Consider the following 45,636-nt stretch of genomic DNA (forward strand, 5'->3'; position numbering starts at 1 on the left):
TCATCGTCGACCTGACCACCGGCGTGGTGTGGTTCTCGCCCAACCACTACACGGACTTCTACAAGATCTGAGTCCGCCGAGGCCGTGCTCCGGTGCCCGCGGTTCGGGCGCCGAGCACGGCCTGCTTTTGCTCAGGGCTGGTCGCTGGGCGAGCTCGACGAGGTGGTCGACGGGTTGTAATCCAGTTGGTGCCGACGGTTCACGCTGAACGGAGCAACGTGTGAAGTAACCGTTAGGACGATCGAGTGATCGAGTCGGCGCGGACACGCTCTTGGTGATCTCTCGTCATAGTGTCGCTGGGTCTGGTGGCATCCCGCCGCCGGGGTGGGGCCTGTCGGCTCCGAGGGGAGATTCGCCTTCTGATGCAACGGAAAACGTTGCGGCACTTCGTGCTGCGCACAATCACGTTGACGTCCGCTTTCGCGCTGGTCGCCGCGGTCCCGGCGACCGCGTCCGCGGCACCGGAGACCGGGCGCGGTGGGGTCCCGCTGCCGGTGTCGTGGACACCGCCGGCGCAAGTGAACCGGACACCGACCGGCCTTCCGGCCGCCCAGCTCCCGCCCAGATCCGCGCCGGCGGCGCCGAGATCGCCGTCGCCCCGGGTGGCGACCTGCGCGACGGGCGGTCCGGTCGGGACGCAGCCGTGGTTCCCGATGGACCGCTACCCGATCTCCGACCGCATGGAGCTGCTGGTCAACCGGGCGAGCGGCAACGCGATGATCACCGACCGGGAGCTGACCATCAAGGGCACCGGGCTGGACATGTCCTTCGATGCGACCTACAACAGCGAAGACATCTGGGGCAACGAGCTGGGCGGGCACTGGACGATCTCCGCCGGAGACGACATCCGCCTCGACGTGCTGACGTTCTCGGTCGTCGTCCGCGACGCGACCGGGTACTGCTCGGAATACACCAAGAACGACGACGGCAGCTACACCACACCGTCCGGTTCGCACGCGACGCTGACCAAACTCGCCGACGGCACCTACCACCTGACCCAGGACGACTCCGGCCAGGTGCAGTCGTTCACCAGCTCCGGGCAGCTGTCGTCCCAGGCCGACCGCAACGGCCGCACCATCACCTACCGCTACAACTCCGACTCCTCGCTGGCCTCGATCACCGACACCCAAGGTCGCGTCACCACCCTCACCCGCGATAGCGACGGCCTGCTCCGGACGGTGACCGACCCGACCGGCCAGGTCGCCGCGTCCTACAGCTGGGACCCCCAGCTCTACAAGGTCAACGGGATCACCAGCCGCGCCGGCGACAAGATGAGCTTCGGCCTGGACGCCGACGGCCGGATCACGACCCTGACCACCACGCTGGGGCGGGTGTACACGCTGTCCTACGACGGGCACGGCGCGGTCACGCAGGTGGCCGAGCCCAACTATGACGGCGTCGCCAGCGTCACCAAGTACACGTACAACCACGACTCGAACAGCAACACGCACACCACGACGGTGACCGATCCCAACGGCCACGGCACCGACTACACCTTCGATGGCAGCTTCCGCCAGACCAAGGCCGTCGATGCCCTCGGACACAAACGTGACCAGTCGTGGTCGGCCCACGGTGACGTCGCGTCGGTGACCGATGACCTGAAGAATTCGGTCACCTACGAATACGATTCGCTCAACGACCTCAAGGGCGGCAAGCTCCCGACCGGGGCGACGGTGAGCGTCGGCTACACCGACACCGCCCACCCGCACCTGCCGACCCAGGTCACGGACTTCTCCGGCAACAAGGTCACCAAGCGCTACGACACGTTCGGCAACGTCACCGGCGTGCACTCCGATGCGCTCAACGCCGACGTCGCCCGGTACACCTACGCGCGTGGCCTGGTCGCCTCGGTGATCGACGGCAACGGGCACACCACCGCCTACGGCTACGACACCGCCGGCAACCTCACCACGGTCACCCCGCCGCTGCCCCTGCAGCCGACCACCTACACCTACGACTCGCTCTCCCGGGTCACCAGCGTCACCGACGGAAACGGCGTCAAACTGGTCTACGGCTACGACAAGCTCGACCGGGTCGTCTCCGTCGCCAAGGCCGACGGCACCGGACTGGCCGCCTACACCTACGACAAAACCGGCAACCGCACCATCGCCCAAACCGCCGGCGCCACGCTCACCAACAGCTACGAACGACGTCTGCTGACCCGCGTCGTGCGCACGGCGGGCACGACCACCGGCACCGCGACCTACCACTACGACCGCGCCGGCAACGTCACCGCCGTCGACGATCCCACCGGCTGGATCTACTACGGCTACGACGCCGCCAACCGGCTGACCTCGGTCAAGGACCAGGCGAACAAGACCACCACCTACGGCTACGACAACGCCGACCACCGCACCTCGGCCACCCTGCCCGGCGGCACCACCGAAACCATCGCCCTCGACAAATCCGCCCGGCAAACCGGGATCACGGTCAAGAACCCGGCCGGCACAGCGGTGTTCTCGACGTCCTACCGCTACACCCGGCCCGACGGCTCCGACACCGGTCAGATCCAGTCGCGCACCGACTCCACCGGCACGGCCGACAACACCTACGACGGCTTCGGCCGCCTCACGAAGGCCGGCACCCGCACCTACAGCTACGACAACGCCGGCAACGTCACCGCCGGCGACGGCCGGACCTACACCGTCAACAACGCCAACCAGATGACCAAGATCGACAGCACCACGGTCGGCTACGACGGCGCCGGGAACCTGACGACCACCAACCCGGGCGGCCAGGCGAACTACAGCGCCACCAACCAGCTGACCTCGGTCACCTCCGGCTCCAGCACCCTGTTCACCGGCACCTACGACACCCTCGACCAGACCCAGCCCGCGACGATCACCGAACAAGCCGGGTCCGGCACCACGACGCACGTTTTCACCCACACTGCCTTGGGTATCTCCCGCACCGTGGACAACGGCGCCGGCACCACCTACGCCCACGACACCGGCAGCACCCTCACCGGCCTCGTCGACACCGCGGGCAAGCACCACAACGCCGTCACCGACTACCAGGGCACCGTCCTGGCCCTCGTCGACGACACCGGCGCGGTCACCGCCACCTACGGCTACACGCCCTACGGGTTCAACACGAGCATCACCGGCCCGGCGGGCTCGGCCAACCGGCTCCGCTGGCTCGGCAGCTACCAGCTCTCCAGCAGTGAATACCTCACCGGCTACCGTCACTACAGCCCGGTGTACGCCCGCTTCACCCAGCCCGATCCGACCGGGCAGGAGGCCAACGCGTACGCCTACGGCCAGGGCGACCCGGTCAACCGCACCGACCCCACGGGGACGGTGTCGGCGGGGTGCGTGAACGCCGGCGCGGGCGCCGCCTTCGCTCTGCTGGGCACGGCGGCGATCTGGGCCAGCACCGCGGCCACCAGCGGTATCACGGCTCCGCTCGTGGTGTCATCGTCCTTCGCCACGGTGGGCGCGATCGGTACCGCGGCGCTGGCTTGCCGCAATGGCTAGCCCGTTACGAGGCGGTGGTGTTCAGCTGCTCGGTGAGCACCATCAAGTGAACAGGAGGAAAGGGCCGCCATGAGCAAGAACATGAGCGTTGCCTTCAGCATCGTGTCGGGGGTCTTGCTCGTCGCGCTGATCGTTTTCGCGGTCATCGCACGTCAACCGCTGCTGATCGTCACCGCGGCGATCGTCCTGGGGTTGTTCGCATACTCCCTTCTGGCGATGCGTCGTCACTGGCGGAGCAGATGATGACGGTGTAGCACGCATGCTGACTGTTCGATACCGCTCCGGAACACCTGGAGCATTGTGGACACGAAGGGGCCAGGCTTCCGGCAAGGGACGCCTGGCCCCTTCGTCCCGCGAACGGGGGCGGCGACCGAAACGCCAATGCCGGGGGGAGCGAGTTGTGGTCGTTCGGAGAAAGAACCCATGGCGCGGCCTTGGAGTGCAGCTACTGGTAATGGCGATCTGGTTGGTCGCTTACCGGTACCTGATCCGGCCGCTGCTGCCCAGCGGCGATGTGCTGGGTATCGTGATCCTCGTGGTGCTGGCGTTGGGGATCTTGGCTGTTCCGATCGTTTCCGCGTGGTATCGCCGGAAGCGGTGAAGGGTTTCCGGCCGAGCGAGAACGTGGGGGAGACGCGTGGAGTCGTCGGAAGCACTGCTGTTGAGGCCGTCGGTCCGGGGCCAGTTGCCGGCACTCGGCGTGCTGGCCGGGTTCCTGGTGTTCGAAGTTTTCATTGCCGTGCGGGGTCTGCTGGCGCCGTGGCTGGCGATCGCTTGTCCCGCGGTGTTCGTCGTGGTGTTGGCGATCGCGGTCGTGTCGCTGGTTCGGTCCCTCGGGAAGCCGTGGCAGCTGCGTTGCGGGACGGATGGTGTCGAGGCGCGCGGATTCGAGGCGGTGCCGTGGTCGGCGCTGGCGGAGGTGCGGATCAGCCGGCTTCGGCCGAGCTGGCTGTATGCCGTGGTGCTGGGCCATTACCGGGTGGTGGCGTTCGTGCCTCGGCCGGGGGTGTCGGTGCCGGCGGTCGTGGTGTTCGATCCGCTGTCCCGGCGCGGGGCGTCTTCGAAGTGGGCAGCGCGGTGGCAGAGGAGACGCTACGGCAGTTCCTTCGTCGTGTTGACCCACACCGTGAACGCGACTGCTGAAGAGATCGCCGAGACGATCCGGACGTTGACCGACGTTCCGGTCGTCACGAGCTGACGATCAAGGTGTGCCGGACCGGATCGACATTATGACCACAGCAAAAGCGGGCCTCCGCAGCTGTGAGCTGCGAAAACCCGCTGTCCGTCGGGCTGACAGGATTTGAACCTGCGACCCCTTGACCCCCAGGACGGGGGAGTCGGGGTTTTCGCAGCTCAGGGTCCGTGCGCGTGATCAACTGGCGTGTCAGAAATGCCTGGTCGTTCACCGGCGTGCACGACGTGTGGTCCCCTGCTGGTCCCCAAGGTCGGGCTTCACCGACCAGATCGCGATGATCGGCTCCGGGGTTCTGCTCGACCTCGGCGTTCCTGTCTCTAGGTGCGCTGAGCAGCGGTTTTTCCGCAATCGGTTATCGCGGGTGCTTGCCTCTTCCTGACCTCTGATGGCCTGGAGACGGCCTGGCGGACCCAGCCACACCCTGCCCTGCATCCCGATACGAAGCCAGCACGCGGCCGGTGGTGCCGGGTCAAGACACGCTTCATCGTCTTGACGCGGTGCTACCGGCCGTTGTCACGATCAGGCTTCGGGATGGAGGTCCCTTACGACGGTCCGTAACAGAGATCGACTCTCAAGCGACCCGAATGTAACCATCGCTCGTAGCTTGTCGAGGAGGCCGGATGGCTGAGGGGACTCGTGTGCCGCCGCCGCGCGGCGCTGCGCCAGGTGACCCGCTGGCGGCCGCACCGCCCGGCCGGCGGGCGAAGCGGAGCGGCAGCCCGCCGTGTCGGAAGCGGATGCGGCCGCTAAGGCGAGGGGCTACGTAGGCGACAGGCGCGCCGCCAGTGGCGGCGCGCCCTTGATTTCGTAGAGTCAAATTCGGCAACTCGTGACGACACGCCCTAGGTCACGATCCTTTCTTAGGTCGAGGAATACGATGAGTTACAGTGCCACGCGGTTGACTTGCTTCGCGCTTATATCTGCACTCGAAGAGGATACTCGATTGCATGTCGAGGAAGCCGTGGGTGACCTAGATCCTCTGAATATTTTTACAAAAGACGAGTACGATAAAGTCGTCGACCGCTGCTCTCGTGAGCGAATTTCTATCACGCACTTTTCGGCGGCGACCCTAATTCAATTCATAGACTACGCTGATGGTGTGCAGCTGCTGAATCGGTTTTCGAATAACATTGACGCCGATTTAAAGGAGCAGCTTCCAAAACTAACGCAAGCAATCTCCAGGATCACCCCAGTCCGGAACCGTGTCGCTCATACGCGCCCAATGGAGATCGAAGATCTATCGACCGTCCTCGACTTCTGTCGATCTCTGCGCTCCAAAGGAAATAAGCAGCTTTGGCCGAGTGTTGGAACGGTCATAGAGAAGCTATCTGAGAACCCGTCCTATGTGCTAAGTCTCAATATAGACTTGAAGGGCGACCCTGATCCGGGGCCAATGCACAATCTTCCTATACCTGACTTCGATGAGACGGGGTTCTTTGGTAGAAAAAAGCAAGTAGAGCGCATCAAAAAAATTGTCAAGGGCGCCTATCCGGTAGTTTCAATTTTGGGCGACGGCGGCATTGGCAAAACTGCAATTGCTCTGAAGATAGCGTACGACTTGCTAGACGACCAAAATGCAACTTTTGATGCGATAGTGTGGGTTACTGCGAAATCGGAGCGGTTGACCGCCAGTGAAGTCGTGCGGATAAGCGGAGCAATCGAAGACTCGCTCGGATTGTTTGCAAATGCTGCAGAAAGCCTGGCTGGAAGCTTCGAGGGTGACCCAATTGAAGAAGTTCTCAGCTATCTAGAGAGCTTCAAGGTTCTCCTCATTCTTGACAACCTCGAGACTGTATTGGATTCTCGACTGAGGGAATTTCTGTTAGAGATTCCATTGGGTAGCAAGGTAATCATTACCAGTAGGATCGGCGTTGGAGTAGAGAATCCGGTTAGTCTTGGGCCGCTGACGGACGACGAAGCAGAGCGTTTGCTCTACTTTTTAGCGCGTACGCGAGAAGTCGACGCGCTGAAGGCCCTGAGTAAAGACGGAATGTCGCGTATTTCCAAGGTGATGCTTGGCCGTCCGGCGTATATAAAGTGGTTTGTTTCTGGCGTTCAAGCTGGCAAAAGGCCTGAGGAGCTTCTGCGGGACAATGGTTTGTTCTTGGACTACTGCATGTCCAACGTGCACAAGTTCCTACGCGTCAACGCGCAGACTGTACTTAAGTGCATGCAGGTACTTCCAGGTGTACGGACTCAGTCGGAGATTGCGTTCCTGTGCCAGTTCAATGCGGACCAGACTCAGGCTGCAATTCTTGAGCTGTTGACGACCAATTTCGTTCATATGAGAACCCAATCGGGATCACGTGAAGTAGAAACTACATACGAACTTACGGAATTCGGTCGTACATACTTGGAGAAGCGTCACCCGGTATCATCTGATGACCGCAAAAAGTTTCAATCAAACAATCACCGTCTTATTGCGCTGGGTAGATCACTTCGTGATGAGAACTCGGCATCACCTTATGATCCAGGAACGCTAGACGTCAGCGCTGGAGAATTCGGCGCTGCGCGTCTTCTTCGTTTGGCGGGTAGAAAGGCAGAGGTAAGGAATTTCGATCAGGCCCTCCAGGACTGCGCTGAAGCGCGTCGACTATCGCCCAACTACTTTGAAACGTGGCGTGTGGAAGCGCAAATATACGCGCAGTCTGGAGATTACTCGTCCGCCAGAAACGCATTTGATAGAGCGATCGAGCTGGCACCTGATAGTGCCTCTCTTAACTATTTTTTCGGTTCCTTCCTTGTTGACGAGAACATTGACCCGAATGATGGTCTGGTGTACTTGCGGAAGGCTGCTCGGAAAGATTCGGAAAGTCCGATTGTGCTACGGCAGATTTCGTGGGCAAACCTAGCCAATGGTTCGTTCAGGGAAGCTTTTGACTCGGCGATTCATGTGCTTACTATGCCGGGGGCGTCGGCTTATGGTGTAGAGATGGCAGTGACTGCACTTCGTGCTGCATCTTACAATCTCCAAAAGAACATTAACAACGGGTCTATCGAACAGGCGATGGAATTCATGGAGGAGGTACTGCAGCAAACAGAGTGCATATCTGTGGAGTACTTACTCGGCGAGCCTTGCGATCGACTTCTGCTGATCTCGGAGGTGTGTGATTCCCTGCGTGATCATCTTGATGACGATTTCCTTAAGAGGAAAGTTGCAACCTTCAGATCCAAGTCGATCGAGTTTGTTAGACGCGTAGATACGTCTTCACTCGACCGTCGGATCGGACGGGTGAAGACAATCGTTCCTGATAAAGCCTACGGATTCATTACGCTAGGTCTTAAGGATTACTTCTTCCATATTCGCGACCTCATGTCTCAGCAAGACTGGTATCACATGGAGTCAGGTGTAACTGTGTCATTTATGCCAGATAATGATAACCCCAAAGGCATACGTGCGGTAAGTGTTGCATGGCTGAACTAGGGTCGACTACGTGAAGTAGACTTGCCCACTTTCGTTGGTGGCGTGCGCAATTCGGAGCCTAATTGAGGGGTGAACATTCAAATCGGGTAATTGTTGGATGTTTATCCAGTCGACTTCACTGCTTTCGTCACTTGTTTGTAGAGTGCCCTCTGTGACGTTGGCGCGGAAGCAGATTGAGAATTCTTGGCGAACTTCGCCGTTATCGTAGGCGATGACGTGCTTAGGGTCTGAGTACAGGCCGATCACGCCTGTGACCTCGCACTCGATGCCGGTTTCCTCGCGGACCTCCCGGACTGCGGCCTCGGCTAGCGTCTCGCCGAGTTCCAGTTGGCCGCCGGGGATGGAGTACAGGTTGTTGTCCGTGCGCCTGATCATCAGGATTCGGCCTTCGTGATCCTGAATGAATGCCGACACCGCAACCGCGATGCTGTTGGCCTTGGGTGCATTCGGGTCGTTGTAGTAGTCGACTCGGGTCATGCTGCCTCCTAGAAGGTGGCCGGCTTGGCGAGGTTCCAGACTGACTCGAAGCTCTCCGAGTACGTCTCGAAGAGGTCACCTGCGGACAGCCTCCGCAGGTGGAGGGATGGGGCGTGGGCTCCCTGGAACCCGTACACGTGCGTGTTGATGATCATCTCGTCGTCGAACCGGAAGATCGAGTTGTAGAGCGTCGTGTTGTGGAACCGCATCTCTACACCGTCGACTCCGACCAGCGGCCGGTAGGACGCCAGCGCGTTGCGGATGCGCGCCGCGAGCGTCCCGTCGCCGAGCTGTTCCTCTTCGCCACGCAGTGCGACGCGGTTCCCTTCGGGGTCGCCGAACATGAGCCGGATTCGAACGTCGGCCTCTGCCTTGGCTGTCAGGTCTTTGATGAACCGCGGGCGTTCCACCAGGAACAACGCTGCGTGTACCAGGATCTCGACGGTCTCCGATGCTTCCTTGATCAGCCGGTCCCACAGCTCGACGGGCACGGCGTTGCGGTGCGGGAAGACCTGCACCAGCTCGGCGGCGGCAGTCTCGGCCTTGCGCTCCGGAGCGACCGAGTCCGGCCACAGGTAGGTCTCCGATTCGCGCGCCATCGCGGCGATCTTGTGCCGGTGCTTGGGGTAGGGCGTCCGGTTCTTGGTGATCCAGCGCTCGACGGTCTTCTGATCGACCCCGACGGCCTTGGCCACCTGCTCCAACGTCAGGCCGTTGCGCAGTAGCGCGTCACGCAAGCGTTCGTTCGGCATCGACACCCCTCGGGACGTGTAGGGACGTCTTCGACGGTACCAGGGACGTCCCGAGATGTCCTGCCACGTGGTGATCACGTCCCGCGTTTTGCCGGAGTCTGGGTGTCAGGTTGCCGGGGTAGGCCCGGTGCTAGGACACCGAGGAGGTAGGCGTGACCATTGCAACCGCCGTCCGGCCGGCCGGCTTGGACAATCGAGCGGTACCTCGCCGACGTGCGGCGTAGGCGCGGCGTGGCATGCGCGACACGGTTCAGATCCACGTCACGGCTGATCTGCCGATTCGTGTTCGGGCGCTGACGTACGCAAACCGCGCGGAAGTCCGGTTCGGCAAGGCGTTCCCGGTGGTCCTGCTCGTGGACTCCGACGCCATCGCCGTACTGCGGAGGGAACTGGACGAGGTGAGCGCGGCACTGGACGCCGCAGCGGCACGAGGCGGAGAACCGCCAGAAGCTACCGACTAACAGACGACCTAAGGGATTCAGCATGGCTATCGATAAGGGACACCGGTTCGGCATCGACTTCGACGACGCGTTTCCGCAGGGTTTGGTGATGGTGGGCGAGGTGTCGCCGGACAACGAGTATCAGTCGCGTGAGGATCGGGCTGCGAATCGCCCGGTGCGGCAGCGGGTTGACGAGGTGACGGGTAAGCGGCAGTGGAAGGCCACCGTCACCGACCCGGGTGAGACGCGGGCGAAGCGGGCTTCGTTCGAGATCACGTTGCTGGCCGACGTGCAGCCGGTTCCGGCTACCTCGGAGGCGCTGCCGGGGATGCGGCCGATCGAGCTGGAGGGGCTGACGGCTGAGCCGAAGGTGGCTGGTCAGGGTGAGTTCAAGTTCCAGTCGTACGTCTTCCGCGCGACCGGCTTCAAGGTGGCAGGGAGTGGTTCGAAGTCGGCGCGCTCCGCCACGGCTGGCGAAGCTGCGGCCAAGGCGGCGTGAGCGGCGTGAGGGCGTCTGGGCCGGTTCGTGATGCTGCGGCGTTCGGTGTTCTGGTCCAGACGTGGGAATTGGCTTACCGCGACTACATGGAGGCATGGGAACGCGGCCGGCGGGTCTTCTCGCCGACGTCGTCGCTCAACACCTCGAATGCGGCGCAACGGGTGGCGCAGGCGTGGCAGGAGTTGGCGCGGACGCGTGGTCTGCCGTGGTGGTGTGTTGCGGCTTTGGAGTCGGCGGCCGAGGGGTTCGCCGAGCTGGCGCGGGATTGGGCGAGTAAGGCAGACGGTGATGGTGCTTCGGGTCGACGGGTTCGGCGGGACGTGGACGGTGGAGCCACGGGACTCGGTGGCGGTGGAGGAGACCGGTCCGCATCCGGCCAGTCCGCCGAGGCTGGTCGTGACCGGCGAAACCGTGGTTTCCCTCGCGGTGCCGGAGGACCTGGACCAGTGGCCGGCGTGCGTGGCGTTCCTTCTCCGGCTCCGCGACGGAGTGGACGACCTGGCGGCGCTGCTGACGGCTCGTGCGGCGGTTCCGGGCGCGCGTGATGGGAATGGCAACGGTGAAGGCTAAGGCCGGTCCGCCTCGGACACTGAAGGAGGCGCACGACGATTCGTATGCGCGGATGCCAGGACGCGACGCGCCGGTGTCGGCGTGGGTGGCGTTTCGGCGGGCGAACGCGCGGATGTATCGGGCCGTCGCCGATCTTGACCGTGGACACCATCACGAAGCGCTCTACTGGTCTGACCGGGAGCGGCGCGAAGTGGAAACCCTGACCAAGAAGCCTGAGTGGAAATCGGATTACGGACGGGAGGGAGTAGATCCGGCAGGTACTCCAGCCGCTCCGGCGGCACGTCTGAGTGAAGAACAGCTCCCGCCGCTGCCGGATGTCGAATTCGGCGTGTACCTCCGAGCGGCGCGCGAACGGGAGTCGTTGAGCCTCACCACCGTCGCGGCGCGCGCGAAGATCGGCAAGTCCACCTTGCAAGCGATCGAGACGGGATCGCGTCACCCGGGGTCGCTACAGGTAATCGCCGCTCTGGCCGACGCGTTGGGCGAAGATCGCGTTGTGTTCGCCCTTTTGGCCTTGCGAGAGCACGTGGACGCCTCTGGGCAGTAGCGAGCTTCAGAAGAACTGGATATCGATGGTTTCGCACGTGGGGACGTGCGGCGGATAAACGCGTGCTCATGTGCTTCACATGACCGTTAAGAACGCAGAACCGGGTCCCTGGCTACCAACCTTTTCGCCGGTTCTGCGTCTGTCCACTGGAGAAGTGAACAATGCGAACGATAAAGGATGACAACCAACGCCAGTCAACCGGGGTCACCCGGATGCGCTGCGCGGAATGCAAGAAGTTCGCGCGCCTGCTGCCCGGGGAGACCAAGTGCGCTCCCTGTCGGGGGATGCTGCCGTTGGACCTGCGGATGACGCGGGGTGGCCGGTGATGTCTCCCGGTTTCGCGGTGGTGGCGCTGGCCGGGCTGGGCCTCGGCGTGTGGGTGCTGCACAAGGTCGGCCGTGCCCTGGCTTCGATCGTGGAAGCCTTGGCGGCGGCTGCGGTGGTGTTCGTGGCCCTGTGGTGGCTGTGCAAGGCCGTCGTGTGGATGCTCGCGCAGGTCGTGACCCGGTGGCGGACCAGCCTGACCGTGATCGCGGTCTGCGCCTGGTGCGAGCTGTTCGGCTGGTTCCCCCTGGCGGTCATCCTCGGTGGCGTCGCGGCGCTCCTGGCGGCGTGGTGGGCGATCGAGGCCGTCTCGTTCGATCAATGGTGCGGACGGTTTCTGCGCTCCTGGTGGGCACGGTGGGCCGTCTACGGGCGGAAGCTGCCGGACTGGTTGCACGCCTGTGGTCTGTCGGTGCGGGACGAGGCGTTGCCGGTAGTGGTGAACGTGAACCTCGTCGGGCGTCGGCGCGCCCTCTCTCGCTCGACCTCGACTCGCTCCGGCACCCGGCTGCCGAAGGTGCTCGGGGTCCGCTCCGGTGCCTCGTGGGACGAGGTGCGGGTGGAGCTGGTGGCCGGCCAGAAGCCGGAGGACTTCGACGACGCCGCGCGTGCCTTGGCCGTCGCACGGAAGGTTGCTCGCTGTCAGGTCCGTGAGCTGGCGCCGAACGTGGTTTCGATCGACTTCCAACGGCGTGACCTGCTCAGTGGCGGGGTGGCCGGCCCCCAGGTACCCGATGGCGTCGACTCGGTCGGCGTGGACCTGCGCAACGTCTGGGCGGGTCGGACCGAGTACGGGCGTGACTGGCGTGTCCCGCTGCTCGGCTCCGGCGCACACTGCCTGACCGCCGGTGCCTCCGGGTCGGGCAAGAACTCGGTCATGTGGTGCCCGCTCGTAGCTGCTGCTCCAGCGATCCGGGCTGGGGTGGTGCGCATGTCCGGGATCGACCCGAAGGGCATGGAACTGGCCTACGGGCGCGGGATCTTCTCCCGCTACGCGGTCGGCGGCAAGGACGCGGTCGAGCTGCTCGACGGTCTGGTGGAGGAGATGGAATCGCGCAAGCGGGCCTTTGCTGGTCGGTTGCGCACGATCCCGGTGTCGACGGAGTATCCGTTGGAGCTGCTGGAGTTCGACGAGATTGGCGCGTTGACGAAGTACACCGACCGCAAGACCCGTGAGGCCATTGTGGAGCGCGTCGCCCTGCTGACCACTCAAGGGCGGGCGTTGGGTATCTCGGTCCGTGGCTACGTCCAGGAGCCCACCAAGGACACCGTTCCCGTGCGTGAGTTGTTCACCCGGCGGGTGTGTCTGCGGGTCACGTCCAAGACGCACGTCGGCATGGTGCTGGGTGACGGGGCGTACGAGCGCGGGGCGTGGGCGAACCGCATCGGCGACACGGAGGCAGGCGTGGGCTACGTGTGGGGCGAAGGCATCCGCGAACCGCTACGCATCCGCGCCGGGTGGGTCTCCGACAGCACTGTGAAGGCGCTGGAGGCGTACGTGACCAACGGGGGTGTCGCGGATCTGCGACACGGCGGTGAGGGGGTAGCCGCGTGAACCGGCTGATGATCTTCCTCGACGCCATCCGCGACCACCTCGACTCCCACCAGCTCCCGCCGGCCGCCTCGGTCGACGTCAACGCCTGGTCCATCCCGATCACGGTCCAACTGGATGTCGACGGGCTGCCGGAGGTGGCGCGGGCGTTGCTCGTGTGGAGCCAGACGCTCGAGGACGTTTCGGCTCGGCTGTGGCGGCTGGTCGACGGGCGGTGGGTGCACATCTCGATCACCGGCCGGACACCCTGCGGCATGCCCGTCCTGGTCTACGGCGTGGTCCAGTTCGAGCCGAGCACGTTCCCCGACCTCCCGGCCGGAGCGAAGCAGGACATGCCCGTCTACCTGCTGCGTGGCTGGTCGTCGCCGGGGGAGGTGGCGGCCTGATGAGCGAGACACGCGCCGAACGGATGCGCACCCCACTGGCGGCGGACGTGATCCGGGCGACAGCGGAGAAGCACGGGGTCTGCGTGCGGCCCTTCACGATGGAGGTCGGCGACACCACGAGCGGCGAACTCCGGTACGTCCCGGTGCCGTGCGGCTCCACGGTCGAGTCGGTGTGCTTGCCGTGCGCTCGGAAGGCGAAGGCGCTGCGGCAGGCCCAGTGCCGCGAGGGCTGGCACCTGACCGAAGAGCCCACCCTCACCGCCGAGCCACCCTCGGAGGACCACAAGGAGCTGCTGACCTATCGCGCCGACCTGGTCGCCGCGTACCGGGAGGTTGTCGAGCACGACCCGGCCGAAGCCGAAGAGCTGCGGGAGGAGGTCGCCGGGGTTGACGCGGAACTTCGGCAACTCGGGATGCGGGGCCGGCTGCCCGCCCTCGACGTCCCGACCAAACGCCCAGTGAAGAGGTCGACCCGTCGTCGGCAGGACGCTCCGAACCTGCCTCGCCGGAAGGTCGCGAAGACCACGGTGGGGCGGGAGTTCGCGGGGAAGTTCCGGCCGTCGATGTTCGTCACGCTGACCTGCGACACCTACGGGCCGGTCCGTGGCGACGGCTCTCCGGTCGACCCGTCTCGGTATGACTACCGGCGGGCGGCCCGGGACGCGGTGCACTTCTCCGCGCTGGTGGACCGGTGGTGGCAGAACCTGCGCCGGGTCGTCGGCTGGGACGCGCAGTACTTCGCCACGGTCGAGCCGCAGCGTCGGGCCGCTCCGCACTTGCACGCGGCGATCCGGGGCTCCGTGCCGCACGACGTGATCCGCCAGGTCACCGAAGCCACCTACCACCAGGTCTGGTGGCCGGCACACGACGAGATCGTCTACACCGATCGCGTGCCGGTCTGGGACGGTCCGGAGGCCGGGTTCGTCGACCCGGAGACGCGTCAGCCGCTCACCCGGTGGGACGACGCGGTGGAGGCGGTCGAGCACCCGGCGCATGTCGTCCGGTTCGGTCGGCAGGTTCATTCGAAGGGCATCCTCGGTGGGACTGAGGAGGCCGGCCGTCACATCGGCTATCTGACGAAGTACCTGACCAAGTCCACGGGTGAGGTGGTCGAGGCGGACAGCGCGGCTCAAGCCGATCACCACGACCGGCTCCATGCCGAGCTGTCGGTCACGCCGTGTTCGCCGCGCTGCTCGGTGTGGCTGCTCTACGGCATCCAACCCAAGGGCGTCACTGGCAAGACCACCCCGGGGCACTGCAAGGGCCGGGCCCACCGCCGGACCACGCTCGGGCTGCCCGGCCGCCGGGTCCTCGTGTCACGAAAGTGGTCGGGCAAGACGCTCGTCGACCACAAGGCCGCCCGGCGGGCCTTCGTGCTCCAGGCGCTCGCGGCGGTCGGGATCGAGAAACCGGAGGCCGACCGGTCACAGCAGGTCTGGCGCAAGGTCGAGCCCGGAGACCCGCAGGTCCCGCCCCGGCCGCACCTGGTGATGCGCGCGATCGCGGAACGGATCACGTGGAAGGCCGAGTACGACCGGGCGCTACTGGCGGCGGGGAGACCTCCAGAAACTTCGGCAACCGAGCTCGCGGCCTAAGAGGGGAGTGGACATGGAACTGCGACTGGTGGATGGGCGGTGGCTCACGACTGAGGAGTTGGGCGCCCTGCTCGGCGTTGATCCGTCGACGGTGCGGAGGTGGCGAACGTCCCGGCCGCCGCAGGGACCGCCCTTCGTTCAGCTCTCCGAACGGGTGACCGTGTATAGCGCGTCGGACATCGAAACGTGGCTACGGAGCAGGCGCGTTGATCCAGGCCAGGCGGCTGCGTGATGGCAGGCGATGTGCGGCTTCCACTCGGCGTCTCGCTGTCGTCCGATGTCGAGTACCGGCCTGGCCGGGCCAGTCCGTACCGCGCTCGGGTGCGGTGGATCGACCCTGTGACGAAGAGGCGTCCGAGCAAGTCGGAGGCGTTCGCGTCCGAGGACGAGGCGCGCGACTGGATCACCCGGATGGAGCGTGCCGCAGCTCAAGGCGTCGATCCGAACACGGCGACGATGAAACTGCTCGACTACGGGACGACGAACATGACGTTCGCTCTCCGGGGGCTGGAGGCCAAGACCACCGATCCGTACTTGGCCGGCTGGCGGAAGCGGGTCGTCCCGACGCTGGGGCACCTGCCGGTCAGCATGATCACGAACGGGGCGGTCGACCGGGCGGTGCATGCGTGGATCGCGGACGAGTGCAGCCGGTCGACGGTGAAGAACAGCATTGCGGTGCTGGTCAGGGTCATGGAACAGGCTCTCCGGGACGGCATCATCGACCGGAACCCGGCACGAGTGACCGGCTGGCAGCAGGAGTACAAGCGCGCCGAGGACGAGTTGGACGATCCGCGGTCGCTGGCGCTGCCGGACTGGATCTCGCTCACGACGCTGGCGGACGCCTTGGTGGCGCGGTCGTCGGGGGAGTACCGGGGCTGGGGTGATGTGGTGCTGTTCGCCGCCTGCACAGCGGCTCGGATCGGGGAAGTCTCGGGCTGCCGGGTTGGGGACATCGACACCTCGTCGTGGACCTGGACGGTTCGCAGGCAGACGACGCCGTCACCTGGCGGCTGGTGGACAAGGGGACGAAGGGGAAACGCGCTCGGACAGTGCCATTGATCGAGGACATCCGGGTACTGGTCCAGAGGCGGATCGCGTTCGCCGACGGCGATCCGGACGGCTGGCTGTTCAAAGGGCCTCGTGGCGGCCGGATCACTACGGCAGTACTTCGCGACGCAACGGCTTGGGATGACGTGGTGGCGAAGCTCGGATACGACCACCTGCGGCGTCACGACCTGCGGCACACCGGGCTGACGTGGATGGCGGACGCCGGTGTGCCGGTGCATCACCTTCGAAAGATCGCCGGACATGGTTCCCTGGCTACCACTCAAAGGTATCTACATCCTGACCAGACCTCCGTCACCCGGGCGGGTGAGCTTTTGACTCACCATCTCAGATCGCCGGTGGTGAGCGCCTTGCGCGTCGTCTAGATAGGGCGCGTCGCTCGCAATCGCACAGGGCAGTCGGGCTTATCGTCGGTGGTGAGTCACGGAGAGAGTGGAGAACGTCGTGAGTGAGGCCAGTCGGCGAAGTGCATTTTTGATCATGCCGTTCAAGGATGAGTTGAACTGGCTGCATGAGACTATCGTGGAGTCGTGCCTGGCTGAGCGTGTCGACGTACTTCGAGCTGACAACATTTTCGAGCCTGGCTCGATACTCAACCAGATCTGGAACCAGATTGACTCCGCGGACCTGGTTATCGCAGTCTGCACTGGCCGGAATCCGAATGTATTTTTTGAGCTTGGCTATGCCTGGGTTAAGCATCAACCCATTCTGATAGCAGAATCGATGGCTGACATGCCCTCGGATGTGTCGGCATTTCGTACCGAATTGTACAGTGGGGAAACGCCAAGTACGGACCGAGCTTCGCTGGGGTTCCGTTTGCGTCGAGCGATTCGCTCTCTCTCAAATGATGACGAAATCCCTAGAGGGCGCCGCCTGGAGAAGGCGCCAGAGGGGCGTAAGGCGGCAAGGCTGCGCGCGACTTTGCACGATACTGGGCGCTCGCATCGTCTCGTGATCGCGAACAGTGGAAACGTGCCCTTGATTGTCAAGGAGGTCATCGTTCCAGACGAGGTGGAGTGGTTCATCCTTCGTGCCGACGGCGAGTTGCCCACGGAGGTGCGTCCCGGTGACAGTATCAAGCTTACTGTGGTGCAAGTCATGGGTGGAGGGCCATCGAACTTCGATCTCAAAGTCGTAGGTGAAGATCTTTCCGGTGAGCGCGTGGAGTTTCTCTCGAAGATGAGTCATTGAGGAGTTTGTTGTGGAGATGTCCGTTTCTATTCCTCTTGATCCGTCTGGTTTTCTTCGGCGCGAGTGTCCAACGTGTGAAAAGGAGTTCAAGTGGTTCAGTGGCGATTTGGATACTCGACCTGATGATTTTCTAGATCCAGAATCGTACTTTTGTCCCTACTGTGGCGTCCCGTCTGGAGTGGACAACTGGTGGACGCCTGCGCAGTTAGACTATGCGACTGCGTCCGCGATGGGGCCAATCTCTCGTTACATGGAGTCGGAGGTAAAGCGAACCTTCGGACGAGGGGCGAAGTATGTGCCGGGGGACAACCCGGTCCCTGATCTTCTTGTGGATCCGGACGACATGCTGATGGTGGAGCCCCCCTGTCATCCCTTTGAGCCGCTGAAAGTCGATGAGAGCTGGAGGGATCCGATCCACTGCCTCGTCTGCGGTGAGAGGTTCGTCGTTGACTAGGTCCCCAAGTGGTCCCCGTGGCATCGGTACAGGCGTTGACGTGGCACTGGGGGCGATGAAAGACAAAAGCCGCCTGACCTGGGCTTTCACCCAAGTCAAGCGGCTTCTGTGTCCGTCGGGCTGACAGGATTTGAACCTGCGACCCCTTGACCCCCAGTCAAGTGCGCTACCAAACTGCGCCACAGCCCGGACCCGCACTCGCTGAGTGCGTGAGAAGTACTCTAGCGCGCCCTCCGAACGGCCGTGCAAGCAGGGTCCCCGGTCCTCCTGACCTGCGGAAACCTGCCAGGAGGACCAGGACTCGCGATCAAGCCGGGTTGGCTGCGTGGGTCAAGGTCTGCCACGCCACGAACAGGTTGTTCGAGCCCGCCGGGCGCTGGCGGTCCGTCAACGTCTGTGTGTTCGCCATCGCGATGCCCATGCGCGTGTTGAGCGCGTTGAAGCCCACCTCCGTCACCGGGCCGAGGCCCAGGTTGAGGTGCCCCGCACACAGCCACGAGGGCACCGCCGCTCCCAGCTGGTACTTCGACTGGAAGCCCAGCGCCTGGCGCAGGCGGGTGCCGACGTCCGTCGGGTACACGTCCTGGCCCTGGATGCGGAGGGTCTCCGCCACGTCCGCTATGGCCGCTATGCCGTAGCCCGTGTGGGTGAAGTCGCGGCAGGTTTCCTGGGTGAGGCCGTCCACGAAGGTCGACTGGCCTTGCCAATAGCTCACGATCTGGTCGCGGGAGGAGAGGCCGCTGCCCGGGACCGTCTTGGGCACGGCGCCGTCCGAAGCGAGGTAGACGTACGCCGCCACGCGGTTGCGGTAACGGGTCACTGCCTTGTCGAAGCTTGTCTTGTCCTCGAGGAACACCGAGATGCCGACCGCGGCCTCCATCATGGACAGTTCCCAGTTTCCGTTGCTGTTGCTGCCGTTGATCACCTTGCTCAGGTAGACATTGCGCAGCATCGTCCCGAAACGGCCCGCGTTCGGCCAGCTCGAATACGTGTACTTGATGATCTCCGCCGCCCGCGGCCACGATGAGCCCGCCCAGCCCGTTTGCAGCGGCGCGTTGCTGTTCGTGTGGCTCGTGATCACCGCCGACCACGCGTCCATCAGGGCGATCGCCTTTTGCGCGTAACGCGCGTCGCCCGTGATGTACCAGATCAGTGCGTCCGTGTACGCCGCTATCGCGTCTTCGCGCTCGTCCGTGCAGCCGTAGTCGGGGTTCGAATACGGGCCGCATTCGACCACCGCGCGGGGTTTCGGCGTCCGCGACAGGGACGCGTACGCACTGCTCCGCACCTGGTCGTACGCGGCCTTCCACGGCTGGGTGCCGGCGGTCACCTTGGCCTTGACGAAGTCCAGTTGGGGACGGCTCACCAGTACGCCCGGGTGGGTGAACGTCGCCGGGGCCGCCGGGGCCGGGGTGGCCAGCGTCCCCAGCAGCAGGGGGACCAGCGCGAAGACCGTGCGGAAGCGGGACATGGCTCTCCTCGAGACGACGGTGTCTGGGGGCGCGCGCCGGCTCAGTGTCATGGTCCAGACCATCGCGGGTCAAGCTCCAAAAAAGTGTTCAGCCCGCTGAACAGGGGTGTTCAGCGGGCTGAACGAAACCTCAGCCGAGCCCGGCGGTCACCGCGTTCATCAACGCGCCGGTGTCGCCCGACATCTCCCACGCCATCACGCCGAGCAAGCCGCGCGACTTGAGCCACGTGGTCTTCAGCCCGATCGACCAGGCGTCGTCGAACGTCCACCACTGGCCGCCGTTGCCCGTGTAGCAGGAGGTCGCGACCGCCGCCGTGTCGTGGTGGACCGTGCAGCCCGGCACGCCCGCCACCAGGTTCGCGTACCCGCGGGTGCCCGCTTCCTCGGCGAACTGGCCCGGCGCCGCGCCGGTCGCCGACTGCCACTCGCCGCTCTTGCCGCCGTCGGCGACACCCTGCCAGCCGCGGCCGTAGAACGCCAAACCGAGCGTCAGCCGCCGCGGGTCGACGCCCGCGTTCGTGTACGCGTTGATCGCGCTTTCCGCACTGAAGTGGAAGTTGTACGGGTCGTCCGCGTCGGCGTACAGGTTGCCTTGGTGGCCGGTGCGGTTCGGCTCCCACGAATTGTCGCTGCCCGACCCGTGGAAGTCGTAACCCTGCACGTTCGCGACGTCCAAATAAGTGAAGATCTTGGACAGGTCCCAGCCCGAAGCGACCTTCGCCGGGTCCGCCGGGGTGAACGCGTGCAGCTGGTACCGCTTGCCGGTCGTCGCGCCGTAGGAGTCCAGCTGCGTGCGGAACTCCGCCATCAGCGCGGTCAAGTTGGCCTTGTCGTTCGGCTCCAGTGGTTGCCCGGGTGACCGTCAGCGCTGGCGGGCCACTCCCAGTCGAGGTCGATCCCGTCGAAGATGCCGGCCGCGGTGCCCGGCCCGCCCGCGCCGCCGTAGGCCGCGATGTTGCCCTTGAGCCACGTGTCCACACAGGACGAGACGAACTTCTTGCGCGAGGCGTCGGTGGCCGCGACGTCGGAGAAGTACTTCGAATACGTCCAGCCGCCGAGCGAAACCAGCACCTTGAGGTTCGGGTGCTTCGCCTTGAGCTTCTTGAGCTGGTTGAAGTTGCCGCGCAGCGACTCCCAGCCGGTGTCGGCCACGCCGTCGACCGACTGCGCCGCCGCGAACGGCCGCGAGTAGTCCGCCTCGGCGTCACCGGCGCCGTCGCCCTGGCTGGGGTCCTGCGGGTTGGCCGTGGTGCCCTTGGTGACCCCGGACAGGCAGGTCAGGTTCACCGGATCGATGTTCTCGAACGCGTACAGCAGGTGCGTCAGCTTCGCCGCCGCCCCCGAAGTCTCCAGGTTCTTCACGAAGAACTGGCGCCCGTAAATGCCCCACTGCACGAAATAGCCGACTTTCGCGTAGCCGGAAACGATGTCGCCGGTCTTCGCGGTGACGGCCGCACTCGGCGCCGAAACGTTGTCGTAGCCATCGCGGGCGCGCACCGTGAAGGTGTACGAAGTGGACGGTGCCAGCCCGGTCACCACCGCTGCCGTCGTGGTCACCGTCGTGGCCAAAGTGGACCCGCGATAGACGTCGTAGCCGACCACGACGGTGTTGTCGGTCGATGCGGTCCACGCGAGGGAGACGCTGCCCGCATCGGCGGCCGTCGAGCGCAGCCCGGCCGGCGCGGACGGTGGCTGCGTGTCATCGGACGGATTGTTGGTGGTCACCGCGAGCGCCGCGCTCGCCGGAGAGGTGGTCCCCTTGGCGTCCTTCGCTTTCACCGTGAACGAGTAGGCCGTGCCCGGAGCGAGCCCGGAAACCGTGGCGCTCGTCCCCGTCACCGACGCGGCCAGGGAAGCCCCCTGGTAGACGTCGTACCCGGTCACCGGAAGCGAACCGGCGGCCGATGCGTTCCAGGCCAGCGCGACCGTCTTGGTCGTCTTCGCGACCAGGCGCAGGTTCGCCGGCGCGCCCGGCGGGGTGTCCGGTGAACCGTCGCAATTGGCGTTGTCCACGCGGCACTGCGTCGGCGTCGCCGCGGCGCTGAGCCGGAAAGCCGGGCTGTACGGGTAGGTGGTCCGGCCCGGCGCCAGCGTCGCGATGTAGTAGGCGGGGGTCAGCGTGACCTGGGTGCCGTTCTGCGTCACCGTGCCGTTTTCGCCGGTCGAAGCGGTGACGCCGGCGGGGAGCGTGAAGGTGATCGCCCAGTTGGTCACCGACGTGGTTCCGGTGTTGGCGACGGTGTAGGTGCCGGTGGTGCCGTTCATCGCCAGGGTGGCGGTCAGCGAACCGGCTGCGGCGGCGGGTGGCGCGAGCGCCGCGGTGCCACCGAGCGCGATGAGCAAGGCGGCGAGTGCGGAGCGTAGTCGTGCAGGGGTGCGTCTCATGGCGGTTCTCCAAGCGGCACGAGGCGGGGACGATGTGGTCTAGACCACATCGAATGTAAGCCGGCGCGAGGAGAACCGCGCACGCCCGAACGGCGGCAACCGGTGTCCGAACGGACTGTTAACGCCCCGCGAAGGTCGCTTTTCCCGGTCCGTCGGCGAGGAACGACTTCACCGCGTTGCGGAGGTCCTCGGTCTCGAAGAGCTCGGCCGCGATCGTCGTGATGTGGGCGTTCGCCTCGGGGACGCCGCCGGCCGAGAAGTGGTCGAGGACGCGCTTGGTCGCCGCGTGGGCGCGGGTCGGTCCCTCGGCCAGCCGGCGCGCGAAGGCCCTCGCGGCTTCGTCGAAGCCCTCACCCGGCAGGACGCGGTTGACGACGTTCCAGCGCTCCAGCGTCGCGGCGTCGTAGGTGTCGCCGGTCATCACGAACTCCTTGGCGCGCCCGACGCCGGCCCGCGCGGCGAGCCGCTGGGTGCCGCCCATGGTCGGCGTCAGGCCCACGACCTTCTCGACCAGGCCGAACTTCGCGCGGTCGGCGGCGAGGATGAGGTCGCAGGCCACGGCCACCTCGAACGCCCAGGTCAGGCACAGGCCGTGCGCGGCGAACACCGTCGGGAACGGCAGCGCCGCGATCCGGTCCGGCACCGCGAGCATCTCGTCGAAGAGCACTTTCGCCTCGGCGGGCGAGCCCTGGGCGTCGAACAGCGAGACGTCGACGCCGCCGCTGACGATCTTGCCTTCGGCGCGGATCAGCAGCGCCCGCGCGGGTTCGGCCTCCAGCGCGCCGATCGCCGAGGCGAGCGAGGACTGCAGCGAAGCCGTGTAGAGGTTCAACGGCGGAGCGTCGACGGTCAGGACGGCGAGCCCGCCGTCACGATCGAGGCGGACCTGCTCAGTCATTGCTCACCCTGCTTCTTCGGCTTCGACGATGTCGTCCCAATACTGCTGGGCCTCTGGGCGCCAGTCGACGTGTTTGTGATGGAACAGTTCCGCCGCTTTCGTCCCGCTCCACTTCGCCGGCAGGAGCTCGGCGGGCAGCTGCGGGTCGAGGAACGGGAACCGCCGCCACTCGTGGACCAGCTCGGTCTGCGCGCGCAGCACCGCGCGGCCGCCGGTCGGGTGCAGGCCGGTGAAGCGATCGATGAAGTCCTCGTAGCGGTCTTTCAGCTCGGTCAGGTCCCACGACCGGGCGACCATGGACTCCTGCTCGCCGACCTCGCCGTACGCGGCGGTGAACGACATCGCCTGCGCCTCCAGGCCCAGGTCGTTGACGATCTGCTGGGCCTCGCGCTGGCGGGACAGGTCCGGGCTGACCCACACGCCGGCGACCGGCGAGCCGAAGCCCGCCCAGGTCAGCCGGGTGCGCAGCCGGTGCCGGAGGTCGCGCTTGGCCTCCGGCACGGAGACGATCAGCATCAGCCACTGCCCGTTCCAGCTGCGTTCCTCGCGGCCGAACGCGTAGATCCGGTCGGCGCCCTCGGTCAGCAGCCGGCGCCCCGGCGGGGTCAGCGACCAGCGCACGCGGCGCCCGACGCGTTCGGAGACCACCCAGCCCTCGGCGGCCGAGCGGGCCAGCGCCTGCCGCGCGGACTTCTCCTCGATGTCGAGGATGCCCAGCACCTCGACGAGCATCGACGTCCAGACCGGTTTGTCGCGCGGCAGCGCGTACTCGCCGAGGACGGTCATCAGCAGCGACCGCGCGCTGGCGTGACTGACCTCGCGGCGCCGGCTCACCGTGGGCCGTGGCGCGGACGATCGGCCTTCCCTCGGCTTCGGCCTGCGGCCGAGGGTGACCGGGGGAGCGGGCTCGCCCATGCTGTTCACCGACCTCACTGTGTTATGGCACTGACAGGCTGTGGGACTGACAACCGAACAGGGTACCCACAGTGAGTGATCAAAGCGCCACGGGACACACACAGCCGGTGGTTTGACCTTGATCTGACAGTTCGCGACGACGTCGTAGACTCGGCTACCTCATGAGCGCAACTCTCGTCGCGAAGGACCTGGCCGCCGGCCACGGTGACCGCACCCTCTTCTCCGGCCTCGATCTCGTCGTCGCGCCCGGGGACGTCGTCGGCCTGGTCGGAGTCAACGGCGCCGGCAAGTCGACCCTCCTGCGGACCCTCGCCGGGCTCGCGAAGCCGGACAGCGGCGAGGTGCGGCTGAACCCGCCCGCCGCGACCGTCGGGCACCTGCCGCAGGAGCCGGAACGCCGCGAAGGCGAGTCGGTGCGGGCCTTCCTGGCGCGGCGCACCGGCGTCTCGGCGGCGCAGGCCGACCTCGATTCGGCGACCGACGCGCTGACGGCGGGCTCCGCGGGCGCGGACGACCAGTACGCGACGGCGCTCGACCGGTGGCTCGCCCTCGGTGGCGCCGATCTCGACGACCGGGCCGCCGAAGTGGCCGCGGACCTCGGCCTGGCCGTGGACCTGGACCAGCCGATGACGTCGCTCTCGGGCGGCCAGGCGGCGCGCGCGGGGCTCGCTTCGCTGCTGCTGAGCCGCTACGACGTCTTCCTGCTCGACGAGCCGACGAACGACCTCGACCTGGACGGCCTGGCCCGGCTGGAGCGGTTCGTCTCGGGCCTGCGCGCGGCGACCGTGCTGGTCAGCCACGACCGCGAGTTCCTGGCCCGGACCGTCGACCGCGTCGTCGAGCTGGACCTGGCCCAGCAGCAGGTGAACGTCTACGGCGGCGGGTACGAGGCGTACCTCGAGGAGCGCGAAGTCGCCCGGCGGCACGCGCGCGAGGAGTACGAGGAGTTCGCCGACACGAAGGCGTCGCTCGAGGCGCGCGGGCGGATGCAGCGGGCGTGGATGGAGAAGGGCGTCAAGAACGCCCGCCGGAAACAACCCGACAACGACAAGGCAGCGCGCAAGTTCCGCTCGGAAGCCACGGAGAAGCAGGCGTCGAAGGCGCGGCAGACCGACCGGATGATCGAGCGCTTGGAGGTCGTCGAGGAGCCGCGCAAAGAGTGGGAGCTGCGGATGGAGATCGCCGCGGCCCCGCGGGCGGGCGCGGTGGTCGCGACTTCGCGTGGGGCGGTGGTCCGGCGGGGTGGGTTCACGCTCGGGCCGGTCGACCTGCAGATCGACTGGGCGGACAAGGTCGCGATCACCGGGGCGAACGGGTCGGGCAAGTCGACGCTCCTGGCGGCGCTGCTCGGCCGGGTGCCCCTGGACTCGGGCGCCACCGCGCTGGGGCCGGGTGTGGTGGTCGGCGAGGTCGACCAGGCTCGGCGGCTGTTCCTGGGTGATGTCCCGCTGTTTTCGGCGTTCGCTCGTGAGGTGCCGGAGCTGGCGGATGCGGAGGTGCGGACGCTGCTGGCGAAGTACGGCTTGAAGGCGGCACACGTCCTGCGCTCGGCGGCGACGCTCTCGCCGGGGGAGCGGACGCGGGCTGCGCTGGCTTTGCTGCAGGCGCGGGGGGTGAACTTGCTCGTGCTGGACGAGCCGACCAACCATCTGGACTTGCCGGCGATCGAGCAGCTGGAGGCGGCGCTGGACAAGTACCCGGGGACGCTGTTGTTGGTGACGCATGATCGGCGGATGCTTGATGCTGTGCAGGTGACGCGTCGGTTGGTGGTCGAGGGTGGGAAGGTCAGCGAGGTGTGACCTTTGGTGGGGTTGCGGCTCTGGTCTTCGGTGGTGTGAGCGGTGCTCTCGGTTTGGAGCACTGTGTTGAGGGTGGTTGTGAGCGGTGCTCTCGCCGGTGAGCGGTGCTGGCTGTTGGGGCGTGAGCAGTGCTCTCGAGAGTGAGCGGTGGCGGCTGTTGAGTGTGAGCGGTGCTCTCGGCGGTGAGTGGCGGCGGTTTTCGGGCGTGAGCAGTGCTCTCGAGAGTGAGCGGTGTCGGCTGTTGAGTGTGAGCAGTGCTCTCGCCGGTGGGCGGTGGCGGCCGCTGGGCGTGAGCGGTGCTCTCGACAGTGAGCGATGCTCGCTGTGGAGGCGAGAGCGGTGCTCTCAAATTTGAGCGCCGCGTTCCGTTGCGAGCGCGGCGTGGTGTGGCGTGGTGTGTGAGCAGTGCTCTCGGGTGCAGGAGTTGCGTGCGTGAGCAGTGCTCGCGGATGTGAGCGCTGCATGCCGTGGAATGTGAGCACTGCTCTCAAGTGTGAGCGCTGCGCTCTGTGAGAAGTGAGCAGCGCTCTCGGCCGTGAGCGCTGCTGCAGGTGGGGTGAGCGGCGGCCTTGGCGGTGAGTGGTGCTGGCGAGCGTGGCGTCCTGTGGAATGTGAGCAGTGCTCTCGGATAAGAGCGCTGCGTGCTGCCGGGGTGTGAGCGGTGCTCTCGGATCTGAGCGCCTGCCGCAGTCGCGCGTGAGCGGTGCTCTCGGATGTGAGCGCTGGTCGCGCGCGGCGGGTGAGCGGTGCTCTCGCGGGAGAGCGCTGCTCAGCCCTTTGTCGCCCCGCCGGTCAGGCCCTTCACGAACTGCTTCTGCAACGCCAGGTAAAAGATCAACACCGGCAGCGTCGCCAGGAACATCAGCGCGAACACGCTCCCCAGGTCCGCCTGGTACTGGCCGATCGACCGGTAGATGCCCGTCGTGATCGTCGTTCCCTGGCCGGGGCCCAAGATGATCAGCGGGTCGATGAAGTCGTTCCAGATCCACACGCCCAAGAAGATCAACACCGAGGCCGTTGCCGGGCGCAACAGGGGGAACACCACTCGCCAGAACACCTGCATGCGGCTCGCGCCGTCGAGCAGGGCGGCCTCCTCCAGTTCCACCGGGACGCTGCGGATGAACCCCGTGAACACGAAGACCCCGAACGGCACGTAGTACCCGACGTTGAAGAGGATCAGGCCCTGGAGTGTCGCCATCAAGTGGGTCACCCGCAGGACGTCGGTGATCGGGATCAAGATCACCTGGGGCGGGATCATCAAGCCGGCCAAGAGGACCAGGGTGAGGACCTTCGTCCACCGCTTGCCCGAGCGCGCCAAGTAGTGGCCGAGCATCGCGGACAGCACCGTCAGGACCAGGATCGACAACACCGTCACGACGATGCTGTTCGTCAGGCTGACCCAGAACAGCCCGTCCGGGCGGGTCAGCACCGCGTGGATGTTCGCCAGCGTCGGCGGCAGCGGCAGTGACGCCGGCTCCTTCGCGATCAGCTCGCCCCGCTTGAACACGTTGGCCAGCACCAAGTACAGCGGCACGAAGAAGACCGCACTGACGAGAAGAGCAACCGCGGGCCGGGCAACGGAACGAGGACGGGAACCGGGACGAGGGCGGGACAGGGTCACAGGTCCACCTCCCGGCGGCGGAGGAAGTTCAGCACCACCGTCGTCACCAGCGCCACGATCACCAGCATCAGCACCGCCATCGCGGACGCGTAACCGACGTGGTTCGAGTCGAACCCCGTCTGCAGGACGTCGAACGCGATCGTGGCCGTGGCGCCGGAACCCGGGCCTCCGTTGGTGATCACCTTGACGTAGTCGTAGGTCTTGAACGCCGAGATCAGCAGCACCACCGTGTTGATCGTCAGCGACGGCGCCAGCAGCGGCCACGTCACCGCGCGGAACCGGCGCCACGGCCCCGCGCCGTCGATCTCCGCCGCCTCCAGCAGCTCCGGCGGAATCCCCTGCAGCCCGGCCAGGTAGACCACGACGCAGAACCCGAGCATCTGCCAGCACACGATCGACGCGACCGAGTACAGCGCCAGGTCCGGATCGGACAGCCAGCCCGGCGGGTGCGAGACACCCAGGCCGCGCAACAGGCTGTTGAGCGGCCCGCGGTCGTCGAGCAACCGGGACCAGACGATCGACACCACGACCGAGCTGAGGATCACCGGGGTGAAGAACACGCTCCGCAAAGCGTTGTACAGCCAGCCTTTCCGGTCCAGCAGCAGCGCCACGCCGAGCCCGAGGACATTGGGGACGATCACCACGATCACCGTCAGGATCGTGGTCACCCGCAGCGCGGTGAGAAACTGCGAATCGGTGAACAGCAGGCGGTAGTTGTCGAAGCCGACGAACTTCACCGGGGGGTGGAACGGGTTGTAGTTCGTCAGGCTGTACCCGAAGCTGATCAGGATCGGCGCCATCACGAAACACAGGTACACGAGCACGCCCGGCGCGCCGAACGACGCGAAGTGCGCCAGCCGCGGCAGGACCGGCCGGCGTCGGCGGCGGCGCGGGGCCACGGGGCGGGGCGGGGCCGGGGGAGCGGCGACGGCGGTCAAGGACGTCAGCCCGCCTTCGCCCACTCGGTGTCCAGGAAGGCGCACGCGTCGGCCACGGACTTGCGGCCCGTGATCACGTCCTGGGCGGCCTGGTCCACCTTGTCCTTCATCCCCGGCAGCAGCCCGTCGTCGGCGGTTTCCCAGCGGAACGCGTGCACCACGGCGTTCTGCTGCACGGCCTGGGTGTAGAGGTCGTAGCCGGCCTTGAACGTCGCCCCGACGCCGGACGGCGGCGTGTAGCCCTTGATCGCCGGGAAGAGGCCGTCGGCCTTCACGGAGGCGTCCAGCTGGTCCTTGTCGAGCTGGAAACCGAGGGCGAACTTCCGCGCGGCGTCGAGGTTCGCGGCCTTGGCGTTGACGATCATGCCGCCGCCGGTGTAGGCGGGGACGACGAGTTTTCCGTCCTCGGTGGGGAAGTTGAAGACGCCGACCTCGAAGTCGTGCTTCTTCGAGTCGGCGTTGGCGGCGAACCAGTTGCCCATCGGGTACATCGCGCTCTGGCCGTCGAGGAACGCCTGCTCGGTCGCCGCGTAGTCGCGGGACACGCTGGTCTTGTCCACGTACTCCTTCGCCGCGAGGTCGGCGAGCTTCGCAAACGCGTGCTGGAACGCGGGATCGGCGAACTTCACCTTGTCCTGACGCCGCTGGGTGAGCCAGTCCGGCATCGTGTTGTAGACCTCGGTGCTGACCAGCCCGGAAAGGATCATCGACGACGGGAAGCCGTCCTTGCCGCCGCCGATGGTGAACGGCGCGTAGCCCTTGTCCTTGAGCTTGCCGGCGTCGGTGACGAGCTCGTCCCACGTCTTCGGCGGCGCCGCGATGCCCGCGTCGGCGAACATCTTCTTGTTGTAGTAGATCGGCGGGATGGTCTGGGTGTTCGCCGGCAGCTGGTAGTACTTGCCGTTCACCGGGTTGGCCTGCGGGAACTGGAAGTCCTTCAGCTCCTCGGGCGTCCACGCGTAGAGGTTGCCCGCCTCGGCGAAACCGGCCGAGTCGACGGCGATCATCACGTCGGGGAACTGGCCGGACTGCAGGAGCTGCTTCGCGTACGACGTCCGGCCGTCGGCGGTCGGGGCGACGAGCTTCTTGACCTTGACACCCGGGTTCTTGTCCGTGACGCGCTTGATGGCGGCGTCCCAGTAAGCGGGGGTGAGGTTCGGGGTCTCGAACGTCAGGAAGGTGATCTCCGCATCGCCGCCACCGCCGGTGTTCGACCCGACCGAGCACGCGCTCACCGCCAGGAGCGCCACTGCTCCCAGCGCCAGGAACCTTCTCATGACCGCCGCCTTCCGTCACCCACCATATGTGATGTATGAGGCATTCGATCGGACGTTTACCGGAGTGTCAAGCGTCGAATGCCGTCGAAAGTGCGGTTGATGCGGCGATAGATCAGATCTTTAACCGGTTGAGGCGGACGACTCTGCTGGCGAAGTCGCCGGTCGGGAGGCCGGGCGGCAGTCCGCGGGCGAGCAGCACGGCGCCGCTGTGCGCCGTCCCGGAAGCCGGATCCAGGTACCGGTGAGCGGGATCGAGGCCGGCCAGCCGCAGCGGCCGCTCCGGCTCGCCGAAGTGCGCGGCCTGCCGGTACTCGAACACGACCACGCGATCGCCGAGCACGTACTGGAGCGCGGTGACGCCGTCGTCGACCGGCGGCCGGAGCCGGTACAGCGCGCCGTGCTGCACGACCGGCCGGATGTCCTTGTAGAGCGCCACGAGGTCCCGGGCCGCCGCGAGCTCGCCGGCGGGCCAGTGCACGACGTCGCCGCCGAGGCCGAGCACGCCGGCCATGGCGACGTGGAACCGGAACGCGAGCGGCACCGAGCGGGCCGTCACGAAATTGGGGTTGTCGGTGACCCAGGCCGACATCGCGCGGGCGGGGTAGAGCTGGCCGTACCCGTGCTGGATCCGCAGCCGGTCGAGCGCGTCGGTGTTGTCGGAGGTCCAGACCTGGTCGGTGCGGGCCAGGACGCCGAGGTCGATCCGCCCGCCGCCGCCCGCGCAGGACTCGATCCGCAGGCCGGGGTGGTCCGCGCGCAGCCGGTCGAGCAGCGCGTACACCGCGCGGGTGTGCTCGACCCACAGCCGGTCCTGGTCGCTTTCGCCGGGCCAGCCCGCTTCGCTGAACGGCCGGTTCATGTCCCACTTGAGGAAGTCGACGCCGTGCTCGCCGACGAGCCGGTCGAGCCACTCGTGCGCCCACTCGGCGACGTCCGGGCGCGCGAAGTTGAGCACCAGCTGCCGCCGCAGCTCCGAGCGTCGCCGGTGCGGGTGGTGCAGCACCCAGTCCGGGTGGGCGCGGTAGATGTCGCTGTCGGGGTTGACCATCTCGGGCTCGACCCAGATGCCGAACCGCATCCCGAACCCGTGCACGGCGTCGACCAGCGGTTTCAATCCGTCGGGGAACCGTGCGCGGTTGACCTGCCAGTCGCCGAGCCCGGCGTGGTCGCCGGTGCGGGCGCCGAACCAGCCGTCGTCCATCACGAACAGCTCGACGCCGAGCGCCGCCGCCCGCTCGGCCAGCGCGCGCTGCCCGGCCTCGGTGACGTCGAATCCGGTGGCCTCCCACGAGTTGTAGAGCACCGGACGCAGTTCGTCCGCGTGCGGCAGGACGTGCGCGAGGACGTAGGCGTGCCACGCACGGCTCGCCGCGCCGAACCCGCCGTCGGTGTACAGCCCGGCGTAAACCGGCGTGGTCAGCGGCCGGCCCGGTCCGACGCGGTGGACGACGCCGTCCTGGCCGAAACCGCCGCTGACCGTCAGCCGCCCGGTCGACGACCGGGTGGTCGTCAGGCGCCACGACCCGCTCCAGGCCAGCGCGACGCCGTAGACCTCGCCGTGGCGCTCGGTCGCCGTGCCGTCGTCGACCATCACCCAGGGGTTGGCGTGGTGACCGGTGATCCCGTGCCGGCTCCCGAAGCCGGTTTCGCCGTGCGGCACACTCACGCGGCGCAGCTGCGTCTCCGCCGCCCAGCGGCCGGTGACGTGGCTCAGCCGGTAGTCCTCGAAGAGCGGCACCGCCCAGGTGGCCGAGTCGGCCCGGACGACCTCGACGTCGGTGTCGGCGCTCAGCTCGGTCCAGCGTTCGAGGACGGCGCCGCGGAGCCGGTAGTGCAGGGTGATCCGCAGCGGGTAGTGCCGGTCCGCGAAGAACAGGCGCAGGTGCTCGCCGGTGATGTCGTGGTTCTCGTACCGCCATTCGAGGGCCCGCGTCCCGTCGGCGAAGCGGACCTGCAGGGCGGGCGTCCAGTACCGGGTGCCGCCGTCGGCGGCGAGTTCGGCGAGTCCCTCGTTCGGGTCGTTGAAGCCGTCCCACCAGGGAAGCGTTTTCGCGGACAGCTCGAGGACTTCGGCGTCGGACAGCGCGGGGCCCCAGTGGACGTGGGTCGGGACGTCGTCTTCGTCCAGCCGCAGCGCGTACGTGCTCGACTCGCCGGTGAGCACCCAGGTGCGGTGGTCGTCGAGGAAGCTGATCCCGGCCATGCGGGACATCCTGCTCACCGGCGTGGCCGCCGCCAAGGGATGTCCCGCTCACCGGTCAGGGACGGTCGGTGACGTACCCGCCCATCGTCTTGAAGTACTCGTGCGCGGGCAGTTCGGTCCCGTCGGCGGTGCGGACGCGCTCGACGAGCAGGCCGGGGGACCGGCCGCGCCGGGCGTCCGGCCCGGCGACGATCACCACGCCGTCGCCCTCGCGGATGAAGATCCGGCCCGGCGTGCCGCCGTAGTGGCCTTGCGAGACCGACGCCTTCAGGATCCGCAGCTCTTCGCCGCGGTGGTAGGCGAACGCGTTCGGATACGGGTCCGACAGCGCGCGGACGAACCGCTCGAGGTCGGCGGGCGGCAGGGTCCAGTCGATCAGGCTGTCCCGCTTGGCCCGCTTGTGGAAGAAGCTGGCCTTCGACCGGTCCTGCGGCACCGGCGTGTAGCCGGTCTCGATCAGGGAGATGGCCTCGGCGGTGATCGGCGCGATGAGGTCGACCGTGCGGTGGAAGAGGTCGGTCGTGGTGTCGGACGGCCCGACCGGGATCGCGCGCTGCAGCACGATGTCGCCGGCGTCGAGCTCGCCGTCCATCATGTGGGCGGTGACGCCGACCTCGGGCTCGCCGTTGATCATGGCCCAGATGAGCGGCGAGAAGCCCGCGTACGCCGGCAGCAGTGAGTCGTGGATGTTCAGGGTGCCGTGGCGCGGCAGTTCGAAGATCTCCGGCGGCAGCCAGGTGCGCCAGTTGTTCGCCACGATCAGGTCGAGGTCGGCGGCCTTCAGTTCGGCCAGCAGTTCGGCGTCGTCCGGGCGGTTGCGCAGGAGGACCGGGATGCCGTTCTCCTCGGCGAGGTCGGCGACCGAGTCCGCCCAGATCCGCTCGTAGGCGTGGTCGCTCTTCGGGTGCGTGACCACGAGGGCGACCTCGTGACCGGCGTCGATGAGCGCCCGCAGGGTCCGGTGCCCCCAGGTCTGGTAGCCGAACATCGCCACGCGCATTTCGAGAGTGCCTTTCATGATCGGGGACGAACATCACCACGAACGTACTAGGCGAGGCTCGCCTAAGTTAGGTTAGGGTTCCCTGAACCGTACCGGAGCGCGCGAGGGAGCAACATGACTGCAGAGGTCCCGATCTACGACATCGTCGGCGTGGGCTTCGGACCGTCGAACCTGGCCCTCGCGATCGCCCTCGCCGAGCACAACGCCGGTTCCGGTGAGCCGGTGACGGCGCACTTCCTCGAGCGGCAGCCGCGCTTCGGCTGGCACCGCGGGATGTTGATCGAGACCGCGACCATGCAGGTGTCGTTCCTCAAGGACCTGGTCACCATGCGGAACCCGACCAGCGAGTTCAGCTTCCTCAGCTACCTGCACGCCGCCGGGCGGCTGGTCGACTTCATCAACCACAAGAACCTCTTCCCGCTGCGGGTCGAGTTCCACGACTACTTCGAGTGGGCGGCCGCCAAGGTCGACGACGTCGTCTCCTACGGCACCGAGGTCGGCTCGGTGACACCGGTGTACGACGGGTCCGAAGTCGCGTACTTCGACGTCCGGGCCTCGGACGGCTCCTGCCTGCGCGCCCGGAACCTGGTGATGGGCACGGGTCTGCGGCCGCAGCTGCCCGAGGGCGTCACCGCCGGGGCCCGGATCTGGCACAACAGCGAACTGCTGTTCCGCGTGGACGCGCTGCGCGGTGCCGACCCGAAGCGGTTCGTCGTGGTCGGGGCCGGCCAGAGCGCGGCCGAGGTCGCCGCGTTGCTGCACGAAGAGTTCCCCCGCGCCGAGGTGTGCGCGGTGTTCGCCCGCTACGGCTACAGCCCGGCCGACGACAGCTCGTTCGCCAACCGCATCTTCGACCCGGACGCCGTCGACCAGTTCTACCGCGCGGGCGAGCCGGTGAAGGACCGCCTGATGCGCTACCACGGCGCGACGAACTACTCCGCCGTCGACGTCGACCTGATCGACGAGCTCTACCGGCGGGTCTACCGCGAGAAGGTGCTGGGCGTGGAACGGTTGCGGCTGTTCAACGTTTCGCGCCCGGTCGAGGTGACCGACAGCGGAACGGTGACGGTCGAGTCCCTGACGACGGGCGAGCGCACGGTCCTGGACGCCGACGCGGTCGTCTACGCCACGGGGTACCGGCCCGCGGACCCGACGCCGCTGCTCGGCGAGCTGGGCCCGCGGTGCCTGCGCGACGAGTCCGGGCGCCTGCGGGTGGAGCGCGACTACCGGCTGGCGACAGAATTCCCGCTGCGCGGCGGGATCTACCTGCAGGGCGGCACCGAGCACACGCACGGCATCACGTCGTCGCTGCTGTCGAACACCGCGGTGCGGGTGGGGGAGATCCTGCAGTCCGTCGTGGACCGCCGGGTGGTCGCGGAGCCGGCCGGGAAGTTCGCCGTCAGCGTGCGGTGAGCTGTTCCCGCAGGATGTCGCCGTGGCCGGTGTGGCGGGCGAGCTCCTCGATCAGGAACAGGTAGACGAACCTGAGGGTGACCTCGCCGACGACCGGGTGCGTCCAGCGGTCGTCGAGCGAGAAACCCGCCGCGATCTCGCGGGAGCGCGCGCTGGTGCGTTCGTACTCGGCGATCACGTCGGCGACCGTTTCTTCGTCGGCGACCACGAAACTGGGGTCCCCGGGGGTCGAGGGCCCGTCGATCTCGGCCTCGTCGAGCCCGGCGATGAGCCACTGGAACCAGCGGCGCTCGGCGACGGCGGCGTGCTTCACCAGGGCGATCGGCGTGGTCAGGGACGGGACCAGCCGACGCCGGGCATCCGCTTCGGACAGCCCGCGCGCGTTCTCGACGAGCGCGAGGCGGCCGCGGTCGAGCATGGCCTCCAGCAGTTCGCGTTCGGGGCCGGTGGTCTTTTCGGGCAGCGCGTACACGGCAGTCAGCTTCCTGGGTGGGGGAGTTTCGGCCGGATCGGTCCTCGGAGACGGTGGAGACGGTGAGGAAGGCCGGGCCCCAGGATAGCGCTAGTGCACCGGCGCCGGGTGGTGACGGCTGATCGGGATCACCATCGGCGTCCCGCTCACCGGGTCCGGGGCGACCTGGCAACGGACGTCGAAGACCTCCTCGACCAGGTTCTCCGTGATCACCGACGCCGGCTCGCCGGAGGCCACCACGCGGCCCGCCTTCATCGCGATCACGTGGTCGGCGTACCGGCACGCCTGGGGGAGGTCGTGCAGCACCATCACCACCGTGCGGCCCTCGGCGCGGTTGAGGTCGACGACCAGGTCGAGCACGTCGATCTGGTGGGCGAGATCGAGGTACGTCGTCGGCTCGTCGAGCAGCAGCACCGGCGTGCCCTGCGCGACCGCCATCGCGATCCACGCGCGCTGGCGCTGGCCGCCGGACAGCTCGTCCACCGGGCGGCCGGCGAGGTCCAGCAGCGAGGTGGCCTCCAGCGCCGCGCGGACCGCGTCTTCGTCCGATGTGGACCATTGGCGCCACCAGCTCTGGTGCGGGGCGCGGCCGCGGCCGACGAGGTCGGCCACCGTCATGCCCTCGGGCGCCACCGGGGACTGCGGCAGGATGCCCAGCTGCTGGGCGACCTGGCGGGTCGGCAGGTCGTGGATCGACCGGCCGTCCAGGTACACCCCGCCCGCCTTCGGCGTGAGCAGCCGGGCCAGCGTGCGCAGCAGCGTCGACTTGCCGCACGCGTTCGGCCCGACGATCGCGGTGATCTTCCCGCCCGGGATGTCGAGGTCGAGACCGTCGATGACGACCCGGTCGTCGTAGGCGACGCGCAGGTCCTGCACGCGCAGGGACGGTGTCATCTGTTCAGCCTCCGGAGCCGGATCGGTTGGCCCTGGCCAGCAGCCAGAGCAGCAGCGGGGCGCCGAGCGCGCCGGTCACGATGCCGACCGGCAGCGGGGACGCCGTGAGGGTGCGGGCCAGGAGGTCGCTGCCCAGCACCACCACCGCGCCGGTGAGCGCGGACGCGATGAGCGGCGGGGACGGCTGGCGCGCCAGGCGTTGCGCGATCTGCGGCGCGGTCAGCGCCACGAACGAGATCGGGCCCGCGGACGCCGTCGCGAAGGCGACCAGCCCGGCGCCGGCCAGCAGCAGCCCCAGCCGGACCGGCTGCACCGGCGTGCCGAGCCCCGCGGCCACGTCGTCGCCGAGCTGCAGCGTGCGCATCCACCGCGACAGGGCCAGCACGAGCGGCAGCAGCACCGCCAGCGCGCCGGCCAGCGGGACGACGTGCTCCCAGCCGCGGTTGGCGAGGTTGCCCACCAGCCAGCCGATCGACGCCTGGGCCTCGGTGATCTGCGCGCGGCTGAGCAGGTAGTCGGTCAGGCTGGTGCACATCGCGAAGATGCCGATGCCCACCAGGATGATCCGGTAGCCGGTGGTGCCGCGCCGCCACGCGAGGACGTACACGAGCAGGCCGGTCAGCAGCCCGCCCAGCAGGCCGAGCGTGGGGGTGCCGAGGCTGCCGCCGAAGCCGAAGGAGATCCCGGCGACGACGGCGGTGGCCGCGCCCGCGTTGATGCCGATCAGGTCCGGGCTCGCCAGCGGGTTGCGCGTGATGGTCTGGAACACCGCACCGGACGCACCGAACGCCAGCCCGGCCAGCAGCCCGGTCAGCGCCCGCGGCAGTCGCAGCTCCTGCACGATGTAGCCGGTGCCGCTGTCGCCCCCGCCGAACACGGCGGACAGGACGTCGGACACGCCGAGCGGGACGTCGCCGATCGTCATGCCCGCGCAGAACAACGCGAACGCCAGCACGGCGAGCACGAGCGAGACGGCGACCGGCCGGAGCCGTACCTGGCCGGACACCGCGGGTTTCCCGAGACGGAAGGTGACGCGGCCGCGCCGCACCTGCAGCAGGCTCATCAGGCTTCCACCACCTTGCGGCGGCGGACCAGCCAGATGAAGAACGGCGCGCCGAGGAAGGCGACGATCACGCCGGCGCGGACCTCGCCGGGCCGGGCCATGATCCGGCCGAGGATGTCCGCGGCGAGCAGCAGGGAGGGCGCGAGGACCGCGGTGTAGGGCAGCAGCCACCGGTGGTCCGGCCCGATGAGGAACCGCACGGCGTGCGGGACGATCAGGCCGAGGAACACGATCGGCCCCGCGACCGCGACGGAAGCGCCGGTCAGGAGCGTGATGGCCAGAGCGCCGCGCAGCCGCAGCGGGCCCAGCCGCCGCCCGAGCGCCACCGCGACGTCGTCGCCGAGCGCGAGGCTGTTCAGCGCGGGGCCGCTGGCGATCGCCAGCACCACGCCGGCGAGCAGGAACGGCAGGACCCGCAGCAGCGATCCGCTGTCGACGCCGGCGAGCGAACCGGCCGACCAGAACCGGAAGCGGTTGAGCGCCACCGGGTCCGACAGCACCATCGCGCTGGTGAACGAGCCGAGCAGCGCCGTGACGGCGGCTCCGGCGAGGGCCAGCTTGACCGGGCTCGAGCCGCTGCGGCCCCGGGTGCCGAGGAAGTAGACGACCGTGGTCGCGGCGAGCGCACCGGCGAAGGCGAACCAGATGTAGCCGTAGAGGGAGCTCACGCCGAGCACGGTGATGGAGAAGACGATGGCGAACGCGGCCCCGGCGCTGACGCCGAGCAGTCCCGGGTCGGCCAGGGGGTTGCGCGTCAACGCCTGCATGAGCGTGCCGGCCAGGCCGAGCGCGGCGCCCACCAGCACGGCCAGGAGGGTGCGCGGCATCCGGACACTGTGGATGATCACGGCGTCGGCGGAGCCGTCGCCGTGCCACAGGACCTGCCAGACGGCGCCGACCGAGATCTCCTTGGAGCCCAGCCAGACACTCAGCAGGCAGAGGAAAACCAGCACACCGAGAGCGGCCAGCAGACCGAGCGCGCGGCCCGTGTGTGGCGGGCGTCGCTCGAGAGCGATCCCTCCGGGGTCTGTTCGCACCGCACCTCCGACTGGTACTGATTTAGGTAAGGCTAACCGATGGTACAGGAGTGCATCCTCACCATCCGTTTGTTAGGGTCACCTAAGTTTGCACCCCGATCGGGGTGCCCGTGAGCAGCGGGAGGCTGGTCTACCGGTGAGCAACGGTGACGCTGTGCAGCAGCAGGTGTCGAGGCTCGGTTTCTGGCGTGACCGCCTCGCTTCGGCGCCGAAGGAGCTGCCGCTGCCGGTCGACCGGCCGTACCCGGTGGAGCCCGTCTTCGCCCGACTGGACCGTCCGCTGCCCGCCGTCGACGAGCTGACCCTCCTCGCGGCCTTCACAGTGCTGTTGTCCCGGTATGCGGGAACGGTGGACGTCGTGCTCGGGATCGGCGCGCTGGTGCCCCTCCGGGTGGATCTGGGTGGCTCGCCGGACTTCGGCGAAGTGGTTGCGCGCGTACGCGAGGCACGGGAAGAGGCGCTGGCCCACCGGATTCCGTTCGGCGACCTGGTCGCCGCGCTGGAGCCCGAGCCGGGGCGCGGGGGATCGGTGCTGGTCAACGTCGGTTTCGGTGCCGAAACGGACCTGGGCCTGGACCTGAACCTGACCCGGGACGGCGCGGACTACCGCGCCGACGTCCTCGATGAATCCACTGTGGACCGGATGCTGGACCACCTCGGAAACCTGCTCGCCGATGCGCAGCATCTTCCACAGTGGCCGGTGGCCCGGCTGGATCTCATGACGGCACCGGAACTGCACCGGATTCTCGAGGACTGGAACGAGACGGACCTCGGGGCGCCGCTGTCGACCCTGCCGGAGCTGTTCGCCGCCCGTGTCCGGGAGGCGCCGGACGCGGTCGCGCTCGTCTTCGAGGACCGGGAACTGTCCTACGCGGAGCTGGACGTGCGCGCGAACCGGCTCGCCCACATCCTCATCGAGCACGGCGCCGGGCCGGAACAGGTTGTCGCGCTCGCCGTGCCGCGCTCGATCGAGATGATCGTCGCCGAGCTGGCCGTCCTCAAGGCCGGCGCCGCATACCTGCCGCTGGACCAGGATCACCCGGCCGAGCGGATCGCGTTCATGGTGTCCGACGCCCGCCCGGTTTGCGTGGTGACCACGCGCGATCTCGCCGACCGTTTCGACGGCGACGTCCTGCTGCTCGACGACATCTCGTGGGACCCGGCGACGGACCCGGCCGCCGCGATCGTCCCGGCCAACGCCGCCTACGTCATCTACACTTCCGGCTCCACCGGGCGGCCCAAGGGCGTCGTGGTCTCCCACGCGGGTGTCGCGAAGCTCGTCGCGACGCAGTCCGAGCGGTTCGGCGTGGGCCCGCACAGCCGGGTGCTGCAGTTCGCGTCGCCCAGTTTCGACGTCGCGTTCTGGGACCTGTGCCTCGGCCTGCTCTCCGGCGGCCGCTTGGTGATCGTCCCGGCCGAACGCCGGGTGCCCGGGCCCGAGCTGGCCGAGTACGCGCACGCCCACGGCGTCGACTTCATGATTCTCCCGCCCGCGCTGCTCGCGGAGTTCCCCGAGGACTGCGACCTGCCGCGGAACAGCGTCCTGCTCGCGGGCACCGAGCGCGTGTCGCCGGAGCTGGTCCGCCGCTGGGCGCCGGGGCGGCGGATGTTCAACGCCTACGGCCCGACCGAGGCCACGACCAACTCGACGCTCGGGCTCTGCGACCCGGAGATCGTCCCCGGCTCGGCCGTCCCGATCGGCGTGCCGGACCCCGGCACCCGGGCCTACGTCCTCGACGCGCACCTGGCCCCCGTCCCGGTCGGAGTGGTCGGCGAGCTGTACCTCGCCGGAAGCGGCCTGGCGCGCGGCTATCTCGGTCGGCCGGGGTTGACGGCGGAGCGGTTCATCGCCGACCCCTTCGGTTCCGGCGGACGCCTCTACCGGACCGGTGACCTGGTCAAGTGGCTGCCGGACGGCCGTCTCGTGTTCCTCGGCCGGGCCGACGACCAGGTCAAGATCCGCGGCTACCGCATCGAACTCGGCGAAATCGAGTCGGTGCTCGCGGAACACCCGCGGGTCGGCCAGCCGGTCGTCGTCGCGCAGGACGGGCAACTGATCGCCTGCGCCGTGCCGGTGCCCGACCGGGACCGGACGGCCGAGCAGGGCCACGTCGACGAATGGCACGACGTCCACGAGGAGATGCTCGCCGGCTCCCACGGCATCGAAGAGAACTTCGCCGGCTGGAACTCCAGCTACGACGGCTCGGAGCTCCCCCTCGCCGAGATGCGGGAGTGGCACGCGGCGACGATCGACCGGATCCGCGCGCTGCGGCCGAAGCGGGTGCTGGAGATCGGCGTCGGCAGCGGCCTGATCCTCTCGCGGATCGCCCCGGACGCCGAGACCTACTGGGGCGTCGACCTTTCCGAGAGCGCGGTCGAGAACGTCCGGCGGGAGGTCGCCGCCATGCCCGAGCTGGCGGGCAAGGTCCATCTCGCCGCGCGGCCCGCTCACGACCTGGGCGCACTGCCGGACTTCGACACGGTGATCATCAACTCGGTCGCCCAGTACTTCCCGAGTGCGGACTACCTCGCCGAAGTCGTGAAAACCGCCGCCACGCGGCTGGCCCCGGGCGGGACGATCTTCCTCGGCGACCTCCGCAACCTGCGTTCGCTGCGGGCCTTCCGGACCGCCGTCGAGCTGCACCGCGGCCGGACCGACGTCGCCGCGGTGGACCAGGCGATCGCGCGGGACGGCGAGCTGGTCCTCGACCCGGACTTCTTCGCCGCCCTGGCCCGGGAACTCGACGGCTTCGGCGACGTCGACCTGTGGGTCAAGCGCGGCCAGGCGCACAACGAGCTGACCCGCCACCGCTACGACGTCGTCCTGCGGAAGGCCCCGCGGCCGGAAGCGGTCGAAGAACAGGTCGTCGCGTTCGGCGACCTCGGTGCGGTGGAACGGTTCCTGTCCGCCGAGACGCCGGAGAGGCTGCGCGTCACCGCGATCCCGGACGCGCGGCTGGCCGGCGAACGGGCCGCGGTCCGCGCCCTGGACACCGGCGACGCCGAGGCGGCCCTGGCGGCGCTCGAGAGCCGGGACGGCGTCGACCCCGAAGCCCTGTACCGGCTCGGCGAGCGCGCCGGCTACCGCGTGGCCGTCACCTTGGCGGCCGTGGGCGGCGAGCTGGAAGCCGTCTTCACGAGGGGCGAAGACGGTTCCGCTTACCGGCCGGTGCGCCAGGCGGGCACGCCGGGGTCGTACGCCAACAACCCCGCGGCCCGGCGAGAGACCGGGGCGCTGGTGGCGTCGCTGCGCGCGCACGTCCGGGACCGGCTGCCGCAGTACATGGTGCCTTCGGCGTTCGTGATCCTCGACAAGCTGCCGGTGCTCGCCTCCGGCAAGCTGGACCGCAAGGCCCTGCCCAGCCCCGAGCGGTTCACCGCCGGGCCCGGCCGGGCGCCGCGCAACCCCGTCGAGCAGCTGCTGTGCGAGATGTTCGCCGACGTCCTCGGGGTGCCGCAGGCCGGACCGGACGACGACTTCTTCGCGCTCGGCGGGCACTCGCTGCTCGCCACCCGGCTGATCCAGCGCATCCGCGCGGCCGTCGGCGCCGAAGTGCCGGTGCGGGCGGTGTTCGACGCTCCGACGCCGGCCGCCCTCGCGGACCTCCTCGCCGGCGCCGTCACCGAGACCGAGCGGCGCCCGCTGGTGCGCGTCACCGACCGGCCGGAGCGGCTGCCGCTGTCGTTCGCGCAGCAGCGCCTGTGGTTCCTGCACGGGCTGGAAGGCGGCTCGGCGACCTACAACGTCCCGCTCGTCATGGAGCTGGCCGGCGAGCTCGACGTCGACGCGCTGCGGTCGGCGCTCGCCGACGTCCTGGGCCGGCACGAGGCACTGCGGACGGTCTTCCCGGTCGACGGCGGCGTGCCGTACCAGCGGGTGCTGCCCGAAGGAACGGTGGCGCTGACCGTCCGGGCAGTGTCCGATGTGGACACCGAGGTCGACGCGCTCGTGCGCGGCGTGTTCGACCTCGGCGCCGGGGTGCCGGTGCGCGCGCAACTGCTGACCGCCGACCCGCGGCGGCACGTGCTGGTCCTGGTCGTGCACCACATCGCCGCCGACGGCTGGTCGCTGTCACCGCTGTGGCGGGACATCGCGGCGGCCTACCGCGCCCGCCTGCGCGGCGAAGCTCCCCCGTGGACGCCGCTGCCCGTGCAGTACGCGGACTACACGCTCTGGCAACGCGAGCTCCTCGCCACCGAAGAGGCCGCCCAGCTCGGTTACTGGCGGGAGGCCCTCGACGGCCTGCCCGACCGGATCCCGCTGCCGCTCGACCGGCCGCACCCGCCGGCCTCCGCCCACCGCGGCGGGTTCTTCACCTTCACCTGGGACGCCGGGCTCCAAGCCGGGCTCGCCGACCTCGCCCGCGCGTGCGGGGCCAGCCCGTTCATGGTCGTGCACGCGGGCCTGGCGGCGCTGCTCACGCGGCTCGGCGCGGGCACCGACATCCCGATCGGCACCCCGATCGCCGGCCGCACCGACCCGGCCCTCGACGACCTCGTCGGGTTCTTCGTCAACACCCTGGTCCTGCGCGTGGACACCGGCGGCGACCCGTCGTTCCGCGACCTCGTGGCCCGGGTGCGCGAGCGCAGCCTCGACGCCTACGCCCACCAGGACGTCCCGTTCGAGCGGCTGGTCGAGGCGCTCAACCCGGCCCGGTCGCTGGCCCACCACCCGCTGTTCCAGACCATGCTCGCCTGGCAGAACACCCCCGGCACCGGCGTCGCACTGCCCGGCCTGACCGTGACCGAGCGGCCCGTCGGCACCGGCACGGCCAAGTTCGACCTCTGGTTCTCCTTCACCGAGCGCGCCGACGGTCTGCACGGTCAGGCCGAGTTCAACGCCGAGGTGTTCGACCGGGCCACCGTGACCGGCCTCCTCGACCGCCTGGAAACCCTGCTCCGCCAGGTCGCCGCCGCCCCGGACCGCCGCCTCGGCTCCCTCGACGTGCTCACCGCGGCCGAGCGCGACGGCCTCGAACGGACCTGGTCGGGGGCCGTCGAGGACGTCCCGGCGGTCACCGTCCCCGAGTTGTTCGCGGCCCAGGTCGCGCGGACCCCCGACCACCCCGCGCTGGTGTTCGAGGACGAAGAGCTCACCTACGCCGAGCTTGACGCCGTCTCGAATCGTCTGGCCCGCGTGCTGGCCGCGCGGGGCGCCGGGCCGGAGCGCGTGGTCGCGCTGGCACTGCCCCGCTCGACGCACCTGGTCACGGCGATCCTCGCCGTGCTCAAGGCGGGCGCGGCCTACCTGCCGCTCGACCCCGGCTACCCGGCCGACCGCATCGCGTTCATGCTCGAAGACGCCGACCCGGCGCTGGTGCTGGCCGTCGCGGACACCGCCGTCCCGGGCGCCCTGCTGCTCGACGATCCGGACACCCTGGCCGGAGTTCCGGACGCGCCCCTGGAAGTCGTGCCGCGGCCGGAGAACCCGGCGTACGTCATCTACACCTCCGGCTCGACGGGCCGGCCGAAGGGCGTGGTCGTCCCGCACGCCGGGATCGTGAACCGGCTGCTGTGGATGCAGGCCGAGTACGGCCTCACCGCCGGCGACCGGGTGCTGCAGAAGACGCCGTCCAGCTTCGACGTCTCGGTGTGGGAGTTCCTCTGGCCGCTGGTCACCGGCGCCACCGAGGTGCTCGCCCGGCCGGACGGGCACAAGGATCCCGCCCACCTCGCCCGGCTGATCCGCGACCGGGCCATCACGACCGTCCACTTCGTCCCGTCGATGCTCCAGGTCTTCCTCCAGGAGCCGGCGGCGGGGGAGTGCACGAGCCTGCGCCGGGTGCTGTGCAGCGGCGAGGCCCTGCCCCCGGCCGCCGTCGCGCAGTTCGCGCAGGCCCTGGCCGCCGAACTGCACAACCTGTACGGCCCGACCGAAGCCTCGGTGGACGTCACGGCACATCGGACGTCCACTGAGGACACTTCCGTCCCCATCGGACGTCCGGTGTGGAACACCCGCACCTACGTCCTCGACGCCGCCCTGCGTCCGGTCCCGCCGGGCACCCCCGGCGAGCTGTACCTGGCCGGCGTCCAGCTCGCCCGCGGCTACCTCGGCCGGGCCGGGCTCACCGCCGAGCGGTTCGTCGCCGACCCCTTCGGCGCGCCCGGCGCCCGGATGTACCGCACCGGCGACCTCGCCCGCTTCCGCTCCGACGGCGTCCTCGAGTTCCTCGGCCGCGGCGACGAGCAGATCAAGATCCGCGGCTTCCGCGTCGAACCCGGGGAGATCGCCGCGACCCTGGCCGCCCACGACGACGTCGCCCACGCCGTCGTCGTCGCCCGCGAGGACCGCCCCGGCGACGTCCGCCTGGTCGGGTACGTCGTCCCCGCCGACAGCGACGGTTCGGCCGAGGAGGAGACCGAGCAGGTCGGCGAGTGGCGCGAGCTGTACGACTCGATGTACTCGGGCGACCGCGACGAGTTCGCGGGCTGGAACTCCAGCTACACCGGCGAGCCGATCCCGCGCGCGGAGCTGCGCGAGTGGCGCGACACGATCGTCACCCGGATCCGCGACCTGAACCCGCGGCGGCTCCTGGAAATCGGCGTCGGCAGCGGCCTGCTGCTGACCGAGCTGGCCCCGCACTGCGAGGCGTACTGGGGCACGGACTTCTCCGCCGAGGTCATCGCTTCGCTGGGCCAGCGGGTCGCGGTCGATCCGGTGCTCGCCGAGCGCGTCGAACTGCGCACCGGCGACGCCGCCGACGTCACCGGCCTGCCGGTCGGGTTCTTCGACACGATCGTGCTCAACTCCGTCGTGCAGTACTTCCCGAGCGGGACGTACCTCCTGGAGGTGGTGCGCAAGGCCCTGGACCTCCTGGCGCCGGGTGGCTCGCTCTTCGTCGGCGACGTCCGCGACCTGCGTCAGGTCCGGGCGTTCCACACGGCGGTGGCCGAGGCGCGCGGCGGTGACGTCGAACAGCGGCTGCTGCGGGAGAAGGAACTCCTGGTGGCGCCGGAGTTCTTCGCGGGCCTCGACGGGGTCGCCGCGGACATCCGGGTCAAGCGCGGCCGGGCGGTCAACGAACTCACCCAGTACCGCTACGACGTCGTCCTGCGTCCGGGAACCGCCGAGCCACTTCCGGTCGAGACGCTGACGTGGGGCACCGATGTGTCCACTGTGGAGGAAGTGGCCGCGCGGCGTCGCGACGGCCTGCGCGTCGAAGGCGTCCCCAACGGGCGGATCACCGAAGGCGTGAACCCCGAAGACTGGTACGCACTCGGTGCGGTCGTCACGTGGTCCGCGGCCGGCGACGGCTCGGTCGACGTCCTGTTCACCCGCGGTGACCCGGCCGGCGCGTTCCGGCCCGGCCCGGACCCGATCCTGTCCTACACCGGCAATCCCCGGCGCTCGCGCCGCAGCACCGCCCTGCCCGCGGAGCTGCGCGCCCTGGCCGCCGACCGGCTGCCCGAGCACATGGTGCCGTCGGCGATCGTCGTGCTCGACGCGCTGCCCGTGACGGCGAACGGCAAGCTCGACCGCCGCGCGCTCCCGGCCCCGGACCGGAGCGCGCCGGTGTCGGACCGCGAACCGCGCACCCCGGCCGAACGGGAGCTGTGCGCGCTGTTCGCCGACGTCCTCGGCCTGCCGCGGGTCGGCCCGGACGACAGCTTCTTCGCCCTCGGCGGGCATTCGCTGCTGGCCACGCGGCTGATCGCCCGCGTCCGCACCGCCCTGCACGCCGAGCTCGAAGTGCGGGCGGTCTTCGAGACACCCACCCCGGCGGGCCTGGCCGCAGTGCTCGCGACCGCCCGCGGCACCGCGCGGCCGCCGCTGGTCCCCGCGCGCCGGCCGGACCTCGTCCCGCTGTCCGGTGCCCAGCAGCGGCTGTGGTTCCTGCACCACCTCGAAGGGCCGTCGGCCACCTACAACGTCCCGCTGATCATGCGGCTCGAAGGCGCCCTCGACGTCGAGGCGCTGCGCCGGGCGCTGACGGACGTGGTCGCCCGGCACGAGGCGCTGCGCACCCGGTTCCCGCAGCGGGACGGCGTGCCCCACCAGGACATCCTCCCGGCCGCCGAGGTCGACCTGCCCGTCCGCGAAGTCGAGGACCTCGACGACGCCCTGACCGGGCTGGTCCGCGGGGCGTTCGACATTGAGCGGCACGTGCCGGTGCGCGCGGAGCTGCTGCGGCTCGGCGCCCGCGAGCACGTCTTCGCGCTGGTGTTCCACCACATCGCCTCCGACGGCTGGTCGATGGCCCCGCTGTGGCGCGACATCGCCACAGCCTACGCCGCCCGCCGGGCCGGGGAAGCTCCACAGTGGACGCCGCTGCCGGTGCAGTACGCGGACTACACGCTGTGGC

Annotated in this window: 34 protein-coding genes, 1 tRNA gene and 1 pseudogene; 20 read left to right on the forward strand and 16 right to left on the reverse strand. The window is 68.2% G+C overall.

All coding sequences use genetic code 11. The features are described from left to right. The first annotated feature begins 362 nt into the window (after nucleotides 1–362). From C2L58_RS36115 to C2L58_RS36125, 5 genes are all read left to right on the forward strand, one after another. Nucleotides 363–3,476, forward strand: a complete 3,114-nt coding sequence (locus C2L58_RS36115) for an RHS repeat-associated core domain-containing protein (protein WP_233226135.1) — start codon at nucleotides 363–365, stop codon at nucleotides 3,474–3,476. 69 nt (nucleotides 3,477–3,545) lie between these two features. Then, nucleotides 3,546–3,719, forward strand: a complete 174-nt coding sequence (locus C2L58_RS49505) for a hypothetical protein (RefSeq protein ID WP_158264220.1) — start codon at nucleotides 3,546–3,548, stop codon at nucleotides 3,717–3,719. A gap of 211 nt (nucleotides 3,720–3,930) precedes the next feature. Continuing rightward, the gene (locus C2L58_RS49510; RefSeq protein WP_158264221.1) at nucleotides 3,931–4,077 is read left to right on the forward strand and encodes a hypothetical protein; all 147 of its coding nucleotides are present in this window, start codon (nucleotides 3,931–3,933) and stop codon (nucleotides 4,075–4,077) included. Between the two features lie 99 nt (nucleotides 4,078–4,176). Continuing rightward, a complete protein-coding gene (locus tag C2L58_RS36120) occupies nucleotides 4,177–4,674 on the forward strand; it encodes a hypothetical protein (RefSeq protein ID WP_146073739.1) in 498 nt (165 codons plus the stop codon). An 874-nt stretch (nucleotides 4,675–5,548) separates the two neighbouring features. Then, entirely contained in the window at nucleotides 5,549–8,095 is a 2,547-nt protein-coding gene (locus tag C2L58_RS36125) for a tetratricopeptide repeat protein (RefSeq protein ID WP_103342135.1), read from the forward strand. Nucleotides 8,096–8,101: 6 nt separating this feature from the next. Here C2L58_RS36125 and C2L58_RS36130 read toward each other — a convergent pair whose 3' ends face one another. Together C2L58_RS36130 and C2L58_RS36135 are read right to left on the reverse strand one after the other, a co-directional pair. Beyond that, nucleotides 8,102–8,572, reverse strand: a complete 471-nt coding sequence (locus C2L58_RS36130; RefSeq protein WP_103342136.1) for an NUDIX hydrolase — start codon at nucleotides 8,570–8,572, stop codon at nucleotides 8,102–8,104. A gap of 8 nt (nucleotides 8,573–8,580) precedes the next feature. Beyond that, nucleotides 8,581–9,324: a helix-turn-helix domain-containing protein gene (locus tag C2L58_RS36135; RefSeq protein ID WP_103342137.1), complete on the reverse strand. Its 744-nt coding sequence runs from the start codon at nucleotides 9,322–9,324 to the stop codon at nucleotides 8,581–8,583. A gap of 236 nt (nucleotides 9,325–9,560) precedes the next feature. Here C2L58_RS36135 and C2L58_RS36140 point away from each other — a divergent pair, with 236 nt between their 5' ends. The 12 genes from C2L58_RS36140 (at nucleotide 9,561) to C2L58_RS48905 (ending at nucleotide 17,947) form a co-directional block, all read left to right on the forward strand. Then, entirely contained in the window at nucleotides 9,561–9,785 is a 225-nt protein-coding gene (locus tag C2L58_RS36140; RefSeq protein ID WP_103342138.1) for a hypothetical protein, read from the forward strand. Nucleotides 9,786–9,807: 22 nt separating this feature from the next. Beyond that, nucleotides 9,808–10,263 (forward strand): hypothetical protein, encoded by a 456-nt coding sequence (locus C2L58_RS36145; RefSeq protein ID WP_103342139.1) that lies wholly within the window; start codon nucleotides 9,808–9,810, stop codon nucleotides 10,261–10,263. Between the two features lie 288 nt (nucleotides 10,264–10,551). Further along, entirely contained in the window at nucleotides 10,552–10,833 is a 282-nt protein-coding gene (locus C2L58_RS36150; RefSeq protein WP_103342140.1) for a hypothetical protein, read from the forward strand. Next, the gene (locus C2L58_RS51595; RefSeq protein ID WP_158264222.1) at nucleotides 10,814–11,380 is read left to right on the forward strand and encodes an AMED_5909 family protein; all 567 of its coding nucleotides are present in this window, start codon (nucleotides 10,814–10,816) and stop codon (nucleotides 11,378–11,380) included. The genes C2L58_RS36150 and C2L58_RS51595 overlap by 20 nt, the downstream gene beginning before the upstream one ends. A 325-nt stretch (nucleotides 11,381–11,705) precedes the next feature. Then, nucleotides 11,706–13,259, forward strand: a complete 1,554-nt coding sequence (locus C2L58_RS36160) for an FtsK/SpoIIIE domain-containing protein (protein WP_103342141.1) — start codon at nucleotides 11,706–11,708, stop codon at nucleotides 13,257–13,259. After that, the gene (locus C2L58_RS36165; protein ID WP_103342142.1) at nucleotides 13,256–13,642 is read left to right on the forward strand and encodes a hypothetical protein; all 387 of its coding nucleotides are present in this window, start codon (nucleotides 13,256–13,258) and stop codon (nucleotides 13,640–13,642) included. Before C2L58_RS36160 ends, C2L58_RS36165 begins: the two co-directional genes overlap by 4 nt. Then, the gene (locus C2L58_RS36170) at nucleotides 13,642–15,237 is read left to right on the forward strand and encodes a replication initiator (RefSeq protein WP_103342143.1); all 1,596 of its coding nucleotides are present in this window, start codon (nucleotides 13,642–13,644) and stop codon (nucleotides 15,235–15,237) included. Before C2L58_RS36165 ends, C2L58_RS36170 begins: the two co-directional genes overlap by 1 nt. A gap of 13 nt (nucleotides 15,238–15,250) precedes the next feature. Then, on the forward strand, nucleotides 15,251–15,469 hold the full coding sequence (locus C2L58_RS36175) for a helix-turn-helix transcriptional regulator (protein ID WP_103342159.1): 219 nt from the start codon (nucleotides 15,251–15,253) through the stop codon (nucleotides 15,467–15,469). 107 nt (nucleotides 15,470–15,576) lie between these two features. Beyond that, nucleotides 15,577–16,296, forward strand: a complete 720-nt coding sequence (locus C2L58_RS50990; RefSeq protein WP_233226136.1) for a hypothetical protein — start codon at nucleotides 15,577–15,579, stop codon at nucleotides 16,294–16,296. Beyond that, on the forward strand, nucleotides 16,293–16,667 hold the full coding sequence (locus tag C2L58_RS50995) for a tyrosine-type recombinase/integrase (protein ID WP_233226137.1): 375 nt from the start codon (nucleotides 16,293–16,295) through the stop codon (nucleotides 16,665–16,667). Before C2L58_RS50990 ends, C2L58_RS50995 begins: the two co-directional genes overlap by 4 nt. 79 nt (nucleotides 16,668–16,746) lie before the next feature. Beyond that, entirely contained in the window at nucleotides 16,747–17,493 is a 747-nt protein-coding gene (locus tag C2L58_RS48900) for a hypothetical protein (protein WP_146073740.1), read from the forward strand. A 250-nt stretch (nucleotides 17,494–17,743) separates the two neighbouring features. After that, nucleotides 17,744–17,947: a hypothetical protein gene (locus C2L58_RS48905; RefSeq protein ID WP_146073741.1), complete on the forward strand. Its 204-nt coding sequence runs from the start codon at nucleotides 17,744–17,746 to the stop codon at nucleotides 17,945–17,947. Nucleotides 17,948–18,062: 115 nt separating this feature from the next. Here the strand turns inward: C2L58_RS48905 and C2L58_RS36190 are convergent. The 5 genes and pseudogenes from C2L58_RS36190 to C2L58_RS36210 all read right to left on the reverse strand — a co-directional run bounded on the left by C2L58_RS36190 (nucleotide 18,063) and on the right by C2L58_RS36210 (nucleotide 23,616). Beyond that, nucleotides 18,063–18,136: transfer RNA gene (locus tag C2L58_RS36190), tRNA-Pro, on the reverse strand. 118 nt (nucleotides 18,137–18,254) lie between these two features. Beyond that, entirely contained in the window at nucleotides 18,255–19,418 is a 1,164-nt protein-coding gene (locus C2L58_RS36195) for an alginate lyase family protein (protein WP_103342145.1), read from the reverse strand. Between the two features lie 130 nt (nucleotides 19,419–19,548). Further along, nucleotides 19,549–21,761, reverse strand: a pseudogene (locus tag C2L58_RS36200) (glycosyl hydrolase family 18 protein). A gap of 160 nt (nucleotides 21,762–21,921) precedes the next feature. Beyond that, a complete protein-coding gene (locus tag C2L58_RS36205) occupies nucleotides 21,922–22,701 on the reverse strand; it encodes an enoyl-CoA hydratase/isomerase family protein (RefSeq protein WP_103342146.1) in 780 nt (259 codons plus the stop codon). Between the two features lie 3 nt (nucleotides 22,702–22,704). Next, a complete protein-coding gene (locus tag C2L58_RS36210) occupies nucleotides 22,705–23,616 on the reverse strand; it encodes a PaaX family transcriptional regulator (RefSeq protein ID WP_103342147.1) in 912 nt (303 codons plus the stop codon). Nucleotides 23,617–23,777: 161 nt separating this feature from the next. Here C2L58_RS36210 and C2L58_RS36215 point away from each other — a divergent pair, with 161 nt between their 5' ends. Beyond that, the gene (locus C2L58_RS36215) at nucleotides 23,778–25,415 is read left to right on the forward strand and encodes an ABC-F family ATP-binding cassette domain-containing protein (protein WP_103342148.1); all 1,638 of its coding nucleotides are present in this window, start codon (nucleotides 23,778–23,780) and stop codon (nucleotides 25,413–25,415) included. A 769-nt stretch (nucleotides 25,416–26,184) separates the two neighbouring features. Here the strand turns inward: C2L58_RS36215 and C2L58_RS36220 are convergent. The 5 genes from C2L58_RS36220 to C2L58_RS36240 all read right to left on the reverse strand — a co-directional run bounded on the left by C2L58_RS36220 (nucleotide 26,185) and on the right by C2L58_RS36240 (nucleotide 32,454). Then, complete coding sequence (locus tag C2L58_RS36220; protein WP_233226138.1) at nucleotides 26,185–26,949, reverse strand: carbohydrate ABC transporter permease; 765 nt, start codon at nucleotides 26,947–26,949, stop codon at nucleotides 26,185–26,187. A gap of 83 nt (nucleotides 26,950–27,032) precedes the next feature. Further along, the gene (locus C2L58_RS36225; protein WP_103342149.1) at nucleotides 27,033–27,998 is read right to left on the reverse strand and encodes a carbohydrate ABC transporter permease; all 966 of its coding nucleotides are present in this window, start codon (nucleotides 27,996–27,998) and stop codon (nucleotides 27,033–27,035) included. Then, on the reverse strand, nucleotides 27,980–29,251 hold the full coding sequence (locus C2L58_RS36230; protein WP_103342150.1) for an extracellular solute-binding protein: 1,272 nt from the start codon (nucleotides 29,249–29,251) through the stop codon (nucleotides 27,980–27,982). The genes C2L58_RS36225 and C2L58_RS36230 overlap by 19 nt, the downstream gene beginning before the upstream one ends. Nucleotides 29,252–29,363: 112 nt before the next feature. Continuing rightward, nucleotides 29,364–31,454, reverse strand: coding sequence for an alpha-galactosidase (locus C2L58_RS36235; protein ID WP_103342151.1), 2,091 nt, complete (start codon nucleotides 31,452–31,454; stop codon nucleotides 29,364–29,366). 55 nt (nucleotides 31,455–31,509) lie between these two features. Next, nucleotides 31,510–32,454: a methionyl-tRNA formyltransferase gene (locus C2L58_RS36240; protein ID WP_103342152.1), complete on the reverse strand. Its 945-nt coding sequence runs from the start codon at nucleotides 32,452–32,454 to the stop codon at nucleotides 31,510–31,512. Between the two features lie 114 nt (nucleotides 32,455–32,568). Here C2L58_RS36240 and C2L58_RS36245 point away from each other — a divergent pair, with 114 nt between their 5' ends. After that, nucleotides 32,569–33,867, forward strand: coding sequence for a lysine N(6)-hydroxylase/L-ornithine N(5)-oxygenase family protein (locus C2L58_RS36245; protein ID WP_103342153.1), 1,299 nt, complete (start codon nucleotides 32,569–32,571; stop codon nucleotides 33,865–33,867). On the opposite strand, the gene C2L58_RS36250 is transcribed toward C2L58_RS36245, so the two are convergent. The 4 genes from C2L58_RS36250 to C2L58_RS36265 form a co-directional block, all read right to left on the reverse strand. After that, a complete protein-coding gene (locus C2L58_RS36250) occupies nucleotides 33,854–34,339 on the reverse strand; it encodes a DinB family protein (protein WP_103342154.1) in 486 nt (161 codons plus the stop codon). The two genes, C2L58_RS36245 and C2L58_RS36250, sit on opposite strands and share 14 nt — an antisense overlap. 90 nt (nucleotides 34,340–34,429) lie before the next feature. Beyond that, the gene (locus tag C2L58_RS36255) at nucleotides 34,430–35,233 is read right to left on the reverse strand and encodes an ABC transporter ATP-binding protein (RefSeq protein ID WP_103342155.1); all 804 of its coding nucleotides are present in this window, start codon (nucleotides 35,231–35,233) and stop codon (nucleotides 34,430–34,432) included. A 4-nt stretch (nucleotides 35,234–35,237) separates the two neighbouring features. Further along, a complete protein-coding gene (locus C2L58_RS36260) occupies nucleotides 35,238–36,296 on the reverse strand; it encodes a FecCD family ABC transporter permease (protein ID WP_103342156.1) in 1,059 nt (352 codons plus the stop codon). After that, nucleotides 36,296–37,333, reverse strand: coding sequence for a FecCD family ABC transporter permease (locus C2L58_RS36265; RefSeq protein WP_103342157.1), 1,038 nt, complete (start codon nucleotides 37,331–37,333; stop codon nucleotides 36,296–36,298). Before C2L58_RS36265 ends, C2L58_RS36260 begins: the two co-directional genes overlap by 1 nt. A gap of 136 nt (nucleotides 37,334–37,469) precedes the next feature. On the opposite strand from C2L58_RS36265, the gene C2L58_RS36270 reads away from it, so the two are divergent. Continuing rightward, the coding region (locus C2L58_RS36270) for a non-ribosomal peptide synthetase (protein WP_146073742.1) at nucleotides 37,470–45,636 on the forward strand (8,167 nt) is incomplete at its 3' end.

The sequence above is a fragment of the Amycolatopsis sp. CA-126428 genome (genome assembly GCF_002904335.1).
Classification (GTDB): Bacteria; Actinomycetota; Actinomycetes; order Mycobacteriales; family Pseudonocardiaceae; genus Amycolatopsis.

Bases quoted from the DNA above. Each gene is read 5' to 3' on its own strand.
- C2L58_RS36135 (WP_103342137.1), bottom strand. From the start codon at position 9,324: ATGCCGAACGAACGCTTGCGTGACGCGCTACTGCGCAACGGCCTGACG.
- C2L58_RS51595 (WP_158264222.1), top strand. From the start codon at position 10,814: ATGGCAACGGTGAAGGCTAAGGCCGGTCCGCCTCGGACACTGAAGGAG.
- C2L58_RS36125 (WP_103342135.1), top strand. From the start codon at position 5,549: ATGAGTTACAGTGCCACGCGGTTGACTTGCTTCGCGCTTATATCTGCA.
- C2L58_RS36160 (WP_103342141.1), top strand. From the start codon at position 11,706: ATGTCTCCCGGTTTCGCGGTGGTGGCGCTGGCCGGGCTGGGCCTCGGC.
- C2L58_RS36210 (WP_103342147.1), bottom strand. From the start codon at position 23,616: ATGGGCGAGCCCGCTCCCCCGGTCACCCTCGGCCGCAGGCCGAAGCCG.
- C2L58_RS36195 (WP_103342145.1), bottom strand. From the start codon at position 19,418: ATGTCCCGCTTCCGCACGGTCTTCGCGCTGGTCCCCCTGCTGCTGGGG.
- C2L58_RS36205 (WP_103342146.1), bottom strand. From the start codon at position 22,701: ATGACTGAGCAGGTCCGCCTCGATCGTGACGGCGGGCTCGCCGTCCTG.
- C2L58_RS48905 (WP_146073741.1), top strand. From the start codon at position 17,744: ATGGAGTCGGAGGTAAAGCGAACCTTCGGACGAGGGGCGAAGTATGTG.
- C2L58_RS36115 (WP_233226135.1), top strand. From the start codon at position 363: ATGCAACGGAAAACGTTGCGGCACTTCGTGCTGCGCACAATCACGTTG.
- C2L58_RS36145 (WP_103342139.1), top strand. From the start codon at position 9,808: ATGGCTATCGATAAGGGACACCGGTTCGGCATCGACTTCGACGACGCG.
- C2L58_RS49505 (WP_158264220.1), top strand. From the start codon at position 3,546: ATGAGCAAGAACATGAGCGTTGCCTTCAGCATCGTGTCGGGGGTCTTG.
- C2L58_RS36235 (WP_103342151.1), bottom strand. From the start codon at position 31,454: ATGGCCGGGATCAGCTTCCTCGACGACCACCGCACCTGGGTGCTCACC.
- C2L58_RS36260 (WP_103342156.1), bottom strand. From the start codon at position 36,296: ATGAGCCTGCTGCAGGTGCGGCGCGGCCGCGTCACCTTCCGTCTCGGG.
- C2L58_RS36255 (WP_103342155.1), bottom strand. From the start codon at position 35,233: ATGACACCGTCCCTGCGCGTGCAGGACCTGCGCGTCGCCTACGACGAC.
- C2L58_RS36245 (WP_103342153.1), top strand. From the start codon at position 32,569: ATGACTGCAGAGGTCCCGATCTACGACATCGTCGGCGTGGGCTTCGGA.
- C2L58_RS36150 (WP_103342140.1), top strand. From the start codon at position 10,552: ATGGTGCTTCGGGTCGACGGGTTCGGCGGGACGTGGACGGTGGAGCCA.
- C2L58_RS36230 (WP_103342150.1), bottom strand. From the start codon at position 29,251: ATGAGAAGGTTCCTGGCGCTGGGAGCAGTGGCGCTCCTGGCGGTGAGC.
- C2L58_RS36175 (WP_103342159.1), top strand. From the start codon at position 15,251: ATGGAACTGCGACTGGTGGATGGGCGGTGGCTCACGACTGAGGAGTTG.
- C2L58_RS36140 (WP_103342138.1), top strand. From the start codon at position 9,561: ATGCGCGACACGGTTCAGATCCACGTCACGGCTGATCTGCCGATTCGT.
- C2L58_RS49510 (WP_158264221.1), top strand. From the start codon at position 3,931: ATGGCGATCTGGTTGGTCGCTTACCGGTACCTGATCCGGCCGCTGCTG.
- C2L58_RS36130 (WP_103342136.1), bottom strand. From the start codon at position 8,572: ATGACCCGAGTCGACTACTACAACGACCCGAATGCACCCAAGGCCAAC.
- C2L58_RS36215 (WP_103342148.1), top strand. From the start codon at position 23,778: ATGAGCGCAACTCTCGTCGCGAAGGACCTGGCCGCCGGCCACGGTGAC.
- C2L58_RS36240 (WP_103342152.1), bottom strand. From the start codon at position 32,454: ATGCGCGTGGCGATGTTCGGCTACCAGACCTGGGGGCACCGGACCCTG.
- C2L58_RS36170 (WP_103342143.1), top strand. From the start codon at position 13,642: ATGAGCGAGACACGCGCCGAACGGATGCGCACCCCACTGGCGGCGGAC.